General features: G+C 64.6%; 52 protein-coding genes (1 of these 52 running past the window's edge). 11 read left to right on the top strand and 41 right to left on the bottom strand.

Annotated elements, in window-relative coordinates; translation table 11 throughout:
- Positions 1–492, bottom strand: the start of a protein-coding gene (locus tag AC3WJM_RS16545; RefSeq protein ID WP_492272408.1) for a glycerol-3-phosphate dehydrogenase/oxidase. The gene continues 1,308 nt to the left of window position 1, outside the view; the window shows 492 of its 1,800 coding nt (coding positions 1–492); the start codon lies at positions 490–492; its stop codon lies beyond the left edge, outside the window.
- Between the two features lie 124 nt (positions 493–616).
- Here AC3WJM_RS16545 and AC3WJM_RS16540 point away from each other — a divergent pair, with 124 nt between their 5' ends.
- From AC3WJM_RS16540 to AC3WJM_RS16525, 4 genes are read left to right on the top strand one after another with little or no spacing between them, the layout of a single operon-like run.
- Positions 617–1,579 carry a sugar-binding transcriptional regulator gene (locus tag AC3WJM_RS16540; RefSeq protein WP_059389187.1) on the top strand — a complete coding sequence of 321 codons (963 nt, stop codon included), beginning with the start codon at positions 617–619 and terminating at the stop codon, positions 1,577–1,579.
- Positions 1,580–1,633: 54 nt separating this feature from the next.
- A complete protein-coding gene (locus AC3WJM_RS16535; protein WP_492272407.1) occupies positions 1,634–2,515 on the top strand; it encodes an aldo/keto reductase in 882 nt (293 codons plus the stop codon).
- A gap of 10 nt (positions 2,516–2,525) precedes the next feature.
- A complete protein-coding gene (locus AC3WJM_RS16530) occupies positions 2,526–3,473 on the top strand; it encodes an alpha/beta fold hydrolase (RefSeq protein WP_307054000.1) in 948 nt (315 codons plus the stop codon).
- A complete protein-coding gene (locus AC3WJM_RS16525) occupies positions 3,470–4,555 on the top strand; it encodes a glycosyltransferase family 4 protein (RefSeq protein ID WP_492272406.1) in 1,086 nt (361 codons plus the stop codon). The genes AC3WJM_RS16530 and AC3WJM_RS16525 overlap by 4 nt, the downstream gene beginning before the upstream one ends.
- Before the next feature lie 5 nt (positions 4,556–4,560).
- Here AC3WJM_RS16525 and AC3WJM_RS16520 read toward each other — a convergent pair whose 3' ends face one another.
- The 27 genes from AC3WJM_RS16520 to AC3WJM_RS16390 all read right to left on the bottom strand — a co-directional run bounded on the left by AC3WJM_RS16520 (position 4,561) and on the right by AC3WJM_RS16390 (position 33,447).
- Positions 4,561–6,681, bottom strand: a complete 2,121-nt coding sequence (locus AC3WJM_RS16520) for a primosomal protein N' family DNA-binding protein (RefSeq protein WP_492272411.1) — start codon at positions 6,679–6,681, stop codon at positions 4,561–4,563.
- 123 nt (positions 6,682–6,804) lie between these two features.
- Positions 6,805–8,034: a methionine adenosyltransferase gene (gene metK / locus AC3WJM_RS16515; protein ID WP_306959795.1), complete on the bottom strand. Its 1,230-nt coding sequence runs from the start codon at positions 8,032–8,034 to the stop codon at positions 6,805–6,807.
- Positions 8,035–8,126: 92 nt separating this feature from the next.
- Entirely contained in the window at positions 8,127–9,374 is a 1,248-nt protein-coding gene (gene coaBC, locus AC3WJM_RS16510) for a bifunctional phosphopantothenoylcysteine decarboxylase/phosphopantothenate--cysteine ligase CoaBC (protein ID WP_307053998.1), read from the bottom strand.
- Positions 9,375–9,400: 26 nt separating this feature from the next.
- On the bottom strand, positions 9,401–9,661 hold the full coding sequence (rpoZ, locus tag AC3WJM_RS16505; protein WP_028267125.1) for a DNA-directed RNA polymerase subunit omega: 261 nt from the start codon (positions 9,659–9,661) through the stop codon (positions 9,401–9,403).
- A 39-nt stretch (positions 9,662–9,700) separates the two neighbouring features.
- The gene (gmk, locus tag AC3WJM_RS16500) at positions 9,701–10,273 is read right to left on the bottom strand and encodes a guanylate kinase (RefSeq protein WP_059389188.1); all 573 of its coding nucleotides are present in this window, start codon (positions 10,271–10,273) and stop codon (positions 9,701–9,703) included.
- A 72-nt stretch (positions 10,274–10,345) separates the two neighbouring features.
- Complete coding sequence (mihF, locus tag AC3WJM_RS16495) at positions 10,346–10,672, bottom strand: integration host factor, actinobacterial type (protein ID WP_084784535.1); 327 nt, start codon at positions 10,670–10,672, stop codon at positions 10,346–10,348.
- 109 nt (positions 10,673–10,781) lie between these two features.
- Entirely contained in the window at positions 10,782–11,663 is an 882-nt protein-coding gene (pyrF, locus tag AC3WJM_RS16490) for an orotidine-5'-phosphate decarboxylase (RefSeq protein ID WP_306959791.1), read from the bottom strand.
- Positions 11,656–14,976, bottom strand: a complete 3,321-nt coding sequence (gene carB, locus AC3WJM_RS16485) for a carbamoyl-phosphate synthase large subunit (RefSeq protein WP_284989279.1) — start codon at positions 14,974–14,976, stop codon at positions 11,656–11,658. Before carB ends, pyrF begins: the two co-directional genes overlap by 8 nt.
- Positions 14,976–16,253, bottom strand: a complete 1,278-nt coding sequence (gene carA / locus AC3WJM_RS16480; RefSeq protein ID WP_306959788.1) for a glutamine-hydrolyzing carbamoyl-phosphate synthase small subunit — start codon at positions 16,251–16,253, stop codon at positions 14,976–14,978. Before carA ends, carB begins: the two co-directional genes overlap by 1 nt.
- On the bottom strand, positions 16,234–16,755 hold the full coding sequence (locus AC3WJM_RS16475; protein ID WP_492272405.1) for a PH-like domain-containing protein: 522 nt from the start codon (positions 16,753–16,755) through the stop codon (positions 16,234–16,236). The genes carA and AC3WJM_RS16475 overlap by 20 nt, the downstream gene beginning before the upstream one ends.
- The gene (locus AC3WJM_RS16470; RefSeq protein ID WP_492272404.1) at positions 16,755–18,113 is read right to left on the bottom strand and encodes a dihydroorotase; all 1,359 of its coding nucleotides are present in this window, start codon (positions 18,111–18,113) and stop codon (positions 16,755–16,757) included. Before AC3WJM_RS16470 ends, AC3WJM_RS16475 begins: the two co-directional genes overlap by 1 nt.
- On the bottom strand, positions 18,113–19,126 hold the full coding sequence (locus AC3WJM_RS16465) for an aspartate carbamoyltransferase catalytic subunit (RefSeq protein ID WP_284989275.1): 1,014 nt from the start codon (positions 19,124–19,126) through the stop codon (positions 18,113–18,115). Before AC3WJM_RS16465 ends, AC3WJM_RS16470 begins: the two co-directional genes overlap by 1 nt.
- Entirely contained in the window at positions 19,123–19,704 is a 582-nt protein-coding gene (gene pyrR, locus AC3WJM_RS16460) for a bifunctional pyr operon transcriptional regulator/uracil phosphoribosyltransferase PyrR (RefSeq protein ID WP_059389191.1), read from the bottom strand. Before pyrR ends, AC3WJM_RS16465 begins: the two co-directional genes overlap by 4 nt.
- 199 nt (positions 19,705–19,903) lie before the next feature.
- Positions 19,904–20,314 (bottom strand): transcription antitermination factor NusB, encoded by a 411-nt coding sequence (gene nusB / locus AC3WJM_RS16455; RefSeq protein ID WP_059389192.1) that lies wholly within the window; start codon positions 20,312–20,314, stop codon positions 19,904–19,906.
- Entirely contained in the window at positions 20,314–20,877 is a 564-nt protein-coding gene (gene efp, locus AC3WJM_RS16450) for an elongation factor P (protein ID WP_028267136.1), read from the bottom strand. The genes nusB and efp overlap by 1 nt, the downstream gene beginning before the upstream one ends.
- A 168-nt stretch (positions 20,878–21,045) precedes the next feature.
- Complete coding sequence (locus AC3WJM_RS16445) at positions 21,046–21,567, bottom strand: tetratricopeptide repeat protein (protein ID WP_492272403.1); 522 nt, start codon at positions 21,565–21,567, stop codon at positions 21,046–21,048.
- Positions 21,564–22,655, bottom strand: a complete 1,092-nt coding sequence (aroB, locus tag AC3WJM_RS16440; RefSeq protein ID WP_284989274.1) for a 3-dehydroquinate synthase — start codon at positions 22,653–22,655, stop codon at positions 21,564–21,566. Before aroB ends, AC3WJM_RS16445 begins: the two co-directional genes overlap by 4 nt.
- Positions 22,652–23,218, bottom strand: a complete 567-nt coding sequence (locus AC3WJM_RS16435; RefSeq protein WP_492272402.1) for a shikimate kinase — start codon at positions 23,216–23,218, stop codon at positions 22,652–22,654. The genes aroB and AC3WJM_RS16435 overlap by 4 nt, the downstream gene beginning before the upstream one ends.
- A complete protein-coding gene (gene aroC, locus AC3WJM_RS16430) occupies positions 23,218–24,417 on the bottom strand; it encodes a chorismate synthase (RefSeq protein WP_059389196.1) in 1,200 nt (399 codons plus the stop codon). The genes AC3WJM_RS16435 and aroC overlap by 1 nt, the downstream gene beginning before the upstream one ends.
- 29 nt (positions 24,418–24,446) lie before the next feature.
- The gene (locus tag AC3WJM_RS16425; RefSeq protein WP_284989272.1) at positions 24,447–25,313 is read right to left on the bottom strand and encodes a shikimate dehydrogenase; all 867 of its coding nucleotides are present in this window, start codon (positions 25,311–25,313) and stop codon (positions 24,447–24,449) included.
- The gene (mltG, locus tag AC3WJM_RS16420; protein ID WP_307053989.1) at positions 25,310–26,992 is read right to left on the bottom strand and encodes an endolytic transglycosylase MltG; all 1,683 of its coding nucleotides are present in this window, start codon (positions 26,990–26,992) and stop codon (positions 25,310–25,312) included. Before mltG ends, AC3WJM_RS16425 begins: the two co-directional genes overlap by 4 nt.
- On the bottom strand, positions 26,992–27,579 hold the full coding sequence (gene ruvX / locus AC3WJM_RS16415; RefSeq protein ID WP_307053988.1) for a Holliday junction resolvase RuvX: 588 nt from the start codon (positions 27,577–27,579) through the stop codon (positions 26,992–26,994). Before ruvX ends, mltG begins: the two co-directional genes overlap by 1 nt.
- A gap of 2 nt (positions 27,580–27,581) precedes the next feature.
- Positions 27,582–30,260: an alanine--tRNA ligase gene (alaS, locus tag AC3WJM_RS16410; RefSeq protein WP_492272401.1), complete on the bottom strand. Its 2,679-nt coding sequence runs from the start codon at positions 30,258–30,260 to the stop codon at positions 27,582–27,584.
- A 120-nt stretch (positions 30,261–30,380) separates the two neighbouring features.
- A complete protein-coding gene (locus AC3WJM_RS16405; protein WP_059389200.1) occupies positions 30,381–30,593 on the bottom strand; it encodes a hypothetical protein in 213 nt (70 codons plus the stop codon).
- 58 nt (positions 30,594–30,651) lie between these two features.
- Positions 30,652–31,026, bottom strand: a complete 375-nt coding sequence (locus AC3WJM_RS16400) for a DUF948 domain-containing protein (RefSeq protein WP_059389201.1) — start codon at positions 31,024–31,026, stop codon at positions 30,652–30,654.
- 148 nt (positions 31,027–31,174) lie between these two features.
- Entirely contained in the window at positions 31,175–31,795 is a 621-nt protein-coding gene (rpsD, locus tag AC3WJM_RS16395; protein ID WP_028267147.1) for a 30S ribosomal protein S4, read from the bottom strand.
- A gap of 170 nt (positions 31,796–31,965) precedes the next feature.
- Positions 31,966–33,447 (bottom strand): replication-associated recombination protein A, encoded by a 1,482-nt coding sequence (locus AC3WJM_RS16390; RefSeq protein WP_284989268.1) that lies wholly within the window; start codon positions 33,445–33,447, stop codon positions 31,966–31,968.
- 41 nt (positions 33,448–33,488) lie between these two features.
- Between AC3WJM_RS16390 and AC3WJM_RS16385 the strand changes: the two genes are divergently transcribed.
- Positions 33,489–34,166, top strand: a complete 678-nt coding sequence (locus AC3WJM_RS16385) for an acVLRF1 family peptidyl-tRNA hydrolase (RefSeq protein WP_332602174.1) — start codon at positions 33,489–33,491, stop codon at positions 34,164–34,166.
- A gap of 17 nt (positions 34,167–34,183) precedes the next feature.
- Here AC3WJM_RS16385 and AC3WJM_RS16380 read toward each other — a convergent pair whose 3' ends face one another.
- The 3 genes from AC3WJM_RS16380 to hisS form a co-directional block, all read right to left on the bottom strand.
- Positions 34,184–34,954 (bottom strand): GNAT family N-acetyltransferase, encoded by a 771-nt coding sequence (locus tag AC3WJM_RS16380; protein ID WP_441438267.1) that lies wholly within the window; start codon positions 34,952–34,954, stop codon positions 34,184–34,186.
- 99 nt (positions 34,955–35,053) lie between these two features.
- Positions 35,054–36,844, bottom strand: coding sequence for an aspartate--tRNA ligase (aspS, locus tag AC3WJM_RS16375; RefSeq protein WP_306959769.1), 1,791 nt, complete (start codon positions 36,842–36,844; stop codon positions 35,054–35,056).
- A gap of 143 nt (positions 36,845–36,987) precedes the next feature.
- Positions 36,988–38,340 carry a histidine--tRNA ligase gene (gene hisS, locus AC3WJM_RS16370; RefSeq protein WP_284989265.1) on the bottom strand — a complete coding sequence of 451 codons (1,353 nt, stop codon included), beginning with the start codon at positions 38,338–38,340 and terminating at the stop codon, positions 36,988–36,990.
- 260 nt (positions 38,341–38,600) lie between these two features.
- On the opposite strand from hisS, the gene AC3WJM_RS16365 reads away from it, so the two are divergent.
- The 3 genes from AC3WJM_RS16365 (at position 38,601) to AC3WJM_RS16355 (ending at position 41,833) form a co-directional block, all read left to right on the top strand.
- Complete coding sequence (locus AC3WJM_RS16365; protein ID WP_370872108.1) at positions 38,601–39,368, top strand: peptidylprolyl isomerase; 768 nt, start codon at positions 38,601–38,603, stop codon at positions 39,366–39,368.
- Positions 39,369–39,433: 65 nt separating this feature from the next.
- A complete protein-coding gene (locus AC3WJM_RS16360; protein ID WP_492272400.1) occupies positions 39,434–41,068 on the top strand; it encodes a DUF349 domain-containing protein in 1,635 nt (544 codons plus the stop codon).
- A gap of 120 nt (positions 41,069–41,188) precedes the next feature.
- Complete coding sequence (locus tag AC3WJM_RS16355; protein WP_441438260.1) at positions 41,189–41,833, top strand: type IV toxin-antitoxin system AbiEi family antitoxin; 645 nt, start codon at positions 41,189–41,191, stop codon at positions 41,831–41,833.
- Positions 41,834–41,843: 10 nt separating this feature from the next.
- On the opposite strand, the gene AC3WJM_RS16350 is transcribed toward AC3WJM_RS16355, so the two are convergent.
- The 9 genes from AC3WJM_RS16350 to pdxT form a co-directional block, all read right to left on the bottom strand.
- Positions 41,844–44,237 (bottom strand): RelA/SpoT family protein, encoded by a 2,394-nt coding sequence (locus AC3WJM_RS16350; protein ID WP_492272399.1) that lies wholly within the window; start codon positions 44,235–44,237, stop codon positions 41,844–41,846.
- A gap of 149 nt (positions 44,238–44,386) precedes the next feature.
- A complete protein-coding gene (secF, locus tag AC3WJM_RS16345; protein WP_492272398.1) occupies positions 44,387–45,400 on the bottom strand; it encodes a protein translocase subunit SecF in 1,014 nt (337 codons plus the stop codon).
- Positions 45,400–47,154: a protein translocase subunit SecD gene (gene secD, locus AC3WJM_RS16340; RefSeq protein ID WP_284989260.1), complete on the bottom strand. Its 1,755-nt coding sequence runs from the start codon at positions 47,152–47,154 to the stop codon at positions 45,400–45,402. Before secD ends, secF begins: the two co-directional genes overlap by 1 nt.
- A 109-nt stretch (positions 47,155–47,263) precedes the next feature.
- The gene (gene yajC, locus AC3WJM_RS16335) at positions 47,264–47,647 is read right to left on the bottom strand and encodes a preprotein translocase subunit YajC (RefSeq protein WP_059389206.1); all 384 of its coding nucleotides are present in this window, start codon (positions 47,645–47,647) and stop codon (positions 47,264–47,266) included.
- A 190-nt stretch (positions 47,648–47,837) separates the two neighbouring features.
- Complete coding sequence (gene ruvB / locus AC3WJM_RS16330) at positions 47,838–48,914, bottom strand: Holliday junction branch migration DNA helicase RuvB (protein ID WP_284989259.1); 1,077 nt, start codon at positions 48,912–48,914, stop codon at positions 47,838–47,840.
- Complete coding sequence (gene ruvA / locus AC3WJM_RS16325; RefSeq protein WP_284754937.1) at positions 48,907–49,551, bottom strand: Holliday junction branch migration protein RuvA; 645 nt, start codon at positions 49,549–49,551, stop codon at positions 48,907–48,909. Before ruvA ends, ruvB begins: the two co-directional genes overlap by 8 nt.
- Positions 49,552–49,640: 89 nt before the next feature.
- Positions 49,641–50,219: a crossover junction endodeoxyribonuclease RuvC gene (ruvC, locus tag AC3WJM_RS16320; RefSeq protein WP_078108969.1), complete on the bottom strand. Its 579-nt coding sequence runs from the start codon at positions 50,217–50,219 to the stop codon at positions 49,641–49,643.
- Between the two features lie 45 nt (positions 50,220–50,264).
- On the bottom strand, positions 50,265–51,020 hold the full coding sequence (locus AC3WJM_RS16315) for a YebC/PmpR family DNA-binding transcriptional regulator (RefSeq protein WP_307053979.1): 756 nt from the start codon (positions 51,018–51,020) through the stop codon (positions 50,265–50,267).
- A gap of 3 nt (positions 51,021–51,023) precedes the next feature.
- The gene (gene pdxT, locus AC3WJM_RS16310; RefSeq protein WP_059390283.1) at positions 51,024–51,725 is read right to left on the bottom strand and encodes a pyridoxal 5'-phosphate synthase glutaminase subunit PdxT; all 702 of its coding nucleotides are present in this window, start codon (positions 51,723–51,725) and stop codon (positions 51,024–51,026) included.
- A 100-nt stretch (positions 51,726–51,825) separates the two neighbouring features.
- Between pdxT and AC3WJM_RS16305 the strand changes: the two genes are divergently transcribed.
- From AC3WJM_RS16305 to AC3WJM_RS16295, 3 genes are read left to right on the top strand one after another with little or no spacing between them, the layout of a single operon-like run.
- Complete coding sequence (locus tag AC3WJM_RS16305) at positions 51,826–53,121, top strand: DUF1727 domain-containing protein (protein ID WP_492272397.1); 1,296 nt, start codon at positions 51,826–51,828, stop codon at positions 53,119–53,121.
- Positions 53,118–53,867 carry a type 1 glutamine amidotransferase gene (locus AC3WJM_RS16300; protein WP_284989256.1) on the top strand — a complete coding sequence of 250 codons (750 nt, stop codon included), beginning with the start codon at positions 53,118–53,120 and terminating at the stop codon, positions 53,865–53,867. Before AC3WJM_RS16305 ends, AC3WJM_RS16300 begins: the two co-directional genes overlap by 4 nt.
- 49 nt (positions 53,868–53,916) lie before the next feature.
- The gene (locus tag AC3WJM_RS16295; RefSeq protein WP_492272396.1) at positions 53,917–55,929 is read left to right on the top strand and encodes a M3 family metallopeptidase; all 2,013 of its coding nucleotides are present in this window, start codon (positions 53,917–53,919) and stop codon (positions 55,927–55,929) included.
- A 356-nt stretch (positions 55,930–56,285) separates the two neighbouring features.
- Here the strand turns inward: AC3WJM_RS16295 and pdxS are convergent, their stop codons facing one another.
- Positions 56,286–57,212, bottom strand: coding sequence for a pyridoxal 5'-phosphate synthase lyase subunit PdxS (gene pdxS, locus AC3WJM_RS16290; protein WP_306959754.1), 927 nt, complete (start codon positions 57,210–57,212; stop codon positions 56,286–56,288).
- Positions 57,213–57,671: the final 459 nt, after the last annotated feature.

Here is a 57,671-nt window from a genome sequence, read left to right as displayed (position 1 = left end):
GCGGGGGACGCTGCCGCCGTCGCGGGAGAAGAAGTCGTACATGCTCAAGCCGAGCTTGATGAGGAAGGCGCCGCGCTCCTTCGGCTTGCCTTGCTTGTGCGTGAGGAAGCGGGTGGGCGCGGAAAGTATTCCGGAGAAGGTGCTGAAGATCGGGATGGTCGTCTGCAGGGGCTTGACGTAGTGCGGAGCGATCTTCAAAAGTCGGTTGCGCTCGACCACGGATTCCTGGACGAGGCGGAATTCCCCGTTCTCGAGGTAGCGGATGCCGCCGTGGATCATGTGGGATGAGGCTCCGCTGGCGCCCTGGCAGTAATCGCCGCGTTCCACGAGGGCGACATCCACGCCTTGGAGTGCCAAATCGCGGAATGTTCCGACGCCGTTGATGCCGCCTCCGATGATCAGCACCTGGGCCTGCGGCCGTTCGCGGAGTGCCGAAACCGAAGCCCGACGTGGTGATCCTGCTGAGGAACCGGAATTGCTGGTGTATCCCAAAACTGCTCCCTTGGGCTTTGGTGTATGCGCTGCATCACTTGACGTCGCACCTTGCACAACTATTCTTCGAAGGAATGGAAAATGAAATCAAGCTAGTTGCACAAACGTGCAGAACGGAATTGAGATGCCACGATCACGACATTCAGAGGCCCTCCGGGCGGCACAGATGTACTACCTCCAGGACCTCACCATGGACGCCATTGCCCGCGAGCTTCGGACCTCGCGGTCAACCGTTTCCCGCTTGCTGTCTTCGGCCCGCGAGTCGGGACTGGTCCAGATCCAGATCCGCAGTCCCCTGGATTCCGCCCCGGAACTGGAGCGCATGATCCGCAACCACTACGGGGTCGATGTGCACGTGGTGCCCGTCCTGGACACCTTGAACGAGGCGGAAACCCTTGACCGGGTGGCGACGCAGGCAGCAAAGACCATTGGTCCGCTGGTGGATTCCAACGCCATCATCGGCGTGGCCTGGGGTGCCACCATCAGTGCCGTCAGCAGGCACCTGACACGCAAGATCACGCACGGCAGCACCATCGTGCAGCTCAACGGCGCCGGCAACATGCAGACCACCGGCATTACCTATGCCAGCGACATCATGCGCCGTTTCGGCATCGCCTTTGGTGCGCGGGTAGAACAGTTCCCGGTGCCCGCCTTCTTCGACCATGCCTCCACGAAGACCGCCATGTGGAACGAGCGCAGCGTCCAACGCGTGCTCGATCTGCAAGCCAGGATGAGCATCGCCATCTTCGGTGTCGGCTCGGTGCATTCGGACTACCCCAGCCACGTCTACGCAGGTGGGTACCTCGATGAAACGGACTTGAACTTGTTGGCCAGCTCGGACGTCGTGGGCGACGTTGCCACCGTCTTTTTCCGCGCCGACGGCTCTTCCGACGGCATCACCCTCAACGAGCGGTCAACCGGCCCAAGCCACGAGCAACTACGGCAGGTGCGTCGCCGGATCTGCGTCGTCTCTGGTGCATCCAAGATCAACGGGCTTCGCGGAGCACTCGAAGCGAAACTGGCAACAGATCTGATCCTGGACGAGGCCACGGCGAAGCGCCTGGTCAGTTTCGGCAGCCCTTCCTGAATAATTGAAGGACCCTGAAACATTCCCGGCATCGAGGTAGGTAGAGTCTTGGCTATGAAACCCTCGCCTAGGCTCAGTCTCAACAATGGTGTCTTGATTGACCAGTTGGGGTTCGGGCTCTACAAGGTGCCGCCGGCGGATGCCACTTCTTTGGTCGCCACTGCGCTGGGCGCCGGCTACAGGCATTTCGATACAGCGGCCATGTACGGCAACGAGACCGGGGTCGGACGCGGCATCGGCAGTGCGGTCATACCCCCGCCCGGCATCGACAGCAACACGGGAGGCTCCGGGGAAGGAACTCACGGCCTCTCCCGCGAAGACGTCTTTGTCACCACCAAGCTCTGGAACGACGACCAGGGGTACGACTCCACGCTGCGCGCCTTCGATACCTCCATGGCCAATCTCGGCCTCGACTACGTCGACCTGTACCTGATCCATTGGCCTTGCGCAGGGCGTGGATTGTTCCAGGAGAGCTACCGGGCAATGGAAACCCTGTACCGTGAGGGCCGGGTGCGCGCGATCGGCGTCTCCAACTTCCAGCCGGCCCACCTCGAAGCGCTCATGCAAAAGGCCGAAGTGGTCCCTGCGGTGAACCAAATTGAGCTGCACCCGTGGTTGCAGCAGACCAGGCTCCGGACCCTCCACGAGCAGTTGCGCATCCGCACGGAGGCGTGGAGCCCGTTGGGGCGTGGCCAGGTCCTCCAGGATCCGGCAGTCAGCGCGCTCGCGGATAAATATGGAAAGACACCTGCCCAAATCATCATCCGCTGGCACCTCCAGCTCGGAAATATCGTGATTCCCAAAGCCAGTACCGCGGCACGCATCCAGGAGAACTTCGACGTCTTCGGCTTCGAGCTTGATGCCGACGACATGGATGGCTTGGCCGCCCTCGAACGCCACCACCGCACCGGGTCACACCCGGACAACGTCAACTAGGACCTGCCGAATGGAACAAGTGGACACCAACCACTCCCCCGAACCCGCACCAGCCTCCCCACGGGAGTTCTTCAGCAAGGCCTTGGCCTCCAGGACGAGTGCCTCGGACATCGACCTCGACGGCAGCAACGTCGCCTATTGGTGCTACGAACCGGTCACGGTGACCCCGGCGACGCGCACCATACTGGTCATTCACGGTTTCCGCGGCGACCACCACGGCCTGCTCCGCGTAGTGGACCACCTGCCGGAAATGCGCGTCATCATGCCCGACCTTCCCGGCTTTGGCAGCTCGGAGCCTTTCGCCGGAGACACCCACACCGTGGAACGCTACGGGAAGTTCATCACCGGTTTCATGGCGGCCTTGGGCCTCGGAGCGGACACAGTTCTCTTGGGGCACTCCTTCGGATCCATCGTCGCCAGCCACTTCGCCGCCGCGAACCCCGGCGCCATCCGCCCGCTGATCCTGGTCAATCCCATCGCCGCTCCCGCGCTTGAGGGCCCCAAAGGCCTCATGACCAAGCTCGCGGTCCTGTACTACCAGGTCTCCGCCAAGCTCCCGCGCCGGCTTGGACTCGCCGTCTTGCGCAGCCGCCTCGTTGTCCGCGTCATGAGCGCCGCGATGGCCAAGACCCGAGACAAGGAACTCCGGGCCTTTGTCCATGGCCAGCACGATGCGTACTTCTCCGCGTTCGCCGACCGCGCTAGCCTGCTGGAGTCTTTCCGGGCTTCGGTGTCCAGCCATGTGGCCGAGGTCGCCGGGCAATTGGACCTTCCTGTGTTGTTGGTGGCCGGCGAGAAAGACGAGATCGCCCTGCTCAAGGACCAGCACAAGCTACTGGAGATGCTCCCGGACGGCGCGCTGGAAGTGATTCCCGACGTCGGGCATTTGATCCATTACGAGACACCGGCGCCGGCCGCCGCCGCCATCCGCAGTTTCCTGGAGGAACACCCCGCGTGAAAATCGTCATAGATGCCCGCTTCACCCGCACGGACCATCATGACGGGATCAGCCGCTACGGATCGAGCCTCATCGCGGCGACGTCCAAGATCGCGGATGTCACCATGCTCATCAGTGACAAGCGCCAATTGGCGCTCCTCCCGGACGTCCCCTACGTTCACATCAGCAGCCCGCTGTCCCCCCGCGAACTGTTCGTGGCGCGTGAAGTCAACAAGCTCGGCGCCGACGTCGTGGTCTGCCCCATGCAGACCATGGGAACCTGGGGCCGCAAGTACGGGCTGGTCCTGACCCTGCACGACCTCATCTACTATGAGCACCCTGCCCCTCCGGGCTTCCTGCCCGCACCCGTGCGGCTGCTCTGGCGGCTCTACCACAAGGCCTACTGGCCGCAGCGATTGCTTCTCAACCGGGCCGACATCGTGGCGACCATCAGCCACACCACCGAGTCGCTCATGGCGAAGTTCAATCTCACGCGCCGCCCGGTCCGGATCGTGGGCAACGCGCCACAGCCGGGCCAGAAGCCGCGCGATCCCGCAGCCGGCGCCGAGAAATCCCTGCTCTACATGGGCTCGTTCATGCCCTACAAAAACGTGGAGACCATGATCCAGGGAATGGCCGATTTGCCAGGATTCACGCTGCATCTGCTCAGCAGGATCACCCCCCAGCGCCGTGCGGAGCTGGAGCCCCTGGTCCCGCCTGGCGCCCAGGTCGAGTTCCACAACGGCGTCACGGATGCCGAATACGATTCCCTCCTGCTCCGGGCCACCGCCCTCGTCAGCCTGTCCAAGGCAGAAGGTTACGGGCTGCCCCTGGTCGAGGCGATGGCACTTGGCACCCCCGTGATCGCCAGCGACGCCCCCATCTTCCGTGAGGTCGGCGGGGACGCCGTGAGCTACGTACACCCCGAATCGCCCGGCGAGTTCGCCGCAGCGGTCAAGGCCCTTGAAGACGGCGAATTGTGGCAGGCACGGTCGCGCCGCTCCGTGGAACGCGCGGCTGATTTCAATTGGGACGAGTCTGCGCGCCAACTGCTGGTGGTGGCCGAAGAGATCGTTGCGGTGCGGAGCCGCAAACGGCGCTGAGGACGCTAGAGGACGTCGACGCCGTCGAGCCGTAGTTGCACCGGTCCTGAGGTGCGCTTCGCCGCACTGGCGGCTTTGACGGCCCTCATGGAACGGGTGGCAACGGCTGCTTGGGCATACGGAATGAAGATCAGCGTCCGGACGTCCGGATCGTCGTCCCTCCCTGAAGCGCGCTGCGCCGACAGAGCGAGAGAGACCGGCGCTGGGCCCGCAGTGCGGAGCTGGATGGTGTCGGCCAGGCTTTCGGTGAAATGCACGACGTCGGCCCGCTTGCCCGTCACTGAGGCGATCCGCACGGCGGGCGGTAACTGGAGTTCCTGCCGCAGTGCCAGTTCTCGGGAGGCATATCCAGCGGGGTCCCAGCGCAGCAGCGCACCTGTCGCGGCGGTGTCGTCTGCGGTGACAACGACGAGCCCGCCTTCGTTCGCGGGCCGCACGAGGGCCGCGGCATTGAACCATCGCCGAACGGTGTCCTCCCCGGCGCGCAGGTTTTCCCTGCGCAGGAGCGAATTGCCATCCAGGAGCAGCGCCGCTGCGTAGCCGCCGGCTGCGATCGGCTCAGCCCCCACGGTCGCCACCACCAGGGCGCGGGCATCGGACACTGTGGCTTTGACTTGGTCTCCCGACGATGTCACCACAGCCTTGCCTGGAAAAGCCCTGCCCAGTTCTTCCGCTGTCCGCAGCACACCGGCTGCGCCTCTGCGAAGGCGGCCTGCGCCGCAATGCCGGCAACGCCATTCCGGGGCCGGCGTGGAGCACCAGCGGCACTGAGGCAGGGCCGATTGTCCGGCGATGGCGAGGGGTCCCTGGCAGTTGTTGCACCTGGCGGTTTCGCGGCACTCCTCGCAGACAAGGGAGGGGGCGTAGCCGGCCCGGGCCACCTGCACCAGGACGGGGCCGCGTTCCAGTCCCTCTTTGGCGGCCCGCCAGGCGGCGCCGGGCAATCGTGCGATCTTCGCCAAGGGGTCGTGCTCCTGCTCGAAGCTGTCAGCCGTATTGAGCACCCGGGGCGTCCTGGCGCGGACCACTTGCCGGGGAGCTTCCACCGGCACGGCCCACCCGCCCTCAACGAGCCGTTGAAGCTCGGTGCTGCGGCTATGCGCAGCCATGAGGCACGCCGCTGATTCCTGTTCGGAACGCAAGAGCAGGATTTCCCTGGTGTGGGCGTAGGGAGCGCGCTGGTCAATGTGGAGGTCGTCGCCGTCGTCCCAGCACACCACGAGGCCAAGGTCCTGCACCGGAGCGTACGCGGCGGAGCGGGTGCCGACAGCCACCTGTGCCGCGCCGCTGAGGAGCCGGAGGTAGCTCCGGTACCGCGGCGTCTGGCCGTCGTCGGCCGTCAGCCGCGCGACGTCTCCTGGTGGCAGGACAGCGCGCAGTGCCGCCTCCATGCGGTCGAGATCACGATAGTCGGGAACGACGACGACGGCGCCCCGCCCTGAGGAGCGGACTGCCGCCACCGCGGATGCCACGAGCTCGGGCCAGCCTGCGGTTCCAAAACCCTGCGTTGCCGTCAAGACCGCGCGGGGTGAGCCACCCCCGGCCAAGTGTTGCAAGTATGGCGCTCCGTTGGTGTAGGAAGCCCACGCCGCGTGCGCCTGCGAGGCCGAGGCCTGGGGCGCGATGCCCTGGGGCGCCTCGGTGTGTTCGGCAGGGGTGGCCGGCTCGTCCGAAAGGGAATCGCCGGACAGGAGCAGCTTCTCCAGCCGCGCGACGCGGGGCGGAATGGCGGTCCGGAGGACATCGCTGCGCGTTCCGGCGTAGCGGGCCGCGACACTCGTGGCAAGGTCCAGCAACGCCGGAGTCAGCACCGGGACGGCTGAAACCACCTTGAGAAGGGGAGTCAGGGCATGCCCGGCTTCCGACGATTCCATGCGCTCCAGGACGTAGCCGCTGAGTTCCTGGCCGCTGAAGCGGACTTTGACCCGGACGCCTGCCAGGGCCGTCCCCTCCAACTCGGCCGGGACACTGTAGTCAAAGGGCCTGTCGAGATGCAGCAAGGATGATTCGATCAAGACCCGCGCCACCGGGTTGCTCGCCGCGAGCGGCGGTCCGCCGACGTCGTTCCCGCGCGAGGGGAAGCCTTGGAGCAAGGACGGCTGATGGGCCGGCGAAGACGACACCATGGCAAACGGAAGCAACGAACCATCGCTCATGCTTGTCACCTCCCTGGAGTGCCGGATGCCTTCGTCCAATCCAAGCAGGCCCCACCGACAATTCCGGATTCCGGCCGGCACGGGCAAGCCGTTTCAGGCGTTGAAGAATTCCTTCAATTCGTCCACGCGGTCCAATCGTTCCCACGTGAAATCCGGCTCGTCGCGGCCGAAGTGGCCATGCGCCGCCGTCTTGGCGTAGATGGGGCGCTTGAGGTCGAGGGCGTCAATGATGGCGCGCGGACGGAGGTCGAAGATCTCCGCAATCGCTTCGCTGATCTTGGCCGGGTCGACAGTCTCGGTACCAAAGGTTTCCACGTAGGTACCCACCGGACGTGCCTGGCCGATCGCGTAGGCGATCTGGATTTCGGCCCGCTTGGCCAAGCCTGCTGCCACAACGTTCTTTGCTACCCAGCGCATCGCGTAGGCCGCCGAGCGGTCCACCTTCGACGGATCCTTGCCGGAGAAGGCACCGCCACCGTGGCGGGCCATGCCGCCGTACGTATCAACGATGATCTTGCGGCCTGTCAGCCCGGCATCGCCGACGGGACCGCCGATGACGAAGGCGCCGGCGGGATTCAGGATATTCGCGACGTGGGAGATATCCAGGTTGGCCGCAGCCAGGACGGGGTCGATCACGTGCGAGGCGAGATCGGCGCGCAAGAGATCGAGGTGGGTTCCCTCTGCGTGCTGGCTGGAGATAACCACCGTTTCAACGGAAACCGGACGGTCACGGTCGTAGCCGACCGTCACCTGGGTCTTGCCGTCGGGGCGCAAGTAGGCCAGTTCGCCGCTCTTGCGGACTTCGGTAAGGCGCTCCGAAAGGCGGTGTGCGAGCCAAATGGGCGTCGGCATATAGGACGGGGTCTCATCGCTCGCGTAGCCGAACATGATGCCCTGGTCACCGGCGCCCTGAAGGTCGTAGTCGTCCTCCTGGCGGCCTTCGCGGGCTTCGAGCGAATTGAAGACGCCGCCGGCGATGTCGTTGGACTGCTGTCCGATGGAGACAGACACCCCGCAACGGGCGCCGTCAAAGCCATTGGCCGACGAGTCGTACCCTATTCCGAGGATGGTCTCGCGGACGATCTGCGGGATTTCAACATACGCGTCCGTCGTGACTTCACCGGCTACATGCACCAAGCCCGTGGTGGCCATGGTTTCAACAGCCACGCGCGACTCAGGGTCTGCCGCCAGGAGCGCATCAAGGATGGCGTCGCTGATCTGGTCGCAGATTTTGTCCGGGTGCCCTTCCGTAACCGACTCCGAGGTGAAGAGCCGGAGCTTGGACGGGGTGCCGTGGGATTCATGGTGCAGCGGTAAAGTCACTCGACTACCTTACTCGGTTGGGGGCGGCCGGCTTCCGCCGTATGTCCCTATGCTAAGGATGGACCAGCCAGGAAATGAGCCTCGCCCGGCGCCTACGTCGCGGGGCGTACTCGGCTTAGTTCAGTGCTGATCCGGTCAATGACAGCGGCCGCGACGTCGGATTTGGAACCCGCCGCCGACTGCGGCGCCGCGCCATGGCCGGAGAGAATGATCACAGAGTTCTGGTCCTGGCCGAACACTCGCCCGACGCCGACCTGGTTGACCACCAAAAGGTCGCAGCCTTTGCGTTTGAGCTTGGCGGTGGCGTGTTCCAGGACGTCGCCGTCTTCGTCCCCGGTTTCGGCCGCAAACCCGATGATCAACTGCGTGGATGCCGCGGCGTCGCGGCGCACTACCAGTTCATGCAGGATGTCCGGGTTCTGCACGAGGCGCACCACGGGGGCGTCGTTGCCGTTGACCTTCTTGATTTTCGTGTCTGAAACCTCGGCAGGACGGAAATCCGCCACAGCCGCGGCCATGATCACGACGTCGGAGCCGACGGCGGCTTCCAGCGCGGCGTCACGGAGCTCCAGTGCGGATTCAACCTGGACCAGTTCGACGCCGGCAGGTGCCTGGACGTCCATGTGGGCAGCGAGGAACCTCACACGCGCTCCTGCGTCAAGGGCCGCGGCGGCCAGCGCAACACCCTGCTTGCCGGAAGACCTGTTCCCAAGGAAACGGACCGGATCCAGGGCTTCCCGGGTGCCGCCTGCGGAAATCGTGATGGTGCGCCCTGCCAGGGGTTTGGGTCCAGCAAGCGGGGTTGAGGGCGAGGAGGGGTCGACCAAAGCCATGGCGGCCGCGAAGATCGCTTCCGGCTCGGGCAGCCTGCCCGGCCCGGAATCCGCTCCTGTCAGACGGCCCACCGCGGGTTCCAGGACGGTGATGCCCCTGCTGCGCAGTGTTTCCACATTCGCCTGGGTGGCTTGGTTGTGCCACATTTCGGTGTGCATCGCCGGAGCGAAAAGCACCGGACCATGCGCCATGAGCAGTGTGTTGGTGAGCAGATCCCCCGCTTGGCCGGTTGCCGCCTTGGCCAGCAGGTCGGCAGTTGCCGGGGCGACCACAATGAGATCCGCTTCATGGCCGAGGCGGACGTGGTTGACCTTCTCGACGTCGTCAAAGACGCTGTTGCTCACCGGATTGCCCGAGAGGGCCTCCCACGTAGCCACGCCGACAAAGCGGATGGCGGCCTCCGTGGGAATGACCGTGACGTTGTGTCCGGCTTCAGTAAAAAGCCGGAGGAGCGATGCAACCTTGTAGGCTGCGATCCCTCCCCCGACTCCGAGGACTATGCGCACGTGACCTCCGTCAACAGGCAGTCTGTTTACTCTGCGGGCTCGATGGGCGTGGAAACCAGCAGGCCTTCGTTGATCTCGCGCAGGGCGATGGAAAGCGACTTCTCGTTCAGCTTGGTGTCGACCAGCGGGCCAACGTACTCGAAGAGGCCCTCGTGCAGCTGGGCGTAGTACGCGTTGATCTGGCGCGCGCGCTTGGCGCCGAAAATCACCAGGCCGTACTTTGAATCGGCAGCAGCAAGCAGCTCGTCGATCGGCGGGTTGATGATGCCTTCAAGGTTCGTGGACACGAATTCTCCAAATTCTAACGGGCTGACAAGTGCTAGCGCTTAGCGCTGGTGCGGGGTAAGCCCCATGAGTGAAACAAGCTCGTCCGCTGCCCGGCGTACGTCGTCATTGATGACGGTGTGGTCAAACTCCGGTTCAGCGGCAAGTTCCAGTTTAGCGGTTTCCAGCCGTCGCTGCTGTTCCTCCGGGGTTTCGGTGCCGCGGCCCACCAAGCGGCGGACCATTTCGTCCCAGCTGGGCGGAGCGAGGAACACGAAGTTGGCGTCCGGAACTGCCGCCTTGACCTGGCGGGCGCCCTGCAGATCGATCTCCAACAGCACGGACCTGCCTTCGGCGATGGCGGCGTCCACGGTGCTGCGGAGCGTGCCGTAGCGGTTCTTTCCGTGGACGACGGCCCACTCAAGCAACTGGCCGTCCGCAACGAGTGCGTCGAATTCTTCGGCGGACTTGAAGTAGTAGTGGACACCGTCCTTCTCCCCCGGCCGCGGTGCGCGGGTGGTGGCTGAAACCGACAGCCAGACCTCGGGGTAATTGTCCCGGATATACGTGGATACTGTTCCCTTGCCAACGGCAGTGGGGCCTGCGAGGACGGTCAGTCCCGGATTCTTGCTCACATCGTCCTTCGTGGAGATTCTATATATGCTGCGTATCTTCTAAACGCTGCATTTGTTGAACGCTGCATTCGTTTAAACTCTGTATTTGTCTTCCATAAAATCTATCAGCGACCGGGATTGGTGAATTCCCAGGCCCCTGAGCCTGCGTGAAGGAGCGATCCCGATCTCCGCCATGATGGCCGCTGCCCGTACCGGGCCAATGCCCGGTACGGCCTCGATCAGCTCGGAAACGCGCATTCGGGCGATGGCCTCGTCGGTCTGCGCCGACTTGATCAGACCGGCAATGCTGAGTTCGCCCGTCCTAAGCTGTTCCTTCGCGAGTGCGCGTCTTGCCCGGGCTCTCGCTGCCTTTTCCAAGGCATCGGAACGTTCCTCTGGCGACAGAGCCTTTAAGGTCACTGACACATCCCCCTTTGGCCGGCATCGAGTGCGTAGCGGATTGGACTGATCCCGAAGCTATCGCGTGCCCAGTGCGGAGCGCAATGCATTGGACCGACGAAGATCAGGCTCAGGCTTCCAGCAAGCCGTCGCGGGTGGACTCGGTGGCGGATCGTAGTCCGGCAATCGTTGGACCAGCCGCCAGGATTCCGCGGCTCGACGTCCCGAGGACCGCCGGGTATGCCGCGCCGAAAGTGGCACGCAGATCCGCCGGCGTGGCTCCTTGCGCGCCCAGCCCGGGCGCAAGGATGGGCCCGTGGACGGCGTCGAGGTCCAGCCCGAGTTCCACGAGCGCCCTGCCGATCGTGGCACCCACCACGAGACCGACAGACCCCATGGCACCGGGATAACGGCGGTTCTCCTCGGCCGCGGCCTCGGCGATCCGCCGGGCCACCGATTCCGTACCGCCAACATGCTGCACGGACTTGCCCTCCGGGTTGGACGTCAGGGCGAGCACGAAAACACCACGGCCGGACTCCGCCGCGAGGTCGAGCGCCGGGCGCAGCGACTCGAAGCCGAGGTACGGGCTCAGCGTCACCGAGTCTGCTGCCAAGGCGGAGCCATCCCGTAGCCAGGCGTCGGCGTAGGCAGCCATCGTGGAGCCGATGTCTCCGCGCTTGGCGTCGGCGATGCTCAATACTCCGGCGTCCGATGCGGCCGCAAGGGTCCGTTCCAGGACCGCCATGCCTGCCGAGCCGTGACGCTCATAGAGTGCCACCTGCGGCTTGACCGCGGCAGCGAGCGTTGCCACGGCCTCCACGACGGTGAGCGAAAAGCGCTCCAGGCCGGCGACGTCGTCGTTCAATCCCCAGTCCGCCAAGAGCCCCGGGTGGGGGTCAATGCCGACGCACAAGGGGCCGCGGGCTGCCATTGCGGCAGCCAGGCGGGAACCGAAAGGTTCCCTTCCCGGCTGCGCAAGTGAACGCTGCCCGGCTGCGGCAGACTCAGGCATTGACGGCCTCGGCTGCCGCGGCCTGGGAAGCTGACAGTGCCGCTGCGTGCTCCTGCAGGCTCGTCACCGACCACTCGTAGGTGCGCAGTGCCTCGATGGCCTGCACGGCGGCGTTGAACTCGGCAACCGTAGTGATGCAGGGGATGCCGATGGACGTTGCGGCCGCCCGGAGTTCGTAGCCGTCGCTGCGGGCCTCGCCGCCGGAAGGCGTGTTGAAGACCATGTCGATTTCGCCGGCGATGATGAGGTCCGCGATGGTTCCTTCGCCTTCGGCGCTGCTGCCTTCGGCGACCTTGCGGACCGGGGTGGCCTGGATGCCGTTGCGGCGCAGGACATCCGCGGTGCCACCCGTCGAGACGATCTCGAAACCGAGATCGGACAGGCGCTTGACGCCCATGATCACCGATCGCTTGTCCCGGTTGGCCACAGAGACGAAGATCTTGCCTTCGGTGGGCAACGCGTTGTTGGCCGCGGCCTGGCTCTTGGCGAAAGCGGTGTCGAAGTGCTTGTCGATGCCCATGACCTCACCGGTGGAGCGCATTTCCGGGCCGAGCAGCGAGTCCACTACCTTGCCTTCCGGGGTCCTGAAGCGGCTGAACGGCAGCACGGCCTCCTTCACCGCGACAGGCGCGTCGAGCGGCAGGGTTGAACCGTCGCCCGTCTCCGGCAGCATCTTGTAGGCGCTGCGGAGCTGGTTGATGGTGACGCCGGTGCCGATCAGGGCCGCAGCTTTGGCCATTTGCACGCCCGTTGCCTTTGAGACGAACGGAACGGTGCGGGAAGCGCGCGGGTTGGCCTCGAGCACGTAGAGCACGTCTGAAGCCAGCGCGAACTGGATGTTGATGAGGCCACGGACGCCGACGCCTTCAGCGATGGCCCGGGTGGCCGTGCGGACGCGTTCGATCACGTTGCTGCCCAGGGTGATCGGGGGCAGGACGCACGCGGAGTCACCGGAGTGGATGCCGGCTTCCTCGATGTGCTCCATGATGCCGCCGAGGTACATGTCCGTGCCGTCGAAGAGCGCATCGACGTCGATTTCGACGGCGTCCTCGAGGAAGCGGTCGATCAGCACCGGGTGGTCCGGGGTGATTTCGGTGGCGTTGGCGATGTAGCGCGAGAGGTTGGCCTCGTCGTAGACGATCTCCATGCCGCGTCCGCCCAGCACGTAGGACGGACGGACGAGGACCGGGTAGCCGATTTCGTCGGCGATCTTCTTCGCGTCCTCGAAGGACACAGCGGTGCCGTTCTTCGGGGCGATCAGTCCGGCCTGGTCAAGCACGCGCGAGAACATGCCGCGGTGCTCGGCAAGGTCGATCGCTTCCGGGGAGGTACCCAGGATCGGCACGCCGGCGTCCGCCAGCTGCTGTGCGAGCTTGAGCGGGGTCTGTCCGCCGAGCTGCACGAACACGCCCATGACGCCGCCCGTGCGCTCCTCGGCCGCGATGACTTCGAGGACATCCTCGAGAGTCAACGGTTCGAAGTAGAGGCGCGTTGAGACGTCGTAGTCCGTGGAGACGGTTTCCGGGTTGCAGTTGACCATGACGGTCTCGTAACCGGCCTTGCGCAACGCCATGGAGGCGTGGACGCACGAGTAATCGAACTCGATGCCCTGGCCGATGCGGTTCGGTCCCGAACCCAGGATGATGACGGAAGGCTTGGAGTGCAGGCCGACCTCGTCCTCCTCGTCATATGACGAGTAGTGGTACGGGGTGTAGGCGGCAAATTCAGCGGCACAGGTGTCCACCGTCTTGTAGACCGGACGGATGCCCAGGGCCTGCCGGACGCCGCGGACAACGGCCTCCGGGTTGTGCGTCAGGGCGCCGATCTGCTCGTCCGAGAAACCGTGGCGCTTGGCGTTGCGGAGCATGTCTTCCGTCAGGGCGCCGGCCTTGCGGATCTCGTGGGACATTTCGTTGAGCAACTGCAGCTGGTCGAGGAACCACGGATCGATCTTGGTTGCGGCGTAGAGTTCCTCAACCGAGGCGCCGCCGAGCAGGGCGCGCTGGACCTGGTGGAGGCGGTCCGTCGTCGGGCGCTTGGACTTCTCGATGAGTTCCGGAACTTCCCATTCGGGAACGTGGCTGAAGTCCAGCTGCGAGCCCTTCTGCTCGAGGGAGCGAAGGGCCTTCTGCAGGGCTTCCGTGAAGTTGCGGCCCATGGCCATGGCTTCACCGACGGACTTCATGGTGGTGGTCAGCGTGTTGTCCGCGGCCGGGAACTTCTCGAACGCGAATCGCGGAACCTTGACGACGACGTAGTCGAGCGTCGGCTCGAACGATGCCGGAGTCTTCTGCGTGATGTCGTTGGGGATCTCGTCCAGGGTGTAGCCCAGGGAGAGCTTGGTGGCGATCTTGGCGATCGCGAAGCCGGTGGCCTTGGAAGCCAGCGCCGAGGATCGCGAAACCCGCGGGTTCATTTCGATGACGACGACGCGTCCTGTGTCCGGCTCAATGGCGAACTGGATGTTGCAGCCACCCGTGTCGACGCCGACTTCGCGGATGACGGCGATGGAGATGTCGCGCAGCCTCTGGTACTCGCGGTCCGTCAGGGTCAGGGCCGGGGCAACCGTGATGGAGTCGCCCGTGTGGACACCCACCGGATCGAAGTTCTCGATGGAGCAGACAACAACGACGTTGTCGTTCTTGTCGCGCATCATCTCCAGCTCGTACTCTTTCCAGCCGAGGATGCTCTCTTCGAGCAGGACCTCGGAGGTGGGGCTGTACTGCAGGCCCTGGCCCACGATGCGGCGCAGGTCGTCCTCGTTGTACGCCAGGCCCGAGCCCAGGCCGCCCATGGTGAAGGATGGGCGGACAACCATCGGGTAGCCGAGGTCTTCCGCCGCAGTCAGTGCTTCATCCATGGTGTGGATGATGTGGCTGCGCGCCGACTCGGCGCCGCAGCGTTCCACGACGCCCTTGAACTTTTCGCGGTCCTCGCCGAGTTCGATCGCGGCAATGTTGGCACCGATGAGTTCGACGTTGTACTTCTCGAGCACGCCGTTCTTGTCGAGCGCGATGGCCGTGTTGAGGGCCGTCTGTCCACCCAAGGTAGGCAGGACGGCGTCCGGGCGCTCCTTGGCGATGATCTTTTCCACTACCTCCGGGGTGATGGGCTCCACGTAGGTGGCATCGGCGAACTCGGGGTCCGTCATGATGGTGGCCGGGTTGGAGTTCACGAGGATGACGCGCAGGCCCTCCTCTTTGAGCACCCGCAGGGCCTGGGTTCCGGAGTAGTCGAATTCGGCCGCCTGGCCGATGACGATCGGGCCGGACCCGATAACGAGGACGCTCTTGAGATCTGTACGCTTTGGCATTACTTGGTGTCCTCGTTCTTCGCGGAGTTCGATGTCTGAGTGTCGGTGCCCTGTGCGGCGTCCTGGCCGTTCTTCGTGCTCTCCATCAGCTCGATGAAGCGGTCGAAGAGGTAGGCGGCGTCGTGCGGTCCGGCCGCGGCTTCGGGGTGGTACTGGACCGAGAAGGCCGGAATGTCGAGGCAGGCGAGTCCTTCGACGACGTCGTCGTTGAGGCTCACGTGGCTGACCTCGACCCGGCCGAAGCGCTCTTCCGGAGCCATGGTGGCACCGTCCATGGGAGCGTCGACGGCGAAGCCGTGGTTCTGCGAGGTGATTTCGACTTTGCCCGTGCGGCGGTCCATCACCGGCTGGTTGATTCCGCGGTGGCCGTACTTGAGCTTGTAGGTACCGAATCCGAGAGCGCGGCCCAGGATCTGGTTGCCGAAGCAGATTCCGAAGTACGGCAGCTTCTCATCGAGCACGGAGCGGAGCAGTTTCACCTGGGCATCCGCCGTGGCGGGGTCGCCGGGGCCATTGGACATGAAGAAGCCGTCAGGGTTGACTGCCTTGACGTCTTCCAGTGTTGCGGTGGCCGGCAGGACATGGACACGTACGCCGCGTTCGGCGAAGCGGACCGGGGTCATGGCCTTGATGCCAAGGTCGATCGCGGCGATGCTGAATTTCGGCTCGCCGTCCCAGCCATGGTCCGCGGGCTCGACGACGTATGCTTCGTCGATGCTCACTTCTTCGGCCAAGCGGGCACCTTCCATGGGTGCGCTGGCCAGGACGGTGTCCAGGAGCTCCTTGTCGGTGGCCTGGGCTGCCTCGCCGGAGAAGATTCCGGCCCGCATGGTCTTGTGCTCACGCAGGTGCCGGGTGATGGCGCGGGTGTCCACGGCCTGGATGCCGACGATGCCCTGTTCGACGAGCTCTGCGTCGAGGCTGCGCTCCGAGCGCCAGTTCGATGGGCGGCGCGCGGCGTCGCGGACCACGTAGCCGGCCACCCAGATGCGGCGGGACTCGGCGTCTTCTTTGTTCACACCGGTGTTCCCGATATGCGGAGCCGTCTGGACCACCAGTTGGCGGGCGTAGGAGGGGTCCGTAATGGTTTCCTGGTAGCCGGTCATACCGGTGGCGAAGACCGCCTCGCCCAGGGCCACGCCTGTGGCGCCGTAGCTGCGGCCGCGGAACGTGCGGCCGTCTTCGAGGACCAGCACTGCCGCGGAGGACTCTGCTGGGTTGGTATTGCCTGTCACTGCGTTGGTGTCCGTCACTTTGTTACTTTCCACTATCGGCATCTGCCTGGGGGGCTGCAGAGATCAATTCTTGAAGTGCTTCGAGGAGCGGTTGCTTGTCAGCGGCGCGCCTGGGCCTGAATCCGGTATCGAGTTCGTGTTCTCCAAGCATCCAGCTCAAGACCACGAGTCCATCCTTCTCCACGAACTTGCCTGCCATTCCGTTGGCGCTGCCGCAATCGGTCACCGCTTCCGCCGGAACGAACAATGGTGAGGTCCCCTTCCGGTCGAAGAGGATGCCTTCCGGATGGACGCTCATTTCCGCGTTGCCACGGAAGCCAAGCCCGTGGACGGCCACCCGGTCGAGCCAGTCTCCCGCCGTCGTCGTGGCCACATACTGCCCTTCAGCCACAATGCCTGCCGGGCCGAGCGGTTCAGGTACATCCGGAAGCTGCCCGAGGCCGGCCTGCCGCTTGAGCCTGCCGCGCCAACCTATCGCAATGAGTCCGGCCGCGACCGCGGCGAGAACCACAACGAGGAGCAGCGAAGCAATCTTGGTGTCCATCAGTTGCTGCCGGCGCCGGCCGGCTCCGCTTCGTAGCGGTACGGCGTGTTGAGCTTTCCGTCCAGCACGGTCGGGTGGCCCTTGAAGAAGGTGGCGACGACGGCGCCCGGCAGCTCTTTGCCCGCAAAGGGTGAGTTCCGGCCCATGGTCGCCATCTTATGCGGATCCACGGTCCACCGGGCAGCCGGATCCACGAGGATGACGTTCGCGGGCTCGCCGGCCTCGAGCGGACGTCCCTGATCCGCCACGCGGCCAATGGCCGCGGGAACCGTGGACGTGACCCGGGCGAAGTCGGCCCACGTCATGAGCCCCGTTTCGATCATGGTTTCCTGGACTACCGACAAAGCAGTCTCCAGTCCCGTCATGCCCATGGCCGCCTGGGCCCACTCGCACTCTTTGTGCTCGCTCGGGTGCGGGGCGTGGTCCGTGCCGACGACGTCGATGGTGCCGTCCGCGAGCCCGGCACGGAGCGCCTGGACATCCGCGTCGGTGCGCAGGGGCGGGTTGACTTTGTAGACGGGGTCGTAGCTGCGGACCAGTTCGTCGGTGAGCAGCAAGTGGTGGGGTGTGACCTCCGCGGTGACGTTGATCCCGCGTTCCTTGGCCCAACGGACGATCTCCACCGAGCCGGCCGTGGATACGTGGCAGACGTGGAGGCGCGAACCGACGTGCTGGGCCAGGAGGACGTCCCGGGCGATGATGCTTTCCTCGGCGACTGCCGGCCAACCGGCCAGGCCGAGGACCGCGGACACGGTGCCCTCGTTCATCTGGGCACCCGCGGTGAGGCGGGGTTCCTGCGCGTGCTGGGCTACGACGCCGTCGAACGCCTTGACGTACTCCAGGGCGCGGCGCATCAGCACGGGATCGTGGACGCAGATGCCGTCGTCGGAGAAGACCCGGACCTGCGCGCGGGAGTCCGCCATGGCGCCGAGTTCGGCGAGCTGCTCGCCGGCGAGCCCGACCGTAACGGCGCCCACCGGGCGGACGTCCACCCAACCGGAGGCGCGGCCCAGGCTGTGGACCTGCTCGACGACGCCGGCCGTGTCCGCCACCGGGTTGCTGTTGGCCATGGCGTGGACCGCGGTGTAGCCGCCAAGGGCCGCGGCGCGGGTACCCGTCTCCACGGTTTCCGCGTCTTCGCGGCCAGGTTCGCGCAAGTGCGTGTGGATGTCTACCATGCCTGGAAGCGCCACGAGGCCCGCGGCCTCGATCACGGTGGCACCGTCGGCGGTAAGGCCGGTGCCGCGCTCAGCGATGACGCCGTCGCGGATCAGCAGGTCCTCGGCGTCGCCACCCAGGATGGCCGCACCTCGGATCAAATAGGTACCCGTTGCTGTCCCTGTTGAGGTCTGGGTCATCAGTTGCTCTCCTTATCGGAACGGGCGGTGCCCGGCATGGGGGCGGCTTCACGGGAATCCCCCGAGAGCAGCAAGTACAGGGCGGCCATCCGGACCGACACGCCATTGCGGACCTGGGCCAGGACGGTGGAGCGCGGCGAATCGGCGGCGGCGGAAGAAATCTCCAGCCCGCGGTTCATGGGGCCGGGGTGCATGATGATGGTGTCCTTGAGCCCGAGGTCGTCGAGGGCGCGGAGGCGGGCATCGTCGAAGCCCCAGCGCCGCGAATACTCGCGGGTGGAAGGGAAGAAGGAAGCGTTCATGCGCTCACCTTGGACGCGCAGCATCATCATGGCGTCCACTCCGGCCTCGAGGGTCTCGTCGAGGTTGTAGCTGACCTTGCAAGGCCAGTGTTCGACGCCGATCGGCAGCAAAGTGGGCGGGGCCACCAGGGTTACTTCCGCACCAAGCGTGCGCAGGAGCCACACGTTGGAGCGGGCGACGCGGGAGTGCAGGACGTCGCCGGCGATGGCGACGCGCATGCCCGTGAGGTCGGCGCCTGTGGACGCCGAGCCGTGCAACGAGGACCAGTGGCGACGCATCGTGAAGGCGTCCAGGAGTGCCTGTGTGGGGTGTTCGTGGGTGCCGTCCCCGGCGTTGATGACGGCCGCGTCGATCCAGTCGGTGGCGGCCAGGCGGTGCGGAGCTCCGGAGGCCCAGTGGCGGATGACTACCGCATCGGCCCCCATGGCTGCGAGGGTCTGCGCGGTGTCCTTGAGGGACTCGCCCTTCGAAACCGAGGATCCCTTGGCCGCGAAGTTGATGACGTCGGCGGACAGCCGCTTCGCCGCGGCCTCGAAGGAAATGCGGGTGCGGGTGGAGTCCTCGAAGAAGAGGTTGACCACGGTGCGCCCGCGCAGGGCGGGCAGCTTCTTGACCTCCCTGTCCCCCACTGCGGCCATCTCTTCGGCGGTGTCCAGGATCCGGATGGCGTTCTCGGCACTCAGGTTCTCGGTGGAGAGCAGGTGTTTCATGCGCCCGCCTCGATCACTACTTCATTGATGGGCTGGCCATCAACGGAATCGAGTTCCTCGAGGTGGACCCGGACCTTTTCCGAAGAAGACGTGGGCAGGTTCTTGCCGACGTGGTCCGCGCGGATCGGCAGTTCTCGGTGCCCGCGGTCCACGAGGACGGCAAGGCGGACGATGCGTGGCCTGCCGAGGTCGATGATGGCGTCAAGGGCTGCCCGGATGGTGCGGCCCGAGTACAGGACGTCATCGATGAGGACAACAACCTTGTTGTCGATGCCGGACAACGGCAGCTTGGTGGGGTATGGAGGCCTGGCGGGCTGGTGCGAAAGATCGTCACGGAACATGGTGACGTCCAGCTGACCGACAATCGCGGAAGCGTTGACGGACGGATCCGCGGCGGCGATTTTCTCTGCCAGCCGCACTGCCAGCGGATAACCGCGGCGCGGGATGCCCAAAAGAACCAGGTCCTGGGAGCCTTTGTTGGCTTCGAGGATCTCGTGGGCGATACGAGTGAGCGCACGATCGATATCCGCGTGGTTGAGAACAACCCGGGACGGCACCGGCGCAGTGACTTCAGTCATCGCTCGTCTCCCCTTTCCCCGCCTCACGGGACGGAATTAAAAAAGGAACATTTGCTCTTCAAAATTACCACAGGGCTCAGGCCTGCCGGACGCGCCCGGGGCCAGGGCGCTGCGTTTTAGCTCACAGTTGCGGGTACGACGAAGGGCCGGTGCCCGCGGTTTCCCGTGGCTCCGGCCCTTCGTCTGCTTCCAATGCCGCTTATGCGAGCAGTGAAGGCTTCAGCGTCTGCAGGCGGCCGAGGAGGCCGTTGATGAACGCAGGAGATTCGTCGGTGGACATGACCTTGGCCAGGGCTACCGCTTCGCTGACTGCTACGCCGTCAGGCACGTCGTCGTTGTAGAGGAGTTCCCAGGCGCCGATCCGCAGGATGATGCGGTCTACCGCCGGCATCCGCTCCAAGGTCCAGCCCTGGGCGTAGGTCTGCAGGAACTCGTCGATGGTGGGCTGCATGGCAACCACGCCTTCCACGATGTCCACCGTGTACGGGTTGACGACGAGGTCGGTCATTTCCCGGCGGGCCTTCAAGACCTCGAAAGCGGAGGCGGAACGCTGCTCCGCCTCGAACAGTACTTCGAGGGCCCTGTTACGGGCCTTACCACGGGCGCTCACTAGTCGTTGACCCGGCCCAGGTAGCTGCCGTCGCGGGTGTCGACCTTGACCTTGGTGTTGTTCTCAACGAAGAGGGGCACCTGGATCTCGTAGCCGGTCTCGAGGGTAGCCGGCTTCGTTCCGGCCGAGGAGCGGTCGCCCTGCAGGCCCGGCTCGGTGTAGGTGATTTCGAGGACAACGCTCGGGGGCAGTTCGATGTAGAGCGGGGTGCCCTCGTGGATGGCGATGTTGACCATCTGGTTTTCCAGCATGAAGTTGGTGGCGTCGCCTACCGTGGCACCGGAAACCGTGATCTGGTCGAAGTCCTGGGTGTCCATGAACACGAAGTCCGCGCCGTCCTGGTACAGGTACTGGTAGTCGCGGCGGTCAACCGTGGCGGTTTCGATCTTGAGGCCGGCGTTGAAGGTCTTGTCGACCACTTTGCCCGACATGACGTTGCGCATCTTCGTGCGCACGAACGCGCCGCCCTTGCCCGGCTTGACGTGCTGGAACTCAATGATGTTCCAGAGCTGGCCCTCGAGCTTCAGCACGGTTCCATTCTTGATGTCATTTGTGGTTGCCACTAGTATCCTCTGGTTTCTCTCACTGGTGCTAGCTACTGCTTTAGCTACTGGTTTAGCTTCCAGCCGACTATGCCAAGCAGGCATGCCGTGACGGCCGCCAGCGCGTATTTATCAAAAATCCAAAGTCCATTCTACCGGCAAAATGCGCCGAGCCTGGCCGCGCCCGTGTCAGGAGGCGAACTCGAGGACGTTCCGGGCGCGCTGCAGGGCCACAGCAGAGGAGTAGATCAGCGAAGCGTCGGCCGCCAAGGCGACCCGCAGGTCCAAGGCCTTGGTAAACGATTCTGCAGCGGCGACGTGATTGCCGGCCACAAAATAGGCCCGCCCCAAATATTGGTGGACGACAGGTTCCTTGGCGGTGCCGTGGACTTCGCCCAGGAGTTGGCGGAAGAGCTCCACGGCCCGGTCAAAGCGGTTGGTGGTACGGTGCAGTTCGGCCTCGAAGATCCGCAATTTGAACGACTCGGGATCGTTGTAGCGCGCCTCGGCCAACAACTCGGCGGCTTCACCCGGGTGGCCTTCGAGCATGAGGGCCATGATGCGGTCGGCCGGATCGCTCGACTCGGCCAGTGCGGACTGCATGGCTTCCTCGTTGACGATGGCCGGCAGGAGGGTGTCAGGGTTGGTGCGCACCCCGGGGAATCCGCCCGTGGGCCAATCGCTGATGCTGCTGAAGGTCTCGGTGGTCATGATGCGATCTCCTGGTAGGCAGCGAAGAGCAACGAGGTGTCCGGGACGTCAAGGATTCCGGGCTTTGCGACGCCGTCGAGCACCACGAAGCGCAAGAGGTCTCCGCGGGATTTCTTGTCACGGCGCATGCCGTCCAGCAGGCCCTGCCAGCGGTCCCGGCGGTAGGTGACCGGCAACCCGAGTCCCTCCAGGATGGTGCGGTGCCTGTCGGCGTCGACGTCGGAAAGCCGGCCGACGCTGCGGGCGAGCTCGGCGGCAAACATCATGCCGACCGAAACCGCTGCGCCGTGGCGCCACGAGTAGCGTTCCACGAGTTCGATCGCATGGCCAAGGGTGTGCCCGTAGTTGAGGATTTCACGCAGGCCGGATTCCTTGAGGTCTTCGGAAACCACCTTCGCTTTGACCGCGATGGCGCGTTCGATGAGCTCGCGGAGCACCGCCGAGCCTGGATCGGTGACTTCCTCCGGCTTGTTTTCGACGAGTTCCAGGATGGCGGGATCGGCAATGAATCCGCACTTGATGACCTCCGCCATTCCGGAGATCAACTCGTTCTTGGGCAGCGTCTGGAGAGTGTCCAGGTCCGCGAGGACAGCCGCGGGCGGATGGAAGGAACCTACCAGGTTCTTGCCTTCGGCCGTGTTGATGCCGGTCTTGCCGCCAACCGATGCGTCCACCATACCGAGGAGGCTCGTGGGCATGTGGATGACCTTGACGCCGCGCAGCCACGTTGCGGCGACGAATCCGGCGAGGTCGGTGACCGCGCCGCCGCCGACCGCCACGATGGCGTCGGAGCGGGTGAAGTCGTTCTGGCCAAGCACTTGCCAGCAGAAGGCGGCAACCTGGATGTGCTTGCCTTCTTCGGCGTCGGGGATCTCGGCTGTGAGGGCCGTGAACCCGGCAGCCTCGAGTTCGGCGCGGACCGTATCGCCCGTGAGGCGCAGGGCACGAGGGTGGATCACGAGAACCCGCCGGACCCGCTCGCCCAGCTTCGCGGGAAGGGTCTCCAGGAGGCCGCGCCCGACAACGACGTCATAGTTCTCGTTGGCGGACTGGCCAGTGACCTTGATGACAGTTGCTTCGTTGCTCACTTTTGCACTTCCTCTTTCAAGGCCGCGTATTCACGCAGTCTTTCCTCCACGTGGAGGGCGATTTCCGCCACTGTCCCGGACCGGACGTCGACGATGATGTCTGCAAGGCGTTCATAGACTGGACGCCGGGCGGCAAAAAGGGTCTCCCAGCGGGCCATGGCGTCGCCGGCCAGGAGTGGCCGGCCTGTGTTGCGGGCAATGCGCTCGGCGACAGTCTCGGCGTCGCACTCAAGGTAGATCACGGTGCAGTCGCCCAGCAGCTGCTGCGTGCCCGAATCGAGCACTGCGCCGCCACCCAGCGAGACTACGGCACGGTTGATGTTCGCAGCGTCGACGGCGCGTGCCACCGTCCTGGCCTCGATCTCCCGGAATGCGTGTTCTCCGCGACCGGCGAAAATATCCGCAATCGTGCCGTGTTGCTCAACGATGACGGCGTCCGTGTCCACGAAGGGCACGCCCAATTGTTGGGCGAGTTGCTGGCCGATGACCGACTTGCCGACGGCCATTGGCCCAACCAAAACGATCGCGCGCCCATAACCGGCGCCCGGGTTACCGCGGACCACTAGTGGCCGACCGAGTCCAGGGTTGCCGGGATGCTGTCCAGGTAACCCCGAAGGTTCCGGGCGGTCTCAGCGACCGAGTCACCGCCGAACTTCTCGGCAACGGCCTCGGCCAACACCAGGGCAACCATGGCCTCGGCCACGACACCCGCCGCCGGAACGGCACAGACGTCGGAGCGCTGGTGGTGCGCCTTGGCGGCCTCACCGGTGCTCACGTCAATGGTCTTCAACGCACGAGGGACGGTGGCGATGGGCTTCATGGCGGCACGGACACGCAGGACTTCGCCGATGCTCATTCCGCCTTCGATGCCACCGGCCCGGTTGGTCTTGCGGACGATCCGGCCGGTCTCGTCCTTGACGATTTCATCGTGCGCGGCGGAGCCACGGCGGGCCGCTGTCAGGAAGCCATCGCCGACTTCGACGCCCTTGATTGCCTGGATGCCCATCAGGGCAGCGGCCAGGCGGGAGTCGAGGCGACGGTCCCAGTGCACGTAGCTTCCGAGCCCCGGCGGAAGGCCGTAGGCCAGGACTTCGACAACACCGCCGAGGGTTTCGCCTTCCTTGTGTGCTGCGTCGACCTCGGCCACCATGGCGTCGGAGGTCTCCCGGTCGAAACAACGCAGAGGATCGGCGTCGAGGGCCAGGACGTCGGACGGCACGGGCAGGGGGCGGCCCTCGGGCACGGTCACGCTCGCGATGGATACGGTGTGGCTCACGAGCTCGATGCCAAGCTGCTTCAGGAATTGCGAAGCGACGGTACCCAAGGCGACACGCGTGGCGGTCTCGCGGGCGCTGGCGCGTTCCAACACAGGGCGGGCCTCAGGGAATCCGTACTTCTGCATGCCTGTGAAGTCCGCATGGCCGGGCCTCGGACGTGTCAACGGCGCATTGCGGGCTTGGTCCGCGAGGACTGCGGGGTCCACCGGGTCGGCAGACATGATCTGCTCCCATTTGGGCCATTCGGTGTTGCCGATCTGGATCGCGACGGGGCCACCCTGCGTCACACCGTGCCTGACGCCGCCAAGGATGGTCACTTCGTCCTGCTCGAACTTCATCCGGGCGCCGCGGCCATAGCCGAGACGGCGACGCGCCAAGGCGTCACGTATTTCCTCGCTGGTGAGTTCAACACCGGCGGGGACGCCTTCAACAATTCCGAGCAGTGCCGGGCCATGGGATTCACCGGCAGTCAACCAACGCAACATATATCCAATCCTGCCATGTAAGGCCCCTACTAGACCCGCCGGGGAAGCCCGACTGAGTCACACATCACATCTATGACATCGGCGGTGACGTCGGCTCCTGAAAACAAACGGATTTGCTCCACGGCCTGATAGAGCAACATCTCGAGGCCCGGAACCACCACTCCGCCCCGCGAACGCCATGCTTCGGCAATACGGCTGGGCCAAGGATCGTAGGCCACATCGAGCAGCACACCTGTGCCGACGTCGGGAAGCGTGCCGTCGGGAAGCTGCCCAAGCTGCGCCGCAATTCCGTCCGCCGCCCGCGGCGGAAGCGTGGAGATCACCAGATCCGCTCCTGCCATGCCAACAGCCGCTTCGGTCATCGGCCGGAGGTGGATGGAAAGCCCGACGGCGGCTGCCGCGGCTTTCGCCTCGGCGGCCCGTCCGGCGTCGCGCACAAAGACGTCAACGTGTTTCGAACCGAGCTCCCGGAGCGCCGCAATAGCCGCTGCCGAGGTCCCTCCGCCGCCAAGGACCGCCGAGCCCGGCTGCTCCTTGACTCCTGCATTCCTGACGGCGTCGACTATGCCCGCCACATCCGTGTTGTGGCCGACCCGCCGCACGCCGTACTCAGTCGCTTCGAAAGCCACCGTGTTGATGACGCCCAAGTACGCACCGGCCCCCCGGACCTCGTCGACTTCGTCCACCATGGCGGTCTTGAGGGGCATGGTGACGGACAAACCGCACCAGTCATCCCCGTCCACGAGGCCCGCCATGAAGGCCGGGAGCCGCTCCACCGTTACATCGATCGCCGAGTATTCGATGTCGAGCCCGAGCTTCGCGTAGGCCGCTCGGTGGAGCGCTGGTGACTTCGAGTGGCTGATGGGGTGCCCCAGGACGGCAGCACGTCTACTCACACGCACCGTCCGGCGTTGGCAGCACACCAGGCGTTGTATTGGTCAACGTACTTGAGGTGTTCCGCCAGGGTGCTGGAGAACTTGGTTTCCTTGGTGTCGAGATTGATCGTCACCCAGTAAAGGTAGTTGTTGGCTGTCGGCTTGGCGGCGGCATCGATCGCCGTCTTGCCGGGTGAACCGATGGGGCCGACCGGCAGGCCCACGTTGGCGTAGGTGTTGTAGGGGTTGCCCTTGTCGGCCTTCTGGGCGTCGGTCAGGTGGAAGGTCTTGGTACCCAGGCCGTACGTAACGGTGGCGTCGGACTGGATGAGCCCGTTCGTCTCGGTGTTGCCCGGTTTGAGCCTGTTGTAAATGGCGCCGGCCACGTTGCCGTAATCGGCCTGCCCGCCTTCAGCCTGCACGATGCTGGCTACCGTGATGGTCTGGTACTGCTTGGCGGGATCCGTGACACCCTGGGCCTTGAGCTCGTCGGTAGTGGCCGTGACCAGCTTCTGGAGGATGTCCTTGGCAGAGGTTCCAACGGGGAAACGGTACTCCCCCGGTGCCAGGAAGCCTTCCAGGTTCTTTGCCTGGGCAGGGACGCCAAACTGGGCCGGCGAGTCGCTGAGCGCCTTCAATTCGGAGAGAGGTATGCCCGAACCCTTGGAGATCGCGTCAAGGGATTCACCGATGCGCAATCCGGCACTCAATGCGAAGTACATGACCTTGGAAGAATCCTTGCCGAGGAGCACATTCACCGCATCGGAGTTCTTCATTTCCGTTTTGAAAGTGAAATCACCGGGTGAGAGCTCACCACCGGCGGCAGTGAAGGCTGCCACGAAAGAATCGGCGTCGGCAATGACGTGCTGGCTCTGGAGGTTGCTCGCGACCAGCTTGGGGCCGGAGCCCGGGGCAACAGTAATGGTGACCGAGCCGGTGCCCGGGCCTGGGTAGTCGCTGACCTTGTCCATCCCGAGCAATGGCTTCAGGAACTGTGCACCAACGGCAACCGCTGCGACGAACACCGTGAGGGTGAGCAGGAGCGCGACAAGCCGACGGCGCCTGCGGACCTTCTTCGAGGGGACCTTCGGCGCAGGAGTCGCAGCTGCCATGAGGTCGTGCGCACCGTGCTCCTCGTGGACCCCGTAGTCGAACTGGGGGTCGTGGTGCGCATAACCTTCGTCATGGGCCTGCAGGTCGTGAAACTCGTCATCGTGTGCAACGTCGTAGCTGTGAACAGCGTCGTGCTCGACGACATCGGGGTGGAGAGTATCGTGCCTGACGTCGTCGGGGTGCGCCACGTCGTAGTGCTCGACCTCTGGCTGCACTGTGTCGTCGATGGGGTGCACGGCGTCAACGGGCTGCAGGGGAACTTCAGGCTGCGCCGGGTCAGGGTGCTCCTGCAGGTCCTCTTGGGACCGGACTGCTTCTCCATGGTTACCGTCGCCATGGATACCGTCGTCGTGGAGGTCAGCGGCGTGCGTGGTCGCTTCCGGGGCCGCCGGCGCATAGTCCGGGACGTATGCAGGCTGCGGTTTCGGGACTGCGACAGGTTCAAAGTGGACAGGCACAGGTGGTGGCAACACCTCCTGGTTCTGCGTCTCCAGGAATCGTTCCCTGGCACGGATTTCACGACGCGTCAGAGGCCGGGTACGGTCTTCTGCTGCGTCGTTGGAGGGGTCGTTGTTGACCGGGCTCACTATTGTCTTCCCCTCGTTGGAGAGTGTGGATCAATGCCGGAGGCCGGCAGCGGCGCACTGGCACCGTCAATGTGTTGGGGTGGCATCGGCGCCTGCACGCGCCTGCCCACATCCGCACCTCTGGCTTTTTGCATGTCGATCGCGTGCTGCAGAATTCCGGCAGCGGCAACCTGATCCACCACTTTACGATGATCCTTGCTGCTCATGCCAGCTTCATGGAGATTGCGGTGGGCCGTCACAGTACTGAGCCTCTCGTCCACCATGTTGACTGGAACATCGAGTCCACGGCGCTGCAAGTGGGCTGCCAGCAAGTCCGCGTAGTCCGTGGCCATGGCCGCAGAAGCGTGTTCTTCGCCCTTCATCGTCCGCGGCAGGCCGACGAAGATCTGGACTACGCCGAGCTCCTCGGCCTGCCGGACAATGACCCCGATATCGGAATTCTTCTTGGCGTCCCGGCTTACCGTCTTGAACGGCGTGGCCAGGATCCCGTCCGGGTCGCAGATGGCGACTCCCACACGGACGGTCCCGACGTCTACCCCCAGTTTGATGCCCCGGGGGTAGTCGTCGTTGCTCGCAATGGCCTCCAAAATCAGCGCTTGGCGATCGCGTCCACAACGGCCGCAAGGGCCGGTGCGATCTTCGCGGCGTCGGTTCCGCCGCCTTGGGCGACGTCGTCCTTGCCGCCACCGCCGCCACCGAGGATTCCTGCGGCCACGCGGACAAGGGCGCCTGCCTTGACGCCTGCTTCACGCGCTGCCTCGTTGGTGGCGATGATGATGACCGGACGATCGTTGCTGACACCGGCCACGGCAACCGTGGAAGCTTCGGAGCCGAGCCGGTTTCGCAGGTCCATGGCGAGGCTGCGGAGGTCGTCCGCTCCCCCGACTTGGCCGGCGTCGTGCGCCACTACCCGGACGCCTGCGGCATCCTGGGCCGTGGCAACGAGGTTCGCAGCGGCTGCGGTCAGCTGTTCCTTGCGGAGGCGGTCGAGTTCCTTTTCCGTTGCCTTGAGCTTGGCCAAGGTGCTGGAGATCCGGTCCGCCAACTGGCCCGACGGGACCTTGAGCATCTCCGTAAGCTCGGTGACCAAGGCTCGCTCAGCTGCGAGGTGCCGGAAGGCGTCGAGGCCGACGAAGGCTTCCACGCGGCGGTTTCCCGAACCCACGGATTGCTCGCCGAGCAGCGACAGGCTCCCGATGAGGGAGGTGTTGGCCACATGGGTGCCACCGCAAAGCTCACGGGACCACGCGCCGTCGATCTCCACAACCCGGACTTCGCTGCCGTAGTTTTCGCCGAAGAGGGCCATGGCGCCCAGGGCCTTTGCCTCGGCGAGGCCCATCACCTTGGTGTCCACCCGGAAGTTATTGCGGATGGCGATGTTCGAGACCTCTTCGATCTCGGACTTCGTGGCTGCGCTCAATCCCTCGCCCCAGGCGAAGTCGAAGCGCAGGTAACCGGCCTTGTTGAAAGAGCCACGCTGGGTGGCTTCCGGGCCGAGGATCTGGTGCAGGGCGGCGTGCACGATGTGGGTGCCCGTGTGGGCCTGCTCGGCGGCGTGGCGGCGTTCGCGGTCGACGGCGGCACGCACCAAAGCGTCCGAGGCGATCTCGCCTTCGCGGACGATAGCCTTGTGGACGCTCAGGCCCTTCACGGGGCGCTGGACGTCGAGGACCTCGACGACGAAGCCGTCACCGGTGATGAGGCCCTTGTCGGCCGACTGGCCACCCGCCTCTGCGTAAAACGGGGTCTCGTTGAGCACGAGCTCGATTTCGTCGCCCGTGGAGGCGTGGGCAACACGCCGGCCCGAGCTCACGATGCCGCGGACCCGGGCCTCGCCTTCCAGTTCGGTGTAGCCGGTGAAGACCGTCTCGCCCTCGGCCAGGAGCTCCTGGAAGGCCGAGACGTCGGCGTGTCCACCCTTCTTGGCCTTGGCATCCGCCTGGGCGCGCTGGCGCTGCTCCAGCATGAGGCTGCGGAATTCGGCTTCGTCAACCTTCAAGCCGGCCTCCTCGGCCATTTCGAGGGTGAGGTCGATCGGGAATCCGTAGGTGTCGTGAAGGGCGAAGGCATCCTCGCCGGACAGCGGCTTTCCGGCGGCCTTGGAGAGCACCACGGCTTCCTCGAGGCGCGCGGTGCCGGAGGCGATGGTGCGCAGGAAGGCTTTTTCTTCGGCGTAGGCGATGCGGCTGATGCGATCGAAGTCGGTCTCCACCACGGGGTAGACACCCTTCATGGCGTCGCGGGAAGCCGGGAGCAATTGCGGCAGGCAGGCTTCTTCGACCCCGAGGAGGCGCATCGCACGGACGGCACGGCGGATCAGCCGGCGCAGTACGTAGCCGCGGCCTTCGTTGGACGGGGACACGCCGTCGGAAATGAGCATGAGGGCCGAACGGATGTGGTCGGCGACGACGCGCATCCGGACGTCGTCCGTGTGGTGCGGGTCGTCAGCGGACTCGGCAGAGGTGTATTCCTTGCCGGAAAGGGCTGCGGCCTTGTCGATGACGGGACGGACCTGGTCCGTTTCGTACATGTTTTCGACGCCCTGCAGGATCATCGCGAGGCGTTCCATGCCGAGGCCGGTATCGATGTTCTTCTTGGGCAGTTCGCCAACGATGTCGAAGTCCACCTTCGAGCGGACGTTCTCGATCTGGTACTGCATGAACACGAGGTTCCAGATTTCGACATAGCGGTTTTCGTCCGCGATGGGACCGCCTTCGGCGCCATAGGCCGGGCCGCGGTCATAGTAGATTTCCGAGCACGGGCCGGCAGGACCAGGCTGCCCGGTGGACCAGTAGTTGTCGGCCTTCCCCATCCTCTGGATGCGCGAGGCAGGGATGCCGGTGTTCTTCAGCCACAAGTCCTGGGCTTCGTCGTCTTCCTCGTAGACGGTCACCCAGAGGCGCTCGACGTCGAGTCCGTAACCGCCGTCGTCGACGCTCTTGGTGAGCAACTCGAAGGCGAACTTGATGGCGTCTTCCTTGAAGTAGTCCCCGAAGGAAAAGTTTCCGCACATCTGGAAGAACGTGCCGTGGCGGGCGGTCTTGCCCACTTCCTCGATGTCGCCGGTGCGGATGCACTTCTGGACGCTCGTGGCGCGGTCGAAGGGCGGCTCCTCGCGGGCGGTGAGGTAGGGAATGAAGGGAACCATGCCGGCCACAGTGAAGAGCAGGGAAGGGTCGCTGGATACGAGCGATGCTGAGGCGACGGCTGTGTGGCCCTTGCTGACAAAAAAGTCCACCCAGCGTTTGGTGATCTCCTGCGACTTCATTAGCTGATTACTTACCCTTCTCAATTCACTGCACATGAGTTTGTGCGCGGTTCTGGCATGCGCCATTGCCGCAGCTTCTAATTCTGCCCTGTTGACGGCCGCTTGGGCGAACCGCGGCTGCTAACGGCTGCCGGCGTCGGACTCTACGATGCCAAGCGCGGCCCTGAGGTCGACTTCGCGTTCATTCATTCCGGCGCGCACGGCGTCGGCGAAGTCGTACACGCCGTCGGCCAGCCGCGCAACGGCACGGTTCAGGCCTTCGGGGCCAATGGCGGCCTGTGCTTGGGTGATCTTGCGGAAGGCGATGACTCCGATTGCCATGCCGATCCCCATCCAGACAATTCTTTTCACAGTTTTCCTGACATACGAAGGTCGTGACTTACGAACGGATTCAGCGGCTGCGGCGGCCACTGCCCGGTTTGCGGCGGGCGGCAAAAGCCGAGCGCACTCCATAGCTGAACGCTGCCACCTTGATGAGCGGCGAACCGACTGTTGCGGCCACCAGCGAGGACAAGGCAGAGATGTTGGCGGAGGCGTCGGAAACGTTGGAGGTGATGCCATCCACCTTTTTCAGCTGCTGGTTGGTGGTGGAAACCGTCGCCGTGACCTCGTCCATCAGGGGGGTCGCTCCGTCGCTCAAGGAACGGATGGAGGTGCGGACCTCATCGAAGACCCGCCCGAGTTTGAGGATCGGCACGGCCAACAGGACTACAAGGAGCGCGAAAACTCCGGCTGCGATCAGGCCTGCAATATCGCCACCAGTCATGGATACTCATCTCCTAGCATTTGTTGCTTTGCCGCTGGTTCGCCATGTGGTTCTACACAGGCACCCCGGCATGGCTTCCCCAAGTACCTTACATACAAAGAAGCCCGCGGCGCGTGCCACGGGCTTCTTTGTATGTGCTTGCTGGGAATTAGCGAGCGTAGAATTCGACCACGAGCTGCTCTTCGCAGGTCACGGGGACCTCGGAGCGCTTCGGGCGACGAACCAGGCGTGCCTGGAGGGCGTCGATCTTGACGTCCAGGTATGCCGGAACGACGTTCAGGACGTGTGCGCCGGCAGCTGCAACCTGGAACGGAGCCATGACTTCGCTACGGCTGTGAACGTGGATGAGCTGGCCTTCCGCAACGCGGAACGACGGGCGGTCCACGCGGATGCCGTCAACGAGGATGTGGCGGTGCACAACCAGCTGGCGGGCCTGGGCGATGGTGCGGGCGAAGCCGGCACGCAGCACGAGGGCGTCGAGACGCATTTCGAGCAGTTCGATCAGGTTTTCACCGGTCAGGCCCTTGGTGCGACGTGCTTCTTCGAAGGCACGGGTCATCTGGGCTTCGCGGATGCCGTACTGGGCGCGCAGACGCTGCTTTTCGCGCAGACGTACGGCGTAGTCAGAGTCCTGCTTCTTGCGGGCACGGCCATGCTCACCGGGACCGTACGGACGGCGCTCCATGTACTTGGCGGCCTTGGGAGTCAGAGCGATGCCGAGTGCACGCGAAAGGCGTGCGGTACGGCGAGCACGAGTGTTGTTAGCCACTTGTGTCCTTCCAATATCTGCGGTGTGTCAGTGTTACTGGCCTCCATGAGGGAGAGCATCGGCCAACCGCTGCCTTTTGCTACGGGGCGCAGGGCACAGCATCAAAACCTGGATTTTGATGGATTGTGCGCCCGAGCCTTGCCAGACAAGCATCTAGCCTACCATGACGGCTACTTGCCCCGGATGATCCTGCGCAGCCGCTCAAGCCTCGGAGCAATATCCCGTTCGGCGCCGTTTGCCGTGGGCTCGTAATAGTCCCTGCCGACCAGATCGTCCGGAGCGTACTGCTGGGTGGCAACGCCATGCGGGGCATCGTGGGCATACTTGTAGCCTTGGCCGTGGCCAAGGCCTTTCGCTCCTTGGTAGTGCGCGTCCCGCAAATGCGCCGGAATCCCGACCCCCATCCCCGCACGCACATCTGCGATGGCTTTGTTGATGCCCAGGTAGGCGGCATTTGACTTGGGCGCAGTCGCCAGATGCACCACCGCTTCGGCGAGGATGATCCGGCCTTCGGGCATGCCGATCAACTGCACTGCCTGGGCAGCGGCGACGGCGGTCTGCAGCGCCGTCGGATCCGCCATGCCGATGTCCTCGGCGGCCGAAATGACGATCCGGCGGGCCACGAAGCGCGGATCCTCGCCCGCTTCAAGCATGCGGGCCAGATAGTGGAGGGCCGCATCGACGTCGGAACCGCGGATCGACTTGATGAACGCACTGGCGACGTCATAGTGCTGGTCGCCCGCGCGGTCGTATCGGACGGCAGCCACGTCCAGCGCCCGCTCCGTATGGCGGAGTTCGACGACGACCGGAGCCTCGGGGGCGCCGTCACCTGCCAGCCCTTCCTCTTCAGAAGCGTCTTCGGACGCGTCGCCGTCGTCGTGGTTCCTGTCACCGTAGGCGACGCCGGCAGCGGCCTCGAGCGCGGTGAGCGCACGGCGGGCATCGCCCCCGGACAAGCGGACCAGGTGCTCCAAGGCTTCCGGGGTGAGCTCCACTCCTCCTGCCAAGCCGCGGGCATCGGCAACGGCGCGCTGCAGCAGCGCTTCGATGTCGCTATCGGTGAGCGGTTTCAAGGTAAGCAGCAGTGACCTGGAAAGCAGCGGCGAGACCACCGAGAACGAAGGGTTCTCGGTGGTAGCTGCGACCAGGACCACCCAGCGGTTCTCGACGCCGGGAAGCAGGGCGTCCTGCTGGGCTTTGTTGAAGCGGTGGATCTCATCCAGGAACAGCACCGTGGTGGTCCGATAGAGATCCCGGGCAGTCAAGGCATTTTCCATGACCAGGCGGACATCCTTGACACCCGCGGTAATGGCGGACAATTCGACGAACTTCCGGCCGGGTCCGCGGGCAATGACGTGTGCCAGCGTCGTCTTGCCCGTACCCGGGGGTCCCCACAAGATGACCGAACTCGGGCCGGCAGGACCGGCGGCGTTGGCCCCTGCGGCAAGCTGCCGCAACGGAGACCCCTGGCCCAGCAAATGCTGCTGGCCCACAACGTCGTCGAGAGTCCGGGGCCTCATACGGACAGCCAAAGGGCTCCGCGGCGACGCCGGACGCCCTGTGCCTGCGCGTCCATCGCTGGAACGGTCCGAATCCGCCTGGCTGCCGGCGTCGTCGTCATTGTCCGCGTCGGCACCAAAGAGATCTTCCACATGGATAGGCTACTCATGATTCCAGCGAAGGAGACATCGACGTGGAGACCCGGCCGTCCGGCCCCAACGAAAAGCCGCCGCCAGGGGCGGTGCGCACCGCTTTCATCCCCGGTCCGCGGTTGACCGGCTGGGTGGAGCGCTTCGCCGCGAGCCATGGCGCCGTTAAGGAAGAGCCCGACGACGGCGGCACGCTCCTGCGGGCGGCCGATGGCGCTACCGCTCTACTAAGGGCCCCCTGGCCTGTCGATGGACGGCCCGGGAGGGGCGCAACCGCGGTTGAGCGCCTGGCCTCGCTTGCTTCGCAGGAACGGCGGCTCGGAATCATCCTGGTGCGCCGGGGCGGCTACGCGGTGGGGGTGGTGAGTGGCGGCAAAGTGGCCGCCTCCAAATCGGGCTCACGTTACGTACAATCCCGCTCGGCTGCAGGTGGATCCTCGCAGCAGCGCTTTGCGCGTCGTCGTGAGAACCAGGCCAACGCACTGACGGAAGCGGTGGCCGGTTATGCCGCCGCTGTGTTCGCCGGAGACAGCATTGAATATCTCGTTCTGGGCGGAGACACCGCACTCTCCGCGGCGGTCCTCGAAGAAAAGGCGTTGAAGGAATATTCGTCCCGGGCGAAGCTCGCGTTCCTGACAGTTGCCGACCCCAACGCAACCGTACTTCGCAGGGCTGCGGCAGATGCCTGCGCCGTGCGGATCGACGTCACGGATCCGTTGTAGCAGGGGCGCCGGGCCAGCTAACAGCCCGACAACGCCCGCTGCGGCCGGGCCTGCCGGTAGAGGTACCTGCCGTGCTCTGCGAACCCCGCGCCTTCGTACAGGGCCCGGGCGCCGGTATTCGAGGCCATTACCAGTAGCCAGAACTCGGACACGCCCCGGTGGGCGCCCGCTTCCAGAAGCGCTTCAAGCACCTGCCGCCCGTAGCCACGGCGGCGGTGCTTGGCCGCAGTTGCCATGCAGTAGATGCCTCCCTTGCCGTCCACCAGGGCGAGGCGCCCGACGGCGGCCGGGACGCCGTCGTCGTCCTTCGCGAGAGCGTAGACGGAAGGGCAAGACACCAGAATCCTCCGGGCGATGTCCAGCTCGGCGTCTCCCCCGCGGCCGTCAACGGACCACCACAGCCGGAGCCACTCTTCGGAAGGCTCCTCCGAGATCTCGACGCCGGTTGCCGGGCCACCGGGCAGGGTAGCTGGAAAGGCGCCGCCCGGACGGACCATGATGAGGGTCTCCGACTGCCGGGTGAATCGCTGCGCATCGAGCACACTGTTGAGGCCCGCGCTTCGCTCATCGTCGAAAATCTGGAAGATCAGCGGCAGGCGCCGGGAGCGGTACCACTGCGTGGCGGCCCGTACTGCCGACTCGTGGTCGCTGGCCTGCTCCCTGGGCCAGACCGAGTTTGCCCGCTGTGTCACGCCTCCGGCGGCCCGCATGACCCATCCCCCGGTGTCCTCACGGTCCGGGGCGGGCCATGCCCGGTCCATGAGCTCCTCGATCGATGCAAGGCCCATTTCCTGTGTCACGCGTCCTCCTCGAATTCAGTCGACGTCATGCTACGCCGAAGGCCCCCGCAATGTGCGAGGGCCTTCGGGCTACTTCTACGGTTCCAGCTACTCCGGCTTGGCTGCCGCTGCCTGCGGCTTGGCTTCAGGCTTGAAGTCGACTCCGGCTTCCTTGCGCTGCTGCGCCGTGATGGGCGCAGGAGCAGCGGTCAGGGGGTCGTAGCCGCCGCCGGACTTCGGGAAAGCGATGACGTCGCGGATCGAGTCCACGCCGGCCAGAAGGGCCACGACCCGGTCCCACCCGAAGGCCATGCCGCCGTGCGGAGGTGCGCCGTACTTGAATCCCTCGAGCAGGAAGCCGAACTTGGTCTGCGCGTCTTCCTTGTCCAGGCCCATGAGCTCGAAAACGCGCTCCTGGACATCGGCCTCGTGGATACGGATGGATCCGCCGCCGATTTCGTTGCCGTTGCACACGATGTCGTAGGCGTACGACAGGGCCGCTTCCGGGTCCTTGTCAAAGGAGTCCAGGAACTCGGGCTTCGGGGAGGTGAAGGCGTGGTGCAGGGCCGTCCACTGTCCGCCACCCACCGCGACGTCGCCGGAAGCGACGGCTGCGGCAGCCGGTTCGAACATCGGGGCGTCCACGATCCAGACGAAAGCCCAGTCCTTGGGATCGATCAGGCCGGTGCGGTGGCCGATCTCGACGCGGGCAGCACCCAGCAAGGCGCGGGATGGTGACTTCTCGCCGGCGGCGAAGAAGATGCAGTCGCCGGGCTTTGCGCCGACGGCGTCAGCCAGGCCGGCACGCTCCGCGTCCGTGAGGTTCTTGGCAACGGGGCCCGTGAGCTCGCCGTCTTCCTTGAACAACACGTAGGCGAGACCCTTGGCGCCACGCTGCTTGGCCCATTCCTGCCAGGCGTCCAGCGCGCGGCGGGCCTGCGAGGCCCCGCCAGGCATGACGACGGCGCCAACGTAGGGCGCCTTGAAGACGCCGAAGTTCGTGTCCTTGAAGAACTCCGTCAATTCAGTGAGCTCCAGGCCGAAGCGCAGGTCCGGCTTGTCGGAGCCGTACTTGGCCATCGCCTCGTGGTACGTCATACGGCGGATCGGCGTCGGGATCTCGACGTCGATCAGCTGCCATAGTGCCTTGACGATGCCTTCGCCGAGCTCAATGATGTCGTCCTGGTCAACGAAGCTGGCTTCGATGTCGAGCTGGGTGAATTCCGGCTGGCGGTCCGCACGGAAGTCTTCGTCGCGGTAGCAACGAGCGATCTGGTAGTACTTTTCGAAACCGCCAACCTGGAGCAGCTGCTTGAAAAGCTGCGGGGACTGCGGAAGCGCATACCAGGAACCCGGTGCCAGACGCGCCGGAACCACGAAGTCGCGGGCGCCTTCCGGCGTCGAGCGCGTCAGCGTGGGAGTCTCGATCTCAACGTAACCCTGCTGGTGAAGCAGCTCGCGGGCCACGCGGTTCGCTTCGGAACGCAGGCGCAGGTTCCGGGCGGGGCCGGGGCGGCGCAGGTCAAGGTAACGGTGCTTGAGTCGCGCTTCTTCACCGACCTCCACGTGCTCGTCGATCTGGAACGGAAGGGGATCCGAAGTGTTGAGGATCACCACTTTCTCGGCGATGACCTCGATCTCGCCGGTGGCGAGGTGCGGGTTCTCGTTGCCCTCGGGACGCTTGCTGACGGTGCCCACGATCTGCAGCACGTATTCATTGCGCAGGCCGTGGAAGACCTCTTCCTCGCGGACAACCACCTGGGCGACACCGGACGCGTCACGCAGATCGACGAAGGCCACGCCACCGTGATCTCGGCGGCGGCCTACCCAGCCAGCCAGGGTGACGGTCTGTCCAATGTGCTCGGAACGCAGGGATCCGAGGTCATGTGTGCGCAGCACAGCATTCCTTTCAACATGATTTTCAGGACCATGACAAAACGATCCCGTTCGAGTTTACCCGTATGAACGAAGCATGGCCCCACCGGGAACGGCCCGCTCCCGCCCGGGCCCGCGGGCTTTTGCCTTGAGGCGCCGGTTCGTGGCTATCGCGTGGTGATGCGGACGTGGAGATCCTCGGGTGACGGCTCCCAGCTGGCCGGATCCGCGTCGACTTGCTCCCCGGTGCGGATGTCCTTCACTTGGTGCTTGCCGTCGTCGTCCGTGAACCAGACGAAGGGAATGCCGCGTCGGTCGGCGAATTTGATCTGCTTGCCGAACTTCTCGGCCTTCGCCGCAACTTCGGTGGCGATCCCCCGTCCACGCAGCTGGGCCGCCACATCCTGGGCCGCAGACCAGCTGTCGTCGTTGTTCAGCGCCACCAGGACTGCCGTGGGAACCGAGCGCGACGCCGTCGCGAATTCCTGGCTCAAGATGCGGGAGACCAGGCGGGTCACGCCGATCGACAGCCCGACGCCGGGGAACTTGCGGTTGCCCTTGCTGGCGAGGGCGTCGTAGCGGCCGCCGGAGCAAATGGAACCGAGTTGCTCGTGTCCCACCAGGACGGTTTCGACGACCGTACCGGTGTAGTAGTCGAGGCCGCGGGCGATGCTCAGGTCGGCAACAACTTTGCCGGGGGCGCGCTGCACGGCAGCCTCGATGACTTGTTCCAGCTCGCTGAGGCCCTCTTCAAGAAGCTCGTCCGATACGCCAAGCGCACGCACCTGCGCCACGAAGGACGTGTCCTCGGTGCGGATGCTGGCAAGTTTCAAGGCAAGCGCTGCCTGCTCATCCGTGGCGCCAAGCTCGCTCCTGAGCAATTCGGCAACTTTCGCTTCGCCGATCTTCTCGAGCTTGTCGATGCTTCGAAGCACGCCGGCAGTGTCGGTGAGGCCGATACCGCGGTAGAAGCCCTCGGCGAGCTTGCGGTTGTTGATGCGCAGGCGGAAGTCCGGAATGGGAAGGGCGCTCAACGCTTCCGCGATGACGAGGGCGATCTCGACGTCGTAGCGGAAAGGCAGCTCGCCGTCGCCCACGACGTCGATGTCCGCCTGCGTGAACTCGCGGGCGCGACCCTCCTGGGGCCGCTCCCCCCGCCACACCTTCTGGATCTGGTAGCGGCGGAACGGGAACGCCAGGTAGCCGGCGTTCTCGACGACATAGCGGGCAAACGGCACCGTGAGGTCGAAGTGGAGCGCCAAGGCGTTGGGATCTGCCTTGTCCGACTTTCCGCCTTCGCCGCCGTCCTCGTCTTCCTGCAGCCGGCTCAGTCCGTATACCTCTTTGTCTATCTCGCCCTTGCGGAGAAGCTGGCCGACGGTTTCGACAGCGCGCGTCTCGATGGAAGAGAAGCCGTGGAGTTCAAACGTCTTGCGCAACGTGTCCAGCACATGCAGTTCCACCAACCGTTCCTGGGGAAGCCACTCGGGGAATCCGGACAGGGAGGCGGTACGGGCCATGGTGGAAATTTCTCCTCAATGATTGCGCGGGCCGGACCCAGCGCCACGAACCACAGGCCGATTCGGCTCAGGATGGGCTGGCGTCCAGCCAGTCATGCATAAACTATGTGCGGCAGCCAGTTTATGCTTTCGGCGCCTGCACATCTAATGCGGGCGCCCGGGTTCGGCTTGCTTGCGAGGGAAGCTTGTCCAGACAACCAGGAGGACCATTGTCTACAAGGCCGCGGGACAACCGTGAAGCCAAACGGCGCATCAGGCAGATGGAAGCCAAGCGCGAGCTTCGGCGTGCACAGGGCAAGCGCCGCCGCCGGGACAATGTGATCGCGGTCAGCGTGGGTGCCGCCGCCCTGATTGCCGCCGTCGTGCTCCAACTCACGGTGTTCAACTCGAATCCGAGCGAATCGGAGTTCGCAGCGGCCCAAGCCGGGCTGAGTTCGCCGTCCGCCTCTGCCAACCCCTCCGCTTCGGCCGCGGCGACGGGCTCGAATAGCGCCGGCATTCCCAAAGCGGACACGGCCGCAGGTAAGACTTTCACTGGCCAGCTCAGCCTCAATGGAGGGACAGTCGGCGTCGAACTGGATGGCACAACAGCTCCCCAGGCCGCAGCAGTGTTCAAATCCCTCACTGACGCGAGTTATTACAGCGGCCTCAAGTGCCCTCGATTGACTACCGCCGACAATTTCTCGGTGCTGCAGTGCGGAGCCAAGGGGACGGACACCACAGACGACCCCAACTTCCACTGGGGACCACTTGAGAACACCCCGGCGAACAACACCTACCCGGCCGGAACCATCGCCGTCGCCAGGACCGGCAACAACGCCTATGGCAACGGGCACCAGTTCTTCATTGTGTACAAGGACACCGTCATTCCCCCGGACTCCGCCGGCGGGTACACGGTGGTCGGCAAAGTGACGAGCGGCATGGACGTGGTGACGAAGATCGCCCAAGCCGGTATTAATCCGGGGAGCAGCGCCACCGACGGCACCCCTGTGGCAGCTGTCACGATAGACTCGTTTTCTCTGAAGTAACTAGCCCGGACCATGGTCCACGGCGCATTACCTTAGTAATCCCTCCAAGCGAAAGACTTTTAGCGGTGACAGACAGTCAGAAATCCGACGAAACTGCAGTAGTGGCCAACGACGAAGAAACCCAGGCTCCCGTAGCTGAGCAAGCCGGTGTTGCGCCGGTTGCCCCGGCCGAGCTCGCTGCCCCGGCAGAGACCGCCGCCCCAGTGGCCGACGCGGCAGAACCCGCCGCCCCGGTGGCCGACGCGGCAGAACCCGTCGTCCCGGTGGCCGACGCGGCAGAATCCGACGCCCCAGTGGCCGACGCGGCAGAGCCCGCGCCCAAGCCTGCCTCTCCGGCGCCACGTCCGGCCCCCTCGCATGCGCCTTCCCCCGCCGCATTTGCTGCCCGCCCCAAGGCAGCCGCCAGTGTTATTCCGGCCGCGCCGGCAGCCCAGCCTACGGCTGTGTCCCTGGCGGAAGCCGCCAAGTGGGGGCGCGCCGAGGGTGACGGCCACGTCTTCCTGACCATCGACGGCGAAGAGCAGCCGGTGGGACAGTACCCGGGAGTGAGCACCGACGAGGCGCTGGCATACTTCGCCCGGAAGTACGACGACGTTGTTGCGCAGATCGTTTTGATGGAACACCGCGTGGAGTCCAAGGCCCCGGCCACGGACATGCAGAAGACGGTCGAGCACCTGCGTGAGCAGCTGGCAGAGCGAAACATGGTGGGCGACATCCGCACTGCCGAGGCTCGACTCGATGCCTTGGCTGGACAGATTTCCGAGTTGGAGAAGTCCGAGAAAGCTGCACACGACGCCGCACGATCCGCGGAGCTCGCGGCACGCGAGGCGATCGTCGCCGAAGCCGAATCCATCGCATCCCAGGATCCGTCCCAGGTCCAGTGGAAGACGTCCAGCGCCCGCATGAACGAACTCTTCGAGAGCTGGAAGACAGCCCAGAAGAACGGCATCCGGCTTGGACGAAGCAACGAGGACGCGCTGTGGAAGCGGTTCCGCTCGGCCCGTACCGTCTTTGACCGCCACCGCCGTGCGTACTTCTCCCAATTGGACAGCACCAACTCGGCGGCCAAGGTCGCCAAGGAACAGCTGATCGTCGAGGCCGAAGCCCTCTCCAGTTCCACGGATTGGGGATTCGCCGCCGGCGAATACCGCCGTCTCATGGACCAGTGGAAGGCTACGCCTCGCGCCAGCCGCAAGGATGACGACGCCCTCTGGCTCCGTTTCCGTGCCGCGCAGGACGTATTCTTCAGCAACCGCCAGGCTGCCAACGACGAGATCGACCAGCAGTACACGGCAAACCTTGCCGTCAAGGAAGAGCTCGTTGTCGAGGCACAGGCCCTGCTGCCGATCACGGACCTCAATGCTGCCAAGAAGGCCCTGCAGTCCATCCGCGACCGCTGGGAAGAAGCCGGCAAGGTCCCCCGCGCCGACATGGGCAGGATCGAAGCCGGCCTTCGCAAGGTTGAGGACGCCGTCCGCGACGCCGAAGAGGACAAATGGCGCCGGAGCAACCCGGAGACGAAGGCCCGCACCAACAGCGCCTTGTCGCAGCTGGAAGCGGCTATCGCCGGCCTGAGGGAAGACCTGGAAAAGGCCGAAAAGGCCGGAGACCAGCGCCGCATCAAGAACGCCCGTGAGGCCCTTGAAGCACGAGAGGCCTGGCTTGACCAGATCCAGCGTTCGGCAAGCGATCTCGCGTAGTAGTAGTTGTAGTAGTTGTAGTAGTAGTAGTAGAGCTTGAACCAACAGGCCCCGTGCCGGTTATCCACATAACCGCCACGGGGCCTGTTCCCGTTGCGGCAGCCACGCGATGATTGCTGAATGGCCCCGAGATTACCGCCTCCGCAGCAACAGGACTTCCCTGCCCAAGAGCTGTACGCGCCCAGCCCGCAGTTCACGTGGGCCGAGCTTCAATCAATGGCTACGGACGGCGTGCTCACACCACTCTACGAGAAGAGTTTCACTCCCTCGGGGCTGGATGTCACGCCTCGGCTCCGAGCCCGCGCGGCCGCCCTGGTGGTTCCGGATCGCATTCGCAGGAAGGTCATCGCGGGGCGCATGACGGCGGCCTGGATTTACGGTTGCGCGGATGCCCCAGAGAGGCTTTCGCTTCTCGTGGACGCCAAACACCGTATATCGAGCTTGCGTTCGGCCCGCGGCTGTATCCTGCACGAAGTCCGTTTAGGCCAACTGGACGTGGTCAGCATCGGCGGGCTGCTCGTGACCAGTCCCCTGCGGACGGCCGTGGATGTGGCCCTACACGTAGAAGCCAGCAGGGCCTTGCCCGCACTGCGGATGCTGCTGTCCCGGGATGAATTGGGCGTCCGGCTGCGGCTCTTGACCCTCGCGGTGGAGGCGTCCACGAGGGTGCCCCACAAGAAGGCTGCACTGCGCAAGATTGCCGCGTTGGCTCGGACCGCTGACCCGCCGCCTTCCGACGTCTTGCCGCCTGAGGTAGCCGCCTGAGTTGCTAGGTTCAGCTTCTCCTGCGGTTGCCCGTGGTCCGGTAGACGTCAAAGACCCCGTCGATCCTGCGCACGGCACTGAGCACGTGGTGAAGGTACTTAGGATCGCCCATTTCGAACGCGAAGCGGGAGATGGCTACCCGGTCGCTGGAGGTGTGCACGGAAGCAGCCAGGATGTTGACGTGGTTTTCCGAAAGCACGCGGGTGACATCCGAAAGCAACGACTTCCGGTCCAAGGCTTCCACCTGGATCTCCACCAGGAAGACGCTGGACTGGGTGGGAGCCCATTCAACCTCGACGATGCGATCGGGCTGGTCACGGAGGTCCGAGACATTCGTACAGTCCGTGCGGTGTACCGACACCCCCGAGCCGCGGGTCACGAACCCGAGGATCGGATCAGGCGGTACAGGCGTGCAGCAGCGGGCCAGCTTCACCCAGACATCCCCCACGCCGCGGACAATGACGCCGGAGTCCGAGTACCGGGTCTTCTGGAGTTGCGAGGGAATGCTGACTTCGTCCAGGTCCTCATCGGGCGTCTCATGCCCACCGAGGTGCTCCATGAGCTTTTCCATGACGGACTGCGCCGAAGTGTGCCCGTCTCCGACGCCGGCATACAGGCCGGAAATGTCGACGTAGTGGAATTCCTCGGCCACCGTGGACAAGGCGTCATGTGTCATGAGCCGTTGCAGGGGCAGGTTCTGCTTACGCATGGCGCGGGTCAACTGGTCCTTGCCCCGCTCGATGGCCTCTTCGCGGCGTTCCTTGCTGAACCACTGCCGGATCTTGTTGCGCGCCCGGGCGCTTTTGACGAAATGCTGCCAGTCCTGGCTCGGTCCTGCGCCCTCGGCCTTGGAGGTGAAGATCTCCACCCAGTCGCCGTGATTGAGTTCGCTGTTGAGCGGAACCAGCTTGCCGTTGACGCGCGCACCGATGGTCCGGTGACCCACTTCGGTGTGCACCGCGTAGGCGAAGTCCACCGGTGTCGATCCTGCGGGAAGGGCCATGACCTCGCCCTTGGGGGTGAAGACGAACACTTCCCGGGCATTGATTTCAAAACGCAGCGAGTCCAGGAATTCGCCCGGATCCGATGTTTCCTGCTGCCAGTCGACCAGGGAACGCAACCAGCCCATGTCGCCGTCCTTGGGGCTCCCCGGACCTACGGCGGTCCGGTTGGGCTGGTCCTTGTACTTCCAGTGTGCCGCCACGCCATACTCGGCACGGCGATGCATTTCGTGGGTACGGATCTGGATCTCAACGGGCTTGCCCCCGGGCCCGATGACGGTGGTGTGCAAGGACTGGTACATGTTGAACTTCGGCATGGCGATGTAGTCCTTGAACCGTCCCGGAAGGGGGTTCCAGCGCGAATGCAAGGTGCCAAGAGCTGCATAACAGTCACGGACGGAATCCACGAGGACACGCACGCCCATGAGGTCGTTGATGTCGTCGAAGTCCTTGTCCCGGACAATCATCTTTTGGTAGATCGAGTAGTAATGCTTGGGTCGGCCCGTGATGGTGGCCTTGATGCGGGCGACGCGCAGGTCTTCGGCAATCTGGTTGCGGATGACGCTCAGGCTCTTTTCGCGCTCCGGAGTGCGGTCCCCCACCATCCGGACGATTTCTTCATACACCTTGGGGTACAAGGCGGCGAAGGAAAGATCCTCGAGTTCCCATTTGATGGTGTTCATGCCGAGGCGGTGGGCCAGCGGCGCAAAGATCTCAAGTGTTTCGCGCGCTTTGCGGGCGGATGATTCAGCGGAAACAAAGCGCCACGTACGGGCGTTGTGCAGCCGGTCCGCCAGCTTGATCATCAGTACCCGGATGTCCTTGGCCATGGCCACGACCATCTTGCGGACGGTCTCGGACTGTGCGGCCTCACCGAATTGGACTTTGTCCAGCTTGGTGACGCCGTCCACGAGCATCGCGACCTCGGGGCCGAAATCGCGCGTCAGGTCAGCGAGGGTGTAGGGAGTGCCCTCGACGGTGTCGTGCAGGAGTGCAGCAGCAAGGGTTGTGCCGGTGAGGCCCAATTCGGCCAGGATCGTGGCCACCGCAACGGGGTGGGTGATGTACGGATCGCCGCTCTTCCGCTTCTGGCCCTGATGGCTGCGCTCTGCCACGGTAAAGGCCCGCTGGATGAGATCGAGGTCTTCTTTGGGGTTGTTGGCCCTGACGGTCCGCAGGAGCGGTTCGAGGATGGGCGAATAGGTGCTCGTGCCCCGTCCCGTCAACTTCGCCAGCCTGGAGCGCGTCCGCTCGCGTCGTCCGGGGAACGTCGGGCGCACGCCCGGGGAGTCCACGGGCACACCGTCGACGGTGCTTCCCGTAGCTGCAGTTGCGGTGCCGGGCACGCGGCTCAGGCCGTCCTCTCCGCCCGCCGGCGGCGCCGACGTCGTACGTTCCTCCACAAAAGCACCTCTCACGACTGACTTAATTCTCCCAGTCTATTCCCGCTGGTGAGCTCTCCAAGAACCGGTACCCAGATGACGGAGCCGGGAACGCAAAAGGGCCGGTCACCACTTTTCGGCGGTGACCGGCCCTTCAAGGGGAAACGAGGCTAAACGGCCGCTGCTTCCGAGTTCGCGCTGACGGCTGCCGCGCGCCGGGTCGCCACCTTCTTGGCCTGCTTCTGCAGCTCGGGTTCGCTCTGGCGCAGCCACGCGTAGAGCGGCGCCGCGATGAAGATCGTCGCCGCCGTACCGATCAGGATGCCAACGAACAGGGCGAGGGACAGGTCGCGGAGCGTGCCGGCGCCCAACAGTCCGGCGCCGATGAACAGAATCGCGGCGACCGGCAATACTGCCACCATCATGGTGTTGATGGAGCGCACCAGGGTTTGGTTGACGGCAAGGTTGACCTCTTCGGCGAAAGTGCGCCGGCTGGAGGTCGCGATGTCCGAGGTGTTTTCACGGATCTTGTCGAAAACCACCACGGTGTCGTACAGGGAGTAGCTGAGGACCGTCAGGAAGCCGATGATGGCCGACGGTGTCACCTCGAAATCGCTCAAGGAGTAGACACCGGCCGTAGTGAACATCGTGACCAGCATGCCGGCAAGGGCAGAAACCGACATCTTCCAGGTGCGGAAGTACAACGCCATCAAAAGAGCGGCCAGCCCAACGAACACCGCGAGGCCGATCAGGGCCTGCTTGGTGACATCCTGCCCCCAGGTGGGGCCGATGAAGGTCGAGGTGACCTGGTTTTCGGTCACGCCGTAGGCCTTCGCGAGATCCGTCTTGATCTTGATGGTCTGGTCATCGCTGAGTTTGTCGGTCTGGATGCGCATAGTGCTACCAGCGACGTTGGCGACGCGCGGAACGGCACCAGAAACGACGTCGTGGACTGCCTTCTCGCCCGGGGCGGATTCGGTGGTCTTCACGTTGGACACCGTGAACTCGGAGCCGCCCCGGAAGTCGATTCCGAGGTTGTACCCGCCCTTGACCACCGGCAGGAGGATGGAGATCGCCACCGCTACTGCGGCGATGATGAACCAGATCTTCTTGCTGGAAACGAAGTTGTAAGAACGCTTGCCCGTGTAGAGCTCGTTGCCGAACTTTGCGAAGCTCGTGGTCATTACTTCTCCTCCTTGGTGCCGTTGGAAGAACCAGTCAACTGGGCCTGCTTCTCGGCAAGCCGGCGTTCGGCGATGGTCATGCGGCGCTCGGCTTCAGCGGCAGCACCGGTGTTGCGGGCGCGCACGACGGCGGGCTTCTCCGTTGGCGTGCGGAGCCGGCCGGCACCGCGGTACAGCGGCACGGCGCCCAGTCGCTCAGGGTCGAGGCCGGAGAAGCGGTGCCCCTCGCCGAAGAACTTGGTCCGGGCCAGCACTTGGAGCGTGGGGTGCGTGAACATGAACACGACCAGGAGGTCTGCCAGCGCGGTGAGGCCAAGGGTGAAGGCGAAGCCGCGGACGTTTCCAACAGCGACGAAGTACAGCACCAAGGCCGCGAGCAGGTTGACGGCCTTGGACGCGAGGACCGTGCGCTTGGCGCGCTTCCAACCGTTAGCGACGGCGGACACGAGGCCCTTGCCCTCACGAAGTTCGTCACGGATGCGTTCGAAGTACACGATGAAGGAGTCGGCTGTCTGGCCAATGGCCACGATAAGACCTGCCACACCGGCAAGGGACAGCCGGTAGTTTTCAGTCCAGCCAAGGATCGCGATGGCTAGGTATGTCAGTCCACCAGCCACAACGAGCGAGAGGATGGTGACAAAGCCCAAGGCCCGGTACTGGAAGAGCGAATAGACCACCACGAGCAGGAGCCCGATCACACCGGCCATCAGGCCAAGACGAAGCTGCTCGCCACCGAGGGTGGCGGAAATCTGTTCCTCGGACTGGATATCGAAGCTGATGGGCAAAGCGCCGTAGCGAAGCTGGTCCGACAACGCCTGTGCCGAGGCCTGCGTGAAGTTACCCGTGATCTGCGGCTTGCCATCGGTAATGACTGCGAGGGCACGCGGCGCGGAAATAACCTGGTCATCCAGGACGATGGCGAACTGGGCCTTGGGGTCGTTGCCGCCCTGCGCCTGCGATGCCACGTAGAACTGGTTGAGCCTCTGCGTAACGTCCTTGAAGGTCTTGGTGGCGTTGGCATCGAACGTGATGGTCACGCCCCACGCATTGGTGACCGAGCCCTGCGCGCCCTGGACGGGATCGAAGGAGGACGACACGATGTCCTGGCCCTTCACTTCGACCGGGCCAAGGATGTACTTGACGGCAGGAGTCTTGGCCGTTGCCGGCTCGCAGGTCACCAGCGGCTTGGCGGGATCCGACCGCGGCTGCTTATCCTGGGCCGGGTTGACGCAGTCCAAGGCTTCGAAGGCCTTGTAGACGTCGGCTGTGACCCAGTTGCTGTCGCTGGCGTTGGTCGGCGCAGCGGTGGGCTTGGGCAGGCTCGCGTCCGGCGTGCGGGATGCGACCGGAACGGCCGCAGGGTCACCGGTGGTGATCACTGGGCGGAAGTTCATGTCGGCAGATGCCTGGATCAGGGCACGGGTTTCCGAACTTGGCGTACCGGGAAGGCTTACCACGACGTTACGGCCGGACTGCGTGGTGATTTCCGCTTCGGCGACACCGGAGCTGTCAACGCGTTGGCGGATAATCGCGACGGCCTGGTTCAACTGTTCTTCGTTGATGCCGGTTGATCCTTCGACCTTGGGCGCGAGAATCATTTGCGTGCCGCCCTCGAGGTCAAGCGCGAGCTTTGGGGCCCAGCTGGCGTGACCAGTGATGACGCCGCCACCGAGGACTGCTGTCAGTACAGCGAATATTGCGACAAGCCAGATCAGCACCCTGCGGGCTGCATTTTTGTGGCCGGTTCGTGCCATGTTCGATCTTCCTGTTGATGACGGAACAGCCGCCGACGTGCACGGGTGAGCGCAGGCCGGCGGCGATTCATTGCCGTAGAACTATTCCCGCTTGTAGAGCGGGTACGGGCTAGTTGTCCTTCTTGCCCTCGTCGTTGAGGCGCTTGAGGGTCTCGTCCGGGGTCTCCGCGGATGCAGATGCATCGGCATCCGCGGCCGTCAGCGACGACGCGTCGTCCGGAACGTCAACTGCGGCCTCCTCGGCGGGCTCAACGATCTTGGTGACGGCCTGGCGGTGCACCGTGGCGAGGTTGCCCGGGGACAGTTCCAGGACAACCTTGTTCTCGGCGTCGTCCATCGAGACGATTCGGCCGAACAGTCCGAAACTGGTCATGACGTCAACGCCGGGGGCAAACTGGGACTGAAGCTTGGCCTGCTGTTGCTGCGTCTTCTTGTTGCGGCGGAACATCATGAAGATGAAGACGCCGAGCATGGCGAACAGCAGGATTGTCATTGGATCCACAGGGAAGTTCCGTTCTTTACTTACGTTTTTGGTTTCACGGCCATGTCTGCCCGGTGGATCCGGCGGCCGTGGAGCTTTCGCCCACTTGGCCGCACAATGCTCCGACGGGCGGGCACAGAACCAAGGACTCGAACGTGCCGAGTGTCATACCAGTCTAGAGGGTTAAGCTGAATGGATCGTGCTAACGGCCGGTGTCGATGCTTTCCGCCCCGTTTTCGCTATCCTCGAACAACGCCAGCGGGTCCTGCCCGAACACTCCTGGCGGCACGGCGTATCCGAGGTGCGTCCAGGCTGACGCCATGGCAATCCTGCCGCGCGGCGTCCGTCCCAAGAGGCCTTCGCGCACCAGGTACGGCTCAGCGACCGTTTCGACGGTCTCCGGTTCCTCCCCCACGGCGATAGCGAGGGTGGAGAGCCCTACGGGACCGCCGTTGAACTTGAGGATCAGGGCTTCCAGCACAGCACGGTCCAGGCGATCCAAGCCACGCTGGTCCACCTCGTACATGTCCAACGCAGCGGAGGCGGCACGGGCATCGATTTGTTCGATGCCGTGAACCAAAGCCCAGTCCCGGACACGGCGAAGCAGCCGGTTGGCGATACGCGGGGTTCCGCGGGAACGGCCCGCAATCTCGCTGAAGCCGGCCGAGTTGACTTTCAGGTCAAGCAGTCCGGCCGAGCGGCGCAGTACGAGTTCCAGCTCCGCCACTGAGTAGAACTCCAGGTGCCCGGTAAAACCAAAGCGGTCACGCAGCGGTCCAGGCAGCAGGCCGGCCCGCGTGGTGGCGCCCACGAGGGTGAAAGGCGGCAGCTCAAGCGGAATGGCAGTGGCGCCTGCGCCCTTGCCCACCACGATGTCCACCCGGAAGTCTTCCATGGCCATGTACAGCATTTCCTCTGCGGGCCGGGACATCCGGTGGATTTCGTCGAGGAAGAGCACTTCGCCTTCAGAAAGCGAGGAGAGGATGGCCGCAAGGTCTCCGGCGTGCTGGATGGCCGGCCCGCTGCTAATGCGCAAGGGAGCGTTCATCTCGGCGGCGATAATCATGGAGAGAGTGGTCTTGCCGAGCCCAGGAGGGCCCGAAAGCAGGACGTGGTCCGCGCTGCGGCCGCGCATCCTCGAGGCTTCCAGCACGAGCGAGAGTTGCTTTCGGACACGGTGCTGGCCTACGAAGTCGTGGAGGTTCTTCGGGCGAAGTGCGGCTTCGATGATGCGCTCTTCGGGTTCCTCTCCCCCGGTAACGAGGGACTGCTCAGCCACGGCTGCCTACCCGGTTTCCGGCGCGGGCGCCGTCCTGCCCGAGCCAGCGAAGGGTTGCGCGCAGGATCTGGGCGACGTTGCCGGCGTCGGCAAGTTCCGGGGAATCGGCCATTGCCTTGTCGATGCTGCCGGCAGCGTCCTTCTCCGACCAGCCCAGGCTCGTCATCGCGGCGACCACCTGCGGCTTCCAGACAGACTCGGCCGCGACGGCGGGGGCGGCCCCGGGCGCGGTGCCGTGGGGAACGAGTTTGCCCGCCAGTTCCAGGACGATCCTGCCGGCCACTTTCGGGCCGATACCGGGGACCTTGGTGAATGACTTGGCATCACCGGAATGCGCGGCCACCCGGATCGCCTCGGGCTCGTGGACGGCCAGGACTGCAAGGGCGAGGCGCGGCCCCACCCCGCTCACACTGAGCAGGACATCGAAAACTTCGCGTTCGTCGTCGTTCGAGAAACCAAAGAGCGTCAGGGAGTCCTCCCGGACGATCAACGAAGTGAACAGCTTCGCTTCCTCGCCGACGTGCAGGTGGCTGAGGGTTTGGGGCGTGGCGTAGACGCTCATACCGGCGCCGTTGAGATCGATGACGGCCGTGGAGAGACTGACGTGTGCCACGGTTCCGCGGAGAAAACTGATCAAGACCCGGCTCCTGAAGTACTGCCCCGCGCATGCTGCGCCGCGGGCTATCCGAACATATCTACGAATACCCTAGCAAGGGCCACCGACAATTACCGGGCGCGGCGCGCTTTCGCTTCGGCTTCAGCCCAGGCTCGCTGGGCGGGCGTCAATGCGCTGCTCCCCGGTCCGGTGGTGGCAACTGCGGCACCGCTGCCGGCCCGCCACGCGTGGGTGACAGCGAGGGCCAACGCGTCCGCGGCGTCGGCCGGGCGGGGCGGGGCGTCAAGACGAAGGATCTTGGTGATGAGTTTCGTCACCGCTTCCTTGTTGGAGGTGCCGCTTCCCGTCACGGCGGCTTTGACCTCCGACGGCGTGTGGAGCGCCACCGGGATGCCCCGCCGCGCGGCGGCCGCGATGACGACGCCGGATGCCTGGGCAACGCCCATGACCGTACTGACGTTCAACTGGGAGAACACCCGTTCGACCGCGAGAACGTCGGGTTTATAGAGGTCCAGCCATTCATCGATGGCCTTGGCTATGACCAGCAGTCGCTGGTCCAATGATTGCTCCGGGGAGGTTCCCACGACGCAGACAGCCACCATCGTGGCGCGGCGGTTCCGTTCGACGTCGACCACTCCGATGCCGCAACGGGTGAGGCCCGGATCGACTCCCAATACGCGAAGAGTCAAGTCCGGGCCTCCCTGTTTGTTGTGAAGCTGTGTGGCAAGCGGGCGCTACTCGGCTTCGAGCGCAGCCTGGACTTCCTCGCTCATGTCCGCGTTGGTATAAACGTTCTGGACGTCGTCGAGATCTTCGAGGGCGTCGACGAGCTTCATGAACTTCTTGGCACCGTCAAGGTCCAGCGGCACCTGCATGGACGGGACGAATTCAGCTTCGTCCGTGTCGTATTCGATGCCGGCCTCCGTGAGGGCTTCGCGGATTGCCGGGAGATCGGTGGGTTCCGAGTGGATTTCCCAGTTGTCGCCGTTGTCCTTGACTTCTTCTGCGCCGGCGTCGAGCACTGCCATCAGGATGTCGTCTTCGCTGAGCCCGTTCTTGGGCAGGTTGACCACGCCCTTGCGGGTGAAGAGGTAGCTCACGGAGCCGGGATCGGCGATAGTGCCGCCGTTGCGGGAAATCGCCAGGCGGACCTCGGAGGCGGCACGGTTCTTGTTGTCCGTGAGGCACTCGATCAGGAGGGCGGAACCCTGCGGGCCGCGGGCCTCGTACATGATCTCCGTGTAGTCGACCACTTCGCCGGTGAGGCCGGCTCCGCGCTTGATGGCGCGGTCGATGTTGTCGGCGGGGACCGAGGTTTTCTTGGCTTTGGTCACAGCCAGTTCGAGGCTCGGGTTGCCGGCAAGGTCCGGTCCGCCCATGCGGGCCGCGACTTCGATGTTCTTGATCAGTTTGGCGAACGACTTGGCCCGGCGGCTATCGAGGATGGCCTTCTTGTGCTTGGTCGTCGCCCATTTGGAGTGGCCTGACATGCTTTAAACTTCCCCTCTGATCATTCGAATAAACAATTCATGCACACGCTTCTCCCCAGTCACTTCCGGGTGGAAGGAGGTGGCCAGCAACCGACCTGAGCGCACTGCAACAATTCTAGCCAACCCGTGCAAAGTGTCCGTGTGGGTCGCTTTGCCCGGTTCCACCTGCGCAAGGATTTCGACGCCGGGTCCGACCCGTTCCACCCACGGTCCGCGGATGAAGACGGCGTGGACGGGGTCGACGCCGGACTCGCCTGCGCTGAACTCGAGGCCCTTGAAGTCAAGATCGGTTTCGAAGGACTCGCGCTGCCGGCCGAAGGCATTGCGACGGACCGTGATGTCCAATCCACCGAAAGTCTGCTGCGGATTTCCGGCGAGGTCCGTGGCGGGATCGGCGATGTCGTCCGCCAGCAGGATCATGCCGGCGCAGGATCCATACACCGGCAGCCCGGACGCGATCTGCTTGCGGATGGGATCGGCGAGTTCGAAGATGCGCGCCAGCTTGTCGATGGTAGTCGACTCGCCGCCGGGAATGATGAGGCCGTCAATGTCGTCGAGCTCCGCCGGACGCCGGATGCCGACGCCGGTGGCACCGGCCGCTTCGACGGCGTGGATGTGCTCACGAAAATCGCCTTGTAGTGCGAGGACGCCGATGCGCAGGCCCGCGCCCACGCTTGATGACGCCTCGGAAGGGGGATTGGTCATTCGACCATCATAATGCGCTGCCACTGCCGGCTCGCGCCGGCAACCCGATCGCGGCTTTACGGCACGTGGTTTATGCACCAACTGGGATATATTACAGAGCATGTTTTCGTTCACCGTTCCACTCGGCAAGCTGGTCCGTGCTGTGTCCCGGCTGCGCGGCGGGGGTTCGGCTTTGCCCGGCCTCGTGGTCGAGAAGATCGACCCCGGCTTCATGCAGAGGACGCTGTCCTCGCTCCCCCACGGTGTGGCGGTGGTGAGCGGAACCAACGGCAAGACGACCACCACAAAAATGGTGGTGGAGCTCCTGGAAAGCCAGGGCTTGAAGGTCTTCACCAACCGGACGGGCAGCAACTTCACCCGTGGCGTTGCGGCCGCTCTCCTGGGTGAGGTGGACTGGCGCGGCAGGTTGCACGCCGACGTCGCGGTGTTGGAACTCGACGAGGCACACGCCGTGCATTTCGTGAACAAGGTGCCGCCGCGCTATTGCCTTCTCCTCAACGTCCTGCGCGACCAACTGGACCGTTTCGGCGAAATCGACACCACGGCGCTACTCCTCCAGCGCATCGCCGAGCGAACCACCGGGACCGTGGTCCTGAACCGCGAGGATCCCCGGGTCGCCCGTATTGCCGGAGCCGTGAGCGGCCCCGAGGTGCTCTACTTCGGATTGGACGAATCGCTCCGCAGCACCTTCCCGAACGACGACGACATGCGGGCCGCGGCTCCGGAAACCAGCCCCCGCGGTGAGGTCCCCGCATCCCCGGCGGCCGACGTCGTGCTCCGCCGGGTCGGTACCGACGACGCCGACTTCGAGTTCGACGGAACTCTTGTGTCCACGCACATGAAACTCCGCGGCGTCTACAACATCTTCAACGCCGCAGCCGCGTTGGTCCTCGCCAGGAGCATCACCGGGGCAAGCGGGAGGCCCGGCGACTCCGCCAAGCTGGTCAAGGCGCTCTCCGAAGTGGCTCCGGCGTTTGGCCGCGGGGAGAGCCTGACGGTGGACGGCCAGCCTTTTGAGTTGGTCCTCGTGAAGAACCCGAGCGGTTTCCGCCTGGGCCTGAAGTCTTTCCCGGCGAAGGGCTACGCGTCCATGATCGCCATCAATGACAACTATGCCGACGGCCGGGACATGTCGTGGCTTTGGGACGTTGAATTCGACTCCCTGCGCGAGGACGGTGTCGAGGTCGTCACCGGCGTCCGTGCCTATGACATGGCACTGCGCCTCCAGTACGACGAGGTCCGCTTCGGCTCAGTGGACACCGACATCACTGCGGCCTTGGCCGAATTCATCCGGGGTTCGGCCGGCAAACCGAAACGCGTATTCTGCACGTACACCGCGATGTTGGCCATCCGGCGCGAACTCTCCAAAATCACCACAGTAGAGGTGGTCTCATGACCCCGGCCGAAGGTACCGCACACACTAGCAAGGGCACCATCCGGGTCCTGCAGCTGTACCCCCGGGACATGAACATCTACGGGGACTGGGGCAACGCACTCGTCTTGCGGCAGCGCCTGCTCTGGCACGGTTACACGCCCGAACTCCTTGAATACAATGTGGGCGACGACTTCCCCGAAGATGTCGATCTCATTGTCGGCGGTGGCGGCCAGGACAGCGGCCAGGTAGTCATCCAGGACGATCTCCAGTCACGCGGCGAGCAACTGCGCGGGATGGCCGAGGACGGAACGCCCATGCTGGTCATTTGCGGGCTCTACCAGCTTTTCGGCAAGTTCTTCAAGACGAAGAGCGGACCTGTTATCCCCGGTATCGGCATCCTTGACGTCGAGACCATCGGTACGGACGAACGCCTCATCGGAAACGTCACGCTCACTTCACCCGAGTTCGGTGAAATCATGGGTTACGAAAACCACAGCGGACAGACCTCCCTGGGTGCCGGCGTCGAGCCGCTCGGCACCGTGTCCAAGGGTGCCGGCAACAACAGCAAAGACAACCACGAAGGCGCCAGGCACCGGAACGTGGTTGCCAGCTACTTGCACGGTTCCCTGTTGCCCAAGAATCCGGCCATCGCCGATTTCCTGATCCGGACCGCCGTCGAACGCAAGTACGGTACTTTCGTCCCCGGAACGCCCGACGACGACTTTGCCCGCCTCGCGCGCGAACACGCGGCGCGGCGGCCGCGCTAACACGGGGAAAACCGTTGTGGGCGGGGCCCCTGCATGAAAGGGTTGCTTCATGACGAACCCCCTCTTGGAGCCGAGTACCCTTCCCTTTGGCTTGCCGCCCTTCGCAAAGATCCAGGACAGCCACTTCGCCGAAGCCGTTGATGCGGGCCTCGTTGAGCACCTGGCCGAGATCCAGTCCATCGTCGACAACCCGGAGCCCGCATCCTTCGAAAACACGGCGGTCGCGATGGAACGCTCCGGCCGCCTGCTGGAGCGGGCAGCGGCGGCCTTCTTCACATTGGTTTCCGCCGACGCCTCGGAGGCCATCCGCGAACTCGAAACCGAGCTGTCTCCCCGGTTCGTGAGCCATCAGGACGCGGTCTATCTCAACCGCGGACTGTACGAGCGATTCGCGGCCGTAGACACCTCGGGACTCGATGACGAATCCATCCGGCTGGTGCAGGAGTACCTCCGGGAATTCCGCCAGTCGGGCATCCAGCTCGACCCGGCTGACCAGGAAAAACTCAAGAGCCTCAACGCGGAACTCTCCCGCTTGGGAACGGAGTACGGGCAACGGGTCAAGGAAGCCATGAAGGCGGCCGCCCTGGTGGTGGATGACGCCACAGAACTTGCCGGCCTGCCGGCGGACGACATCGCCAGTGCTGCGGAGGCCGCACGCACTGCCGGGCACGAGGGAAAATACCTCCTGACTCTCATACAGCCGAGCAACCAGCCTGCTTTGGCTTCTTTGCAGAACCGCGAGCTCCGCCGTCGCCTGTTTGAGGCGTCCGTTGCGAGGGGAAGCGACGGCGGCAGCCTGGACGTCCTGGAACTGGTGAAGGCGATGGTGCGTTTGCGGGCCGAGAAGGCGACACTCCTCGGGTTCGGCAACTACGCCGAAATGGTCATGGACCGCCAGACCGCCCCCGATTTCGCGGCCGTGCAAGCGATGCTCAACCGACTTGCTCCGGCCGCCATCCGCAACGCCGATGCAGAAGCGGCTGCCCTGGCGGAGAGCGCAGGGCACCCATTGGAAGCATGGGACTGGGCGTACTACTCCTCGAAGGTCCGGCGGGAGCGCTACGAAGTGGACGAACAACTCCTTCGGCCCTATTTCGAATTGGACCGGGTACTCGTGGACGGCGTGTTCTTCGCAGCCACGAGCCTCTTCGGTATTACTTTCCACGTGCGGAATGACCTTGAGGGGTACCACCCCGATGTCCGCGTCTGGGTGGTGCGAAACGGAGACGGCTCCGAGCTTGGTCTCTTCCTGGGCGACTACTACGCGCGGGACTCAAAGCGCGGCGGCGCCTGGATGAACTCGCTCGTCGAACAATCAGCACTCCTGGGTACCAAGCCGGTGGTGATCAACAACCTGAACATCTCCAAACCGCCGGCCGGAGAACCCACCCTGCTTACCCTGGACGAGGTCCGGACCACGTTCCACGAGTTCGGCCATGCCTTGCACGGACTCTTCTCCAACGTCATGTATCCCCGGTTTTCCGGCACCTCGGTCCCCCGGGACTTCGTGGAGTATCCGTCGCAGGTCAACGAGATGTGGATCATGTGGCCCGAGATTATCGGTAACTACGCCCGGCACCACGCGACTGGCGAAGCGCTTCCCCAGGACATCATCGACCGCCTCAACGAGTCCAAGCTTTGGGGCGAAGGCTTCGCCACGACGGAATACCTCGGCGCCGCCCTTTTGGACCTGGCCTGGCACGTGCTGGACGTCGACGGCGTTCCTCAGGACGCGCTGGACTTCGAAGCCAAGGCATTGGCTGCTGCAGGCGTGGCGCACTCCCTCATTCCGCCCCGGTACCGCACGGGGTACTTCCAGCACATCTTCGCCGGGGACTTCTACGCCGCCGGGTACTACTCGTACATCTGGAGTGAAGTGCTGGACGCGGAAACGGTGGACTGGTTCACGGAAAAAGGCGGGCTGCTGCGCGAGAACGGCGAACGATTCCGTTCGGAGCTGCTCTCCCGTGGCAACAGCCGCGATCCGTTGGAATCATTCCGCACGCTCCGCGGCCGCGACGCCTCCCTCGAGCCGCTCCTCAAGCGCCGCGGCCTCGAATAGCCGCTGGGCCGCCCCAACTGACTCGCAGTTAATGTCGTTATGGAGCCTCATAACGACAACAACTGGGAGTCAGTTGGGTTAACGCACGACGCCGGCCGGTCACCGAAGAAGGTGACCGACCGGCGTCGTATTTAGCGGGAGAGCGAGGCGATGGACGGTGCGACCCGCCAACGCAAGGCGTCGTACTTAGCCGCGGTTACACGTAGGCGGCGCAGATCCGGCAGCCTGCGTAAAAGGGCCCCCGCCCCGAGCCGCTGCAAAGCCGCGGCAGCGAGTCGCGGGGAATAGCAGGCCGAGGATCAGCGCCGTCCGGCGCCAACAAACCGCGCCGTCTGGCGCGTCGGCTTAACGAAGACCTACCAGCCGCGCTCGGCGAGGCGGTGGGGTTCGGGGATTTCCTCGACGTTGATGCCCACCATGGCTTCGCCCAGGCCGCGGGAGACCTTGGCGATGACGTCCGGGTCGTCGAAGAAGGTGGTGGCCTTCACGACGGCGGCGGCACGCTGGGCCGGGTTGCCGGACTTGAAGATGCCCGAACCGACGAACACGCCGTCCGCGCCGAGCTGCATCATCATCGCGGCGTCGGCCGGGGTGGCGATGCCGCCGGCAGTGAACAGCACGACCGGGAGCTTGCCGGTGGCGGCGATTTCCTTGACGAGCTCGTACGGTGCCTGCAGTTCCTTGGCCGCAACGTAGAGTTCGTCCTCGGGCAGGGTGGAGAGGCGGAGGATCTCGGCGCGGATCTGGCGCATGTGGGTGGTGGCGTTGGAAACGTCCCCGGTGCCGGCCTCGCCCTTGGAGCGGATCATGGCCGCGCCCTCGTTGATACGGCGCAGCGCCTCACCCAGGTTGGTGGCACCACAGACGAAGGGAACGGTGAAGTTCCACTTGTCGATGTGGTGGGTGTAGTCGGCCGGGGTCAGGACCTCGGACTCGTCGATGTAGTCAACACCGAGGGACTGCAGGACCTGTGCCTCGACGAAGTGGCCGATGCGGGCCTTGGCCATGACGGGGATGGACACCGCGGCGATGATCTGGTCGATCATGTCCGGGTCCGACATGCGGGACACGCCACCCTGGGCGCGGATGTCCGCGGGAACGCGCTCGAGCGCCATGACGGCCACGGCACCGGCATCTTCGGCGATGCGGGCCTGCTCGACGTTGACGACGTCCATGATGACGCCGCCCTTGAGCATCTCGGCCATGCCGCGCTTGACGCGGCTGCTGCCCGTAACGCTGGCTGCGGACGAACCGGCTTCGTTGCTTACATCAGGTGTAGACACAAAAACCCCTATGGGTAGATAGAAGACCTTGGCCGGGGCGCAGGCGGACGGAGGCCACACACAGCGCGCACCGGATTTCCAGGTCACATTGACCAAGTAACTTCAATACTAGTCCCCCGCGCTGTGACCGTCGTACTCGATTACCAGCCCCGGCCACGCGGTCGCGCCGGCACCGGCGGGCGTCGCGCACCCGGTGATATTGGTCCCGCGTGTCGCGGATACTTCAGGTGCATTGACGGCAGCAAGTTGGTGGGCGGATTCACGGCGCGGGAATCTGTCTTCTGCAATTGTGAGTTCACCGCCGGCCTGATCGCCGAGGCGATCCGGGTTCATTGGGAGCTCAGCACCTGATTCTTGGGACGTGTGTTCCTTGTTTCGCTTGTCGCGACGCCGAACGGCCGTGCGGGAGGTAAAAATGTCCGACCCCCGTGACAGGGTTTATTCATGGAAGGCATCGGT

This window comes from Arthrobacter sp. FW306-1B-G06A, assembly GCF_058781765.1.
The sequence above is the reverse complement of the archived record's forward strand: the minus strand, read 5'-3'. Positions and strand labels throughout refer to the sequence as shown.

Excerpts from the sequence above, each read along its gene's own strand:
- AC3WJM_RS16400 (WP_059389201.1), bottom strand. The coding sequence starts at position 31,026 with ATGACTGGTGGCGATATTGCAGGCCTGATCGCAGCCGGAGTTTTCGCG.
- AC3WJM_RS16470 (WP_492272404.1), bottom strand. The coding sequence starts at position 18,113 with ATGACCCAGACCTCAACAGGGACAGCAACGGGTACCTATTTGATCCGA.
- yajC (WP_059389206.1), bottom strand. The coding sequence starts at position 47,647 with ATGACAATCCTGCTGTTCGCCATGCTCGGCGTCTTCATCTTCATGATG.
- AC3WJM_RS16445 (WP_492272403.1), bottom strand. The coding sequence starts at position 21,567 with ATGACCACCGAGACCTTCAGCAGCATCAGCGATTGGCCCACGGGCGGA.
- AC3WJM_RS16540 (WP_059389187.1), top strand. The coding sequence starts at position 617 with ATGCCACGATCACGACATTCAGAGGCCCTCCGGGCGGCACAGATGTAC.
- AC3WJM_RS16380 (WP_441438267.1), bottom strand. The coding sequence starts at position 34,954 with ATGGGCCTTGCATCGATCGAGGAGCTCATGGACCGGGCATGGCCCGCC.
- AC3WJM_RS16300 (WP_284989256.1), top strand. The coding sequence starts at position 53,118 with ATGACCCCGGCCGAAGGTACCGCACACACTAGCAAGGGCACCATCCGG.
- AC3WJM_RS16295 (WP_492272396.1), top strand. The coding sequence starts at position 53,917 with ATGACGAACCCCCTCTTGGAGCCGAGTACCCTTCCCTTTGGCTTGCCG.
- AC3WJM_RS16365 (WP_370872108.1), top strand. The coding sequence starts at position 38,601 with ATGGAAGCCAAGCGCGAGCTTCGGCGTGCACAGGGCAAGCGCCGCCGC.
- AC3WJM_RS16520 (WP_492272411.1), bottom strand. The coding sequence starts at position 6,681 with ATGGTGTCGTCTTCGCCGGCCCATCAGCCGTCCTTGCTCCAAGGCTTC.
- secF (WP_492272398.1), bottom strand. The coding sequence starts at position 45,400 with ATGACCACGAGCTTCGCAAAGTTCGGCAACGAGCTCTACACGGGCAAG.
- AC3WJM_RS16535 (WP_492272407.1), top strand. The coding sequence starts at position 1,634 with ATGAAACCCTCGCCTAGGCTCAGTCTCAACAATGGTGTCTTGATTGAC.
- carA (WP_306959788.1), bottom strand. The coding sequence starts at position 16,253 with ATGCCGATAGTGGAAAGTAACAAAGTGACGGACACCAACGCAGTGACA.
- AC3WJM_RS16315 (WP_307053979.1), bottom strand. The coding sequence starts at position 51,020 with ATGTCAGGCCACTCCAAATGGGCGACGACCAAGCACAAGAAGGCCATC.
- alaS (WP_492272401.1), bottom strand. The coding sequence starts at position 30,260 with ATGAAGTCGCAGGAGATCACCAAACGCTGGGTGGACTTTTTTGTCAGC.
- AC3WJM_RS16355 (WP_441438260.1), top strand. The coding sequence starts at position 41,189 with ATGGCCCCGAGATTACCGCCTCCGCAGCAACAGGACTTCCCTGCCCAA.
- aroC (WP_059389196.1), bottom strand. The coding sequence starts at position 24,417 with ATGTTGCGTTGGTTGACTGCCGGTGAATCCCATGGCCCGGCACTGCTC.
- AC3WJM_RS16405 (WP_059389200.1), bottom strand. The coding sequence starts at position 30,593 with ATGGGGATCGGCATGGCAATCGGAGTCATCGCCTTCCGCAAGATCACC.
- carB (WP_284989279.1), bottom strand. The coding sequence starts at position 14,976 with ATGCCAAAGCGTACAGATCTCAAGAGCGTCCTCGTTATCGGGTCCGGC.
- AC3WJM_RS16475 (WP_492272405.1), bottom strand. The coding sequence starts at position 16,755 with ATGGACACCAAGATTGCTTCGCTGCTCCTCGTTGTGGTTCTCGCCGCG.
- AC3WJM_RS16305 (WP_492272397.1), top strand. The coding sequence starts at position 51,826 with ATGTTTTCGTTCACCGTTCCACTCGGCAAGCTGGTCCGTGCTGTGTCC.
- AC3WJM_RS16465 (WP_284989275.1), bottom strand. The coding sequence starts at position 19,126 with ATGAAACACCTGCTCTCCACCGAGAACCTGAGTGCCGAGAACGCCATC.
- pyrR (WP_059389191.1), bottom strand. The coding sequence starts at position 19,704 with ATGACTGAAGTCACTGCGCCGGTGCCGTCCCGGGTTGTTCTCAACCAC.
- pdxT (WP_059390283.1), bottom strand. The coding sequence starts at position 51,725 with ATGACCAATCCCCCTTCCGAGGCGTCATCAAGCGTGGGCGCGGGCCTG.
- AC3WJM_RS16530 (WP_307054000.1), top strand. The coding sequence starts at position 2,526 with ATGGAACAAGTGGACACCAACCACTCCCCCGAACCCGCACCAGCCTCC.
- hisS (WP_284989265.1), bottom strand. The coding sequence starts at position 38,340 with ATGGCCCGTACCGCCTCCCTGTCCGGATTCCCCGAGTGGCTTCCCCAG.
- secD (WP_284989260.1), bottom strand. The coding sequence starts at position 47,154 with ATGGCACGAACCGGCCACAAAAATGCAGCCCGCAGGGTGCTGATCTGG.
- pyrF (WP_306959791.1), bottom strand. The coding sequence starts at position 11,663 with ATGCCTGAGTCTGCCGCAGCCGGGCAGCGTTCACTTGCGCAGCCGGGA.